The following is a 55,675-nucleotide window of genomic DNA, read 5'->3' as shown; positions in this document are numbered from 1 at the left end:
GTGACGATCTCGCCGCCCAGAGCGGCCGCCACCACGTCCTGCACCTCGCCCAGGGTCACGCCGTACTGGGCCAGGCGCCCAAGGTCGGGGGTGATGTCGAGGTAGTAGGCGCCGGTCAGACGCTCGGCGAACGCGCTGGTCGTCCCCGGCACCTCACGCACCACCGCTTCGATCTCGGTGGCCAGCGCGTCCAGTTGCTCCAGGTTGCTGCCGAACAGCTTGATGCCCACGGGCGTGCGGATGCCCGTGGCCAGCATGTCGGTGCGGGCCTTGATCGGCATCGTCCAGGAGTTGGCCACGCCCGGGAACTTCAGCGCCTCGTCCATTTCGGCGATGAGCTTGTCGGTGGTCATGCCGTCCCGCCACTGGTCCTCGGGCTTGAGGTTGATGACGGTCTCGAACATCTCCAACGGTGCCGGGTCGGTGGCGGTCAGGGCGCGACCCGCCTTGCCGAACACCGACTCCACTTCCGGGAAGCCCTTGATGATCCGGTCCTGCTGCTGCAGCAGCTCGGAGGCCTTGGTCACCGACATGCCCGGCAGCGACGCCGGCATGTACAGCAGCGTGCCCTCGTTGAGCGTGGGCATGAACTCACTGCCCAGGCGCGATGCCGGCCACAGGCTGGCGAACAGTGCGACCAGCGCGAACGCGATCGTGGCCATGCGGTGCCGCAGCACGACGTCGATCACGGGCCGATAGGCCGCGACCAGGATCCGGTTCACCGGGTTCTTGTGCTCGGGCACGATCTTGCCGCGCACGAACAGCAGCATGAGCACCGGCACCAGCGTCACCGACAGCAGCGCGCCACCGGCCATGGCGAAGGTCTTGGTGAACGCCAGCGGCTTGAACAGCCGGCCTTCCTGCGCCTCCAGGGCGAACACCGGAAGGAAGGAGACCGTGATGATCATCAGGCTGAAGAACAGCGCCGGCCCGACTTCGCGGCAGGCGTCGATGATCAGCTGGGCCCGGCTGCGGGAGCCGTCGGAGCGTTCGATGTGCTTGTGCGCGTTTTCGATCATCACGATCGCCGCATCGACCATCACGCCGATCGAGATCGCGATGCCGCCCAGGCTCATGATGTTGGAGTTCATGCCCAGCGCACGCATGGCGATCACCGCGATCAGAACGCCGACCGGCAGCATGACGATCGCGACCAGCGCGCTGCGGGCATGGAAGAGGAACACCAGACACACCAGCGCGACGATCAGGCTCTCCTCGAGCAATGTCGTGCGCAGGGTCTTGATCGCGCGCACGATCAGGTCGGACCGGTCGTAGACCGCCTGGACGCTGACGCCTTCGGGCAAGCCGCGTGCAAGTTCCGCGATCTTGTCCTTTACCCCGCCGATCACGGCCAGGGCGTTTTCGCCGAAGCGCGCAATGACGATCCCGCCCACGACGTCGCCTTCGCCGTCCAGGTCGGCGATGCCACGGCGCTCGTCGGGCACCAGTTCGACCCGGGCGACGTCGCCGATCAGCACCGGTGCGCCGCCTTCGGCGCGCAGCACCAGGCTCTCGATGTCCTCGATGCCGCGCAGGTAGCCACGTCCCCGGACCATGTACTCGGTCTCGGCCATTTCGATCACGCGGCCGCCGACGTCGCGGTTGCTCGCGGCGATCACTTCGGACACCCGTGAGATCGGGATGTCGAACTCGCGCAGGCGCACGGGGTCGACGGTGATCGAGTACTGGCGCACGAAGCCGCCGACGCTGGCGACCTCGGCCACGCCGGGCGCGGTGGTGAGCTGGTAGCGCAGGTACCAGTCCTGCATGGCGCGCAGCTCGTCCAGCGAGTGGCGGTCGCTCTGCAGCACGTACTGGTAGACCCAGCCCACGCCGGACGCGTCGGGTCCCAGTGCCGGTGCCACGCCAGCCGGCAGGTTTTTCGACGCGACGTTGAGGTTCTCGAGCACGCGCGAGCGCGCCCAGTACAGGTCCGTGCCTTCTTCGAAGATGACGTAGATGAAGGAGGCGCCGAAGAACGAGAAGCCGCGGACGTCCTTCGACTTCGGCGTCGCGAGCAGGGCGCTGGTCAGCGGATAGGTGACCTGGTCTTCGACCACCTGGGGCGCCTGCCCCGGATACTCGGTGAACACGATCACCTGCACGTCCGACAGGTCCGGCTGGGCATCCAGCGGCGTGTTCATCAGTGCGTAGATGCCACCGGCGACGATCGCCAGTGTCATCACCAGGACCAGGAAGACGTTGCGGACCGACCATTCGATGAGGCGGCCAAGCATGTCAGTGCCCCTCGTGGCTGCTGGGGGAGGGCGGAGTCTTCTCCGGGGCGGCGGGCATGGAGTGGCCGGCGTGCGGATCAGCAACCTCATCACCATGGGCTGCATGCGGGTCAGCGGCGTCCTCACCGTGCCCGGCGTGCGGATCCTCAGTGGTGCCCGAGGGGGTCCCGTGTCCTGTGTGACCTTCAAGTCCTTGGAGCGCCGACTGCAGGTTGCTTTCTGCGTCGATCAGGAAGTTGGCCGAGACCACGACCTGCTCGCCCTCGGCGACCCCGTCCAGAATCTCGATACGATCGCCGCCGCGCCGCCCCAGGGTGACATCCCGCGGCGCGAAACTGCCGGGGCCGGTCTCGACCAGCACCACCTGGCGGGTGCCGCTGTCGAGCACGGCCGAGCGCGGGACGGTCAGGACCGGTCCGGACCCCGGCTCCTCGAGCAGCACCGTTCCGTAGAGCCCTGGACGCAGATCGCCGGCCGGGTTGGGCAGCGCGATGCGCACGTCCACCGTGCGGGTCATGGCATCGATGATGGGCTGCACGAAGGCGACTTCGCCCTCGGCCACCTGGCCAGGCAGGGCCACGGTTTCAAACCGGGCCGCCTGGCCGGGCTTGATGTCCGCGGCCTGCGCCGCGGGCACCTTGGCGATCACCCACACCGTCGACAGGTCGGCCAGGCGCAGGATGGTCTCGCCCGGCTCGAAGCGCGCGCCCTGGACCACCGGCTTCTCGATCACGACCGCGTCCGCGGGTGCGGTGAGCACCAGGGCCGTCTTGCCGAGCTGCGCGTCGCTGATTTCCCAGTTGCGCAGGCGGGTGCGGGCGGCATCGCGCAGCCGGATCATTGACGCCGCGCTCGCGGGGTCGGACGCCGCCAGCCTGCGGGCGGTCTCGTCGGCCAGCCGGTATTCCTGCTGCGCCGCGGCCAGCTGCGGGCTGTAGACGGACAGCAGCGGTTGCCCCGCGCGGACCCGCATGCCGGTCTGGTTCGCGTACAACCGCTCCACCCAGCCTTCGAAGCGTGGCGCGATCGCGTACTGCCGGGTCTCGTCAACCTCGACGGTGCCGCTGGTGCGCACGGTCGCAGCCAGGACTGCGCGCTGGACCGCTTCGGTGCGCACGCCCAGCGCCTGCACCTTGTCGGGTGGCATCACCACCGTTCCCGGCGCCGCGGCAGGCGCGTCGCCGGCGTAGACCGGAATGTAGTCCATGCCCATCGGGTCCTTCTTCGGCACCGGCGAGGTGTCCGGAAGGCCCATGGGATTGCGGTAATAGAGCACCTTGCGTTCCGCGGCCGGCGCTTCGGCGGACGTGGCTGCGCTCGGAGCATCGTTCGTCGCGCGGCCGGCCATCCAGCCGACGGCGAGGGCGGCGAGTGCGACGCCGATGGCGAGCGACAGGGTCTGGACACGGGTCATCGGATCTCTCCTTCGATGGCGCGCACGGCGGCGGCGCCCAACAGTTCGTCACGCAGTGCATCGACCCGTGCGAGGTCGGCGCCCTGCCATTCATTGAGTGCTTCCAGCAGCGTCCCGAAGTCGACTTCGCCGACCTGGTAGCTGGCCAGCGCGGACTGCCAGGTGGCGTCGGCCTGCGGCAGCAGCGTGTTCTCGATCAGTTGCCGGCGTTCGCGTGCGCTGGTCCACTGCGCCCAGGCGGAGGCGCCGCGTTCCTCGACGGCCCGCAGCGTGGCTTCCATCCGCGCCAGCGCCGCGTCTTCGAGCAGGCGCGATTCGCGCTCGCGTTCGCGGCGCGCACGCTGCTGGAACGGGATCTCGACCTCCAGCATCAGCTCGGTGCTTTCGATGCCGTTGCCGAGCTGCATCGCGCCAACGCCCACGGTGATGTCGGGAAACCGGTTGCGACGCTCCAGCACCACGTTCGTGCGGGCGGCCTCGGCGCGGGCCTGCTGCGACCGTACCGCCGGATGCGCATCCGCGCCGTTCAGGGCTTCGGCAAGGGACGCGCTGCGCACGAACAAGCCGGGCGCCTCGTCGGGCGTGGCCAAGGGCGCGTCGGAGCGGCGGCCGAGCACGGCGTTGAGCGTAGCGACTGCCTCCTGTTTGGCCGCGAGGCGCTCGATCCGCTCGCGCTGGAGGCTGGTCTGCTCGACCTGGGCACGGATCGCGTCCTGCTGTGCCGCACGGCCCAGGGCGTAGCGAACGCCGGCGATCTCTTCGATCTGGCGGAGGAGGACGATGCGCCGATCGAGCACAGCGACCGCCTGGTCTGCGTGCCAGTAGCGTACGTAGGCCGCCTCGGCATCAGCCAAGAGGTCGCGCGTCGCGGTGACGCGGTCGAGGCCGAGCGCGACCGCGTCCTGGCTGGCGACGGTCCGCGCCAGGCCGCGCTTGCCCCAGAGCGGGACGCGCTGGCGCAGGGCGTAGGAGACTTCGCGCCCGCCTTCGCCCCGCTGCCAAGGCACATCCGGACCGCGAAGCGTGAGTGAGGCGGAGGGATCAGGCAGTGCGCCGGCAGGATAAACACGCGCTTCCGCCGCCTCAGCCTCCAGTCCAACTGCGCGCAGTTCCGGGTTGCGTTCGATCAGCCAGGCCCGGACCGAATCCACTGTCCGGCCCGGTATGGGTTCTGCGGCAACGCTCGAGAGCGAGAACGCAAACAGCACGCTGGCGACGGCCCAGCCGAACAGGCGGAGACGGGGAGCTTGCATGGGTCTTCCCCTCAGTGGCTCGAGAACGGCTCGGTCGTCCCGTCACGCCGGACGAGTTCGACAGTGAAGGGTTCCCGCTGGCCGTTGGGCCCTAACATGCCGGGCGATCCCATCGGCATGCCAGGCAGTACCAGCCCAACCGCATCCGGCTTCTCCCGTAGCAGCCGCTTGATGTCCTCGGCGGGTACATGGCCTTCCACCAGGTAGCCACCGATCTCGGTGGTGTGGCAGGAGCCCTTGGCATAGGGAACTCCCAGTCGTGCCTTTGTCGGACCAAGGTCCTCCATGTCATGGACCTCGACTTCGAACCCGGCATGTTGCATGTGCTCCACCCAGGCGCCGCAGCAGCCGCACCAGGGCGTTTTGTGAACGACCATCACCGGAAGCTGTGAGATGTCGACTGTCCGGTCCATGTCCGCGCCGACGGTCGCAGGCGCATTCGAGCCCGACGCGGTCGTGAGCGTCGTCGACGCGGCATCGTTGGAGCAGGCCACCACCGAAAACAGGGCCAATGCCAGCCATGGCGTGAAGCGGATAATCCGGATATTCATGAGTTCTCCCAAGAACCAAAGGTGTCTACTGATACGGGCTGAGAAGGCCGAGCACGGATACGATGAGCACGATAAGAAGTGCGCCCAGTCCCTCCATTCCGATGCTCCATTGCAGCCGTCGCCGCGGACGCACAGGCCCGAATTCCTTCCAATCCAGTCGGGGCACCAGCCACCACCGGTGCAACGCCGCCAGCACAAGCATTGCGCCAAAGAGCGCGAGCTTGAGCGCCATCAGCCGCCCGTAGCTCCCCTCGAAAAGCATCGTCCCGGACCAGCCGAGAAGCTCTGCGTAATGGAAGGCCCCCGACGCCGCCAACAGGCCAACGATCAGGGATCCAGGCAGGGCAAATGCATGCAGGAGCGACTTGGTCTCCCTGCCAGCGGCGGCATGTCGGGTCACAAGCAATCCCAGCAGCGCTGCGATGGCTCCAAGCCAGGCCCCGGCGGCCAGAAGATGGACGACTCCCGCGACCAGGCGCGCGCTTCCCGCGGCGCCATCTCCAGCGGCGGCGTGGCCGTTCCAGGCGAGTGTGGCCAGCGCAATGCCGGCAAACAGGCTGACCCTCCGGACAGGCAGCGCGGAGCGGACCAGGCGATGTCCAGCGAGCGTCCATACCACCAGCAGCAGCGCCACCAGGCGGACGAGCGTGGCCCGACCTGCCGCGGTATCCAGCAGATACCAGCGGAAGTCATCGAGCACCAGCTCCGATGCGCTCAACCCCAGGATGGCAGCCGGAGCTCGCACCACTTCGAGAGCCAGCAGGCCTACGCCCAACAAGCCTGCAACCAGCAGAAGGATGCGTAACGGGGCACCAGGGGGATATGTCGAGTCCAGTCCAGCGTGGCGGAGAGCCGCGCGCGCATACCAGGCGTACAGAGGAACGCCGAACAACAGCATCAGGTCCAGATACTGAAGGAACCGGAATGCGTAATCGACAGGGGGCGCCATGGCAGCGGCCAATCACTCGACGGTGAACATGAAGTCACCCGTCGCCGGATGGCCATCTTCGCCAACAGCTCTCCACCGCACGTGATAACGACCGGCATCCAGCGTGTGATGGGGGGTCACGCGCAGCGTGGTGCCGTCGTTGATCACCTCGATGGTCACGTGGGAAGCAGCTGCGCTCGCCTGGCCGTCCATCCCGATTGGCTCCAGTTGCACCCTGGATCCGCGCTCGACCAGCCTTTCGCTGAAGACAAGGTCGATTCGGGTCACGGAACTGGCCACGGCGTCGACAGCAGGAGAAGAGTCGACGAGGGTGATGTGGGCCTGGGCGACGGTCGAAACCAGCAGGCCAGCGGCGAGGCTGATGCCCAAGGCCCAGGAGCGGGGGTTGAGAGTACGATTCATGGCGTCACCCGGCTTCGCCCCACGGTAGGAGGCAGGATTTGAAGGCCCCCGGCGGGGACCACCTTTCCAGCCTAGGGGGACGCCGCTGTCACCCCAGTGACCCATTCATTACGTTCCTGTCATCCATGCCGGGCCGCGGCAGCGCCTGGTCGCCAGCGCCGCTCATCGCGTCATGGCCGCGGCGGGAAGGACATGACGCAAAAGTAATATTGGGGTCAGCGTCTGGACAGTCGCCGCAGCCTAGATTCATGCCTCCGCCTTGTCGTCCCGGGCGTAGCTTTTCGTCTGGGGGGTGCGGGTTGGAAGCGCAATGATTTGGAGATCCTGATGTCCCTTGGTACCCCTGATCTCGGCCTTCAAGGGCCGGCCTTTACCCGCCGCCGGTTCGTCCAAGGCCTGGCCGCAGGCGGCAGCCTGTTGGCGTTGGGCGCCTGGCCCAGGCAAAGCTGGGCGTTGCGCTCGCCAGGCCAACCCGAGGTGCTGGCAGGCACCCAGTTTGATCTGAGCATCGGCGAGACACTCGTCAATTACACCGGCAAGACCCGACCGGCCATCACCATCAATGGTTCAGTACCGGGTCCGATCCTGCGTTGGAAGGAAGGTACCCGGGTGCAACTGCGGGTCCGCAACGACCTTCCGCTTGGGTCGATCCACGGTGGGGCCACATCGATCCACTGGCATGGAATCCTGTTGCCTTCCAACATGGATGGGGTCCCGGGCCTGAGCTTCGACGGCATCGATCGGGGGCAGAGCTTCCTGTACGAATTCGACGTTCGCCAGGGCGGTACCTACTGGTATCACAGCCACTCCGGGTTCCAGGAGCAGGGCGGGATGTACGGCCCGCTGATCATCGATCCGATTGACCCGGAGCCGTTCACCTATGACCGGGACTACGTCGTTTTCCTGTCGGACTGGACCGACATGGATCCCGCCCGGCTGTTTGACCGCCTGAAGAAATTCTCCGAGTACGACAATTATTACCAACGTACGGTCGGCGACTTCTTCCGGGACGTGCGCCAGGAAGGCCTGCGGGAAACACTGCGCGACAGGGGCGAGTGGGGGCGCATGCGCATGACGCCAACGGATCTCTCCGACGTCAACGCCCACACCTACACGTTCCTCATGAACGGGGTCACGGCGCTGGGCAACTGGACGGCGCTGTTCCGCCCGGGCGAGAAGATCCGCCTGCGCGTTATCAACGGTTCGGCGATGACCTATTTCGACGTGCGCATCCCGGGTCTCAAGATGACCGTGGTGGCCGTCGATGGCCAGTATGTGCATCCCTTGACTGTCGATGAGATCCGGCTGGGCGCCGCCGAGACGTTTGACGTGATCGTCGAGCCGTCGGGGCAGGATGCGTTCACCATCTTCGCCCAGGACAATGCGCGCACGGGCTATGTCAGCGGCACGCTGGCGGTCCGCGACGGCCTTCGGGCGCCTGTCCCGGCCGTCGATCCGCGTCCGCTTCTGACCATGGCGGACATGGGCCATGGCGATCATGGCGCGCATGGCGGTAGTCATGGGAGTTCTCCAGCAGCTGAACACGCCGGAACGGCACAGTCGCACCACGACCACGGCGGGCATGCGTCCCACGGCCACGCCGCCCGCGACGGTGGCGGTATGCAGCAACACCCGGACAGCGAAACCGACAATCCGCTGGTGGACATGCAGACCATGACGCCAGAGCCCAAGCTCGCCGATCCCGGCATCGGGCTGCGGGAAAATGGGCGCCATGTGGCTACGTATGCGGAACTCAGGAGCCTGTTTGATGATCCCGATGGACGCGAACCCGGACGTACGGTGGAACTTCACCTGACCGGCCACATGGAACGGTTCTCCTGGTCGTTTGATGGCATCCGATTCAACGATGCTGACCCGCTGCGCCTGACCTATGGCGAGCGCATGCGGATCGTGCTGGTCAACGACACCATGATGAGCCACCCCATCCACCTGCACGGCCTCTGGAGCGACCTTGAGGACGAGCAGGGCAACTTCCATTTGCGCAAGCACACGGTCGACATGCCGCCTGGCACGAAGCGAAGCTATCGCGTCCGGGCCGATGCACTGGGGCGTTGGGCGTACCACTGCCATTTGTTCTATCACATGGAAGCGGGGATGTTCCGCGAAGTGAGGGTAGAGGAATGAGGCCGGTGAAATCCGCACTGTGGCTTGCGCTGGTTGCCAGCCTGGCAGCCCCCATGGCGGCCAAGGCCCAGCAAGATCACGCTCACGAGCATTCCGACGTTCCACCGGTTGCCGAAACCAAAAGTACGGCCCGCGGTCACGCAGATCAGGGGGCCGCGCACGCCGTGCCCGACGAAGCGGGGCATGACTCCGCACATCATCTGCATCATGGCGCTCATGCCCTGACACACGAGTCTGGCGACCCTGGCAATATCCATGATCAGCCGGATATGGCCCACCCCCAGGAGGGCAGGCGGCCGAGTCACGAACCGCGCGATCCCATCCCAGCACTTACCGATGCCGACCGCGCCGCCGCGTTTCCAACCTTGAAGCCGCACCACCAACACGGTTCGAGTCGGCACTCTTTCTGGCTGTTGGACCAGTTCGAAACATCGGACACCAACGCCGGCACCGATCTCAGCTGGGAGGCCAGCGCATGGATGGGCAGCGACTTGCACCGTCTCTGGCTGCGCACCGAAGGCCATGCCCTGGACGGGACCGTTGAAAGTGGGCGGCTGGAGGTGCTCTACGGGCGTCCGGTCCGGCCATGGTGGGATCTGGTCGCGGGCATTCGTCAGGATTTCGGAGCCGGGCCGTCGCGAACCTGGGCCGCGTTCGGAGTGCAAGGGACGGCCCCTTATCTGTTCGAGGTGGAAGCGACCGGTTATATCGGCGAAAGCGGCCGCACGGCACTGAACGTTGAAGCCGAGTACGAGATGCTGCTCACCAACCGCCTGATCCTGACCTGGAAGGCGGAAGCCACCGCATTCGGCAAGTCCGACCCGGAACAGCTGGTGGGCTCCGGCCTGAGCACGGTGGAAGGCGGTCTGCGAATGCGCTACGAGATCCGTCGCCAGTTCGCGCCGTACATCGGTTTTGAGCGCGAATGGAGCCATGGACGCACCGCGGATTTGCGTGCAATGGCGGGTCAGCCGCGCAACGACAGCAAATGGGTTGTGGGGCTGAGGATCTGGTTCTGACGAACCTCACCGTGCGCGCCATGGCCTCCGCAACCGATGGCAGGATCAGTCACCGCCGCAGCTTTCGCCACAGATCCAAGGTCCGGCCCTTGAGGCCGGACCTTGAGTGTTGAAATCAGGCCGCGGACGCCATGGCCTCGCAGCTATCGGCACAGCGCCGGCAGATCTCCGCGCAGCGCTTCATCTGCTCGTCCTCGCCCATGGACTCGCAACTATCCGCGCATCGGCGGCATATCTCGGCGCAGGCACCACAGATTACGCCGTGCACGCTCGTACCACGCAACATTGCGTCGGCACTGGTCGCGCAGATGTCGGCGCAGGCAGCCAAGAGGCTGATGTGCTCCGGCGCGGCATGGTCGCCTCCCTTGGTCAGGCAGTAGTTGATGGTCTCCAGGCAAATCGCATGACACTGCGTACAGTTGTCAATGCACTCGTTCATTGCCTGGGGTCTGTCAGCGGCGGAATGGTGAGTCATGTGGATCTCCTTCTTCCTGACGGGCAAGAAATCGGCGTGCCCGCATCACCGCCCCCTTTTGAACGCAGTCAGTGGTTGTGAGATACCCCGGTCGCGCTGTCATGCTTTACAGCCTCGACCATCAACGGGTTGTTCACTTCGGCGGGGTGACAGCAACCCGTCCCGGGAGGATTTCCAGGCGGTTCCTGTAGCTGGCTCAGATCGCGGGTTTGATGCTCCTTCCCGGGGAGTCCCGACTCGCGCGAGTGGTCAGGCCTGGCGCTGCAACACCCGCCGTTCGTGCTGTGCGCTGTCGCCACGGACGGATCAGTCGCTTTGGCCGGGTGCTGCCCGGTCTCCCGGGCCGCTGCCGCCTCGGCTTCAAGTGGCGAAACAGGGGCGCTATCCCCGAGATGTTCCGCGTGGGGAATGCTGGCTGGCCCGGCAGAGGTTTCGCAGCAATCCCGGTCGCGTTCCAGCACCGTATACACGCCGATGGTCACAAGAAGGATCAGCAGAAAGGCCGCTGCGCCGAAGGTCGGAATCAGGCCTTCGAGCCAAGCCACCAGCGCCACCAGCAGCACAACGACCGCAGCGGTCTTGAGGCCACGAACAAACTGCGGACGGGGAGATCGCAGAAAGGGCAGCGGTCGGGACAACGGGCGCACCTCGTTGCATGAGGCCGAACGCGCTTCGGCACGGTGTAACCCATGCTAGCGGCGCCCATTGTCGTCCCGCTGACTCCAGCATTACATATTGGTAATGTTCGCGTCATGTGGGCGGCAGGCTCGCCCGGATACCGTTACCAGGCTGCTACCAATGGACAATCCGCTCCCCTCGGGCCCGTCAATAAACATGAAACTGCTGGTCGTCGAAGACGAAAACAAAACCGCGGACTACGTCCGCCAGGGACTTATGGAGGCGGGCTTCGTGGTGGATCTGGCCCGCACCGGCCTGGATGGGCACCACATGGCGATGACGGAGACCTACGATCTCATCATCCTGGACGTGATGTTGCCCGACATTGATGGTCGCCGGATCCTGAGCACGGTCCGGCACGCAGGCAACCAGGTGCCGGTTCTGTTTTTGACCGCGCTTTCGGACGTGGATGATCGCGTCGAAGGGCTTGAACTCGGAGCGGACGACTACCTGGTCAAGCCGTTCGCTTTTGCCGAGCTATTGGCGCGGGTGCGTACCCTCTTGCGGCGCGGGGCGCTGCCCACACAGCATGACCGAATGCGGGTGATGGACCTGGAGCTTGATTTGCCCCGTCGACGCGCAATCCGGGCAGGCAAGCGGGTCAACCTGACCAACAAGGAATTTGCGCTATTGGAGTTGCTGGTGCGGCGGCAAGGGGAGGTGCTGCCTCGCTCGCTGATCGCGTCCCAGGTATGGGACATGAACTTTGATAGCGACACCAACGTCATCGACGTCGCAATACGGCGTTTGCGCGCGAAGATCGATGATGATTTCGAACCCAAGCTCATCCAAACGGTTCGTGGAATGGGTTACACGCTGGATGTCCCGGATGGGGAGTGAAGACCGGCGGTTGCTGCGGCGACCCGTGTCGCTAGCCTGGCGTGTCACCGGCTTGGTCGGCATCGCCATGCTGCTCGTCTTCCTGGTGTTCAACTGGATCAGCGTGAGATCCCTGGACCTGCATTTCGCAGAAATGGACGAGGAAGAGCTCGAGGTCATCTCCAATTCCGTAATCAAGGCCTTGGGGGACATGGCGCTGGAAGGCGACCAAGACGCGCTCGAGCGGGCCGTACGGGGTCATCACGGTGTCTATTACTATGTCGCCGACTCCGCAGGAACTACGCTGTACGCACCCGAAGATGGTCCCGACCTCCGGCGGTTTGTCGAGAACCAGCAGCCCCTTCGGCTGGAGTCGGGCCAGCGAATGACCGTGTGGGAGGAGGCAGGCCACCATTACCGGGGGGCCGTCCTTCGTGTTGGCGACGATCAGCGGTTGGGGGAGCGCTACACGATCGCTGTGGCCATGGACATTGGCGTGCACCTGGCATTCATCCGCGACTTCAAGCGCATCCAGGGCTGGACCGTACTTGTGGTCATGTGCCTTGCGATCCTCGTGGCGTGGATCGCGGTGCGTTGGGGGCACATCCCGATCCGGAAGGCCAATCAGAAGATCCGTGCGATTACGTCATCCCGCCTCCACGTCAGGCTCGACCCGGGAGAGGTTCCCATCGAGCTGGAAGAAACCATTTCTTCCTTCAACGCCATGTTGGGTCGGCTCGAGGACGGCTATGCCCAGCTGGCGAACGTGTCAGCCGACATCGCCCACGAGTTGAGAACGCCGGTCACCAACCTGACAACGCAAACCGAGGTCGCTGTTGGCCAGGTCCGCCCAGCGGATGAGTACAGGGAAATCCTGTATTCCAACCTCGAGGAGCTGGGTCGCCTGAATCGCATGATCAACGACATGCTGTTCCTGGCACAGACCGAAAACTCCCCCGAAAACATCCGTGTCGAGGAACTGGATGTGGCCGAGACCATCCAGGGACTGTTCGAGTACTTCGATGCCTGGGTTGAAGATCGCGGCGTCTCGTTGCAGTTGCTGGGCACGGCGAGCCACGTCCATGCGGACAAGGAAATGCTCCGCAGGGCGCTGAGCAACCTGCTTTCCAATGCGATTCGCTATACGCCTGCCGGCAAGGCCGTGACGGTGCGCATCGAGCAGAGCACGGATGCCACGAGGATCTCTGTAGAAAATCCGGGTCCGAAGATCGATGCCAAAGACCTGTCGCACCTCTTCAGCCGCTTCTATCGGGCCGATCCTTCCAGGCAACACAAGGGCGATGGCGCCGGACTGGGGCTGGCCATCGTCAAGACCATTGTCGACGCACACGGGGGGGAGGTGTACGCAGAGTCGGATGACTCCTCGACCCGGTTCTGCATGGTTCTTCCGGTCTCGGATGGGAGGGGCGCATGAACCATGCGGCATTATATTGAAGGTGACGCGCTCTACGCCGATTTGCGCGAAGACATCGCGGCCGCCCGTTCCACCATCCGCATGGAGTTCTACATCTTCGCGGATGACGAGGCCGGAGGGCCGATCCTCGATCTCCTGGCCATCGCGGCTGCGCGCGGGATACGGGTCCGACTCCGCATCGATCCCGTCGGCTCCTGGGACATGCTTTCCAGTACGCGGCTGGCCGCATTGCGCGCCGCAGGGGTGGAACTGCAGTGGAGCCGTCCATGGTCGTGGAGGCGGCCGTGGTCGTTCCATCGGCGCAACCACCGCAAATTGCTGATCGTGGACGACGCGGCTGCCTACCTGGGCGGGTTCAACATCCATCGGGACAGTTCGGCCGCAGCCGTCGGCCCCGGGCGGTGGCGCGACACCCACCTCCGGTTCCAGGGTGAACTCGTGCAGGATGCCATTCGCCACTTCGATGCGTACCCGCGTGCGCCCTGGCCACCCGCCACGCACTCAGGCCGGACGCTGGTGCCTAACAGCAACTGGCGCTGTCGGCACGTATTGCACTGCGAGTTCACCGATGCGTTCCGCGCGGCGCGTCACCGGATCTGGTTGACTACTCCGTACTTCGTCCCGGACCGAAGCAGCCAGGCGGCCCTGCGCGATGCTGCCAGGCGAGGCCTGGACGTGCGCCTGCTGGTGCCAGGCAAAAGCGACGTTCCCATCACCCAGTGGGCCGCACACGCAGCCTATGCCAGCTTGCGGGCGGCGGGCGTACGGATCTGGGAGTACCAGCCCCGCGTCCTCCATGCGAAGACGATCCTGGTGGATGACGACTGGGCGACGGTGGGCACGGCGAACTTCGATTACCGCAGTTTCTTCGTCAACGATGAGCTCAATCTGTTCGAGCACGGCCCTTCGCTGAACGGGCAGCTCGCCGGGCAATTCGTGCGGGATCTGCGCGAAGCCGCGGAAGTCACCCCCGACTGGTTACAGCGCAGACCGTGGCACTCGCCGTTTACCCAACTGATCGGCTGGTGGGCCCGCCGCTGGCTCTGACTCTACGCATCACGCTGCCATGGCGCTACAGCTTTCGGCGCAGCGGCGACAGACTTCAGCGCAGCGCGCCATCTCGGAGTCGTTCATGGCGTCGCATGAATCTGCGCACTGGCGGCAGATCTCCGCGCAGGCACCGCACACGACGTCGTGAACGCTTGCGCCGCGCAGCATCGCATTGGCACTGGTGGCGCAGATATCGGCACACGTCGCCAGTAGCGCGATGTGTTCCGGCGCCGCGTGGTCGCCTGCTTTGGTCAGGCAGTAGTTGATGGTTTCCAGACAGATCGCGTGGCATTGCGTGCAGTTGTCGATGCACTCGTTCATGGCTTGGGACCGGTGGGCTGCGGAATGGTGAGTCATGTGATTCTCCTTCTTCCTGCAGGCGAGAGTCGGCGCGCCCGCAACACCGCCCCCTGTTGCTCCATCGGAGCAATATTGTGCAAATGGTTCGGTGGTGCCGTCGTGATGGCCCAGCTCGACGGTGTAGGGCTGTTGGCGCCCACTCTGTGCTTAGGGAACGCCTTGGCGCTCCGGGCTATCCGCTCAGCGCTTGGTCCGCGATGACCAGTGGATGTGAACAATCCGCCAACCGTCGGCGGTCTGCTTCAGCACCATCGTCTCGGTGCTCTGGAGGGTCAGTGGCTCGCCGTCGTTCTGGGCGTGCAGCTCGCTCTCGGTTCCGACCCATGCGAACTCGCCAGCGACTCGTGCACGCTGGCGAAGCAGCTGGCGATGGGCGTCTTTGAGGAAGGCTGCATCGCTGACTGCGTGATGGCCCATATATTCCTCGCGGCTGCGCTCGGCGCCTCCGGACTCCAGGATGAGGGCGTCGGCTGCGAGCAGGGCCTCCACCGTGGCCAGGTCGCCGCTGGACAGGGCGATGTTGAACCGCTCTGTCACCGCAACGGCGGCCGTTGCGACCGCTGGGACGTCCACATCCGCGGATGCCGCAGCGGCGGGGTGATGTTGTTCATGCGATGGTGTCGTCTGCGCCATCACGGGAGAAACGACGACCAGCGTCAGGGCGAGGGTGAGGGAGGTCGCTGCTGCGTTCATTTGCTGGACTCCAGGAGATCAATGGGTGCTCGCGTGGCCGTCACCGGCCACGGGCGTGGGTGCTGTTGGGGCGTGGTGACAGGTGGCGGTCCCGAAGGGCTGCGTGAGCCCGTGATTGCGACCTGCCGTCGTGCTTGGCCTGGTGATGCTCGTGGGCCGGTGCGGGGCGCTCACGCGGTCGGGCTCAGGGGTCGCGGAACAACGCGTGACAGGAATAGCAGGAGTTCAGCGTGTCGCCGATGGCCAGTGCCATTGCGGGAACGTCGTCCGCGCGGCTTGCGTTGATCATTGCTTCTAGCTGGTCGTGGAAGGCGCCGTCCATCGCCAGGAAGGCGGAGAGCTGGTCGCTGTTGCGGGGGAGTACATAGCTCCCGTCCTCGATCGCTGCCTCGGTGGCGTGCTTGGCCTCGTCCAGCTGATGGAGCTCATCCGCGATGTGGCTGACGACGCCATCACCAACTCCGCGCACGGCGTTCTCGAGGACCGTGGTCAGAAGCTCCATCTCGATCTGGACGACGTTGCGCTCGATCGCGTCTGTTTCGCCCTCCGCGGGTGTCTGGGTTGGGACGATTTCGGCCTGGTGCTGTGCAGGGGTCTCGGAGGTACAGCCCGCCGCGAGCAGCAGGGTCGAAATTGCCAGGAAGATCAAACGGGTCATGATGCGTTCCTCGGTTGACAACGGAGTGGCGCCCGCGAATCGACGCAAGGCGAGCGTACCGCATGCTAGCAGCACTATCCCGGCGCCTGTCCCGGGCCGGGACACACGACAGGATCGTGACGCTGTTGGTGATGTTCAGCGCCCTGCGGTTGCGCGCCTATCGGGATCGGGGCTGATCAAAAACCGGCATGTCGTCCGCTCAGCACGTCCAGGGTGGGGCAGGGTGTTCCGGCAGGAGCCTGGACACACCTGTCGAGCTGCTTTTCCAGATCGGCTTCCAACTTCCGCAGATCGGAAATGCGCCCACGGACATCGGCGAGCCTGCGCGCGGTGAGCAATTGCGTCTGCTCGCACGAAGAATTCCCAACCACCTGCTGGAGTGCCTGAACTTCCCTGAGGCTGAACCCCATGGCCTGGGCCCGACGGATGAACTGAAGTTGCCTCACCGCATCCGACCCGTAACGGCGTACGCTGCCTGCGGGACGCTCAGGTTCCGGAAGCAATCCGCGACGCTGGTAGTAGCGGACGGTTTCCACGTTCACGTTTGCGGCCGCTGCGAGCCGCCCGATGGTCAACGTCTGGGTATTCAATGGCCTTGACTCCGTACCATGGTACGGAAGTTAGTATAGCTCTCATGTCGCGTACGCACCCCAAATCTCCAGTCGTCGCCGTCGTTGCCGCTGGCCTCGCCACAATCGGAGCTTCGGTCTGCTGCGTGGTCCCGCTGGTGCTCGTGCTCATGGGGGTCAGCGGCGCCTGGATCAGCACTTTTACTGCGCTCGATCCCCTGAGGCCCTGGTTTAGCGCCGTCGCCATCCTGGCCCTGGTGGTGGCGTTCTGGATGCTGTATCGACCAGCAGTACGGTGCGGCGTGAATGGCTACTGCGTCGAGCCCGGCACCCTGCGGCGCCGGCGGCGTTGGCTGTGGTTGGCGACAGCCGTCATCGCCCTGTTGCTGCCCTTTCCCTATTACATCGTCTGGATCCTGTAGGAGGACGCAATGCGCAAGTGGATACTGACCCTGGTTGCTGCATTTTCGCTCGGTGCGGCCATGGCGGCCGCGCCTGCGGCCGTGGTGGTGCTCGATGCCGAGAACATCACCTGTCCCGCCTGTGGCATCACCATCAGGAAGGCGCTGGAGAAGGTGTCGGGCGTCACCGACACGAAGGTCGACACCCGGGCGGAAACAGTCACGGTGACGTTCGATTCGAGCCAGACGGATACCACCGCGATCGCGCGTGCAGTCACGGAGGCAGGTTTCCCGGCGACGGTGCGGACCGACGGTGAGTAGCGTCGAGCTCGAAAGCATCCTGACCTGTCCGGAATGCGGGCATCGGGCGCGCGAGACAATGCCAGTCACCGCGTGCCAGTTCTTCTACGAGTGCGCTGGCTGTGGAGTGGTCCTGCGGCCCAATCAGGGCGACTGCTGTGTGTTCTGCTCGTTCGGGACAGTGCCATGTCCGCCGATCCAGCAACAAAGCCCATGCTGCGGCTGATCTGCGAGCGTGGCGTCGCCTATTCCTGCGATCATCGTTACCCGGTGATGTCGGTCAGCAAGCCGATCCCGAGCGTCGCATCGGTTTTGGCAATCGATTCTTCGGCGCTGCTCATCGTTCCGGTCAATGCCCGGACCGCGTCGATGGTCTCTGGAATGACGATCGCCTGATTATCGACCATGTAGGCGTAGAACAGCTCGTCCCCCTGGACCTTCAGCATGTCCGACCACACAGCCACTTCATAGAGATTGTCATGCGGCCGGCCGAGATCGGCCATGAGTTCCTTGACTGTATTGAGAGCCGACAAGCCGGCGTCCGTGCGTATCAGGGCGATCCGCGACGATGCGGCAAACGCGTCCAGCACCTCTTCCCTGGAGGCCCGTCGGGTCAACTGCACCGACCAGTAGTGCAAGTGCGCCAGCGTCTGCGGCACTTTGACTGCCATCGTGACGACATCGAGGTCGGGGTCGACGCTCTGCGCGTCCGGTCCTTGATGGCTGGGAATCTCGGGCTCGGGGACGAGGGTGTTCATGATCCCGCCGAGATGGCTTTCCCACGGATCCGTGGCGCGGCGCAGCAGCGTCCCGCGCGCGCGCCGCAGCAGGCCCGCGTGCTTCAATGCGGTGAGGGTGCGGACGATCGAGGTTGTGTTGCAGGAAACGACGCGCGTACTTTCCCGGTTCAGCGCGCTCGAATAGCTGACCTCGGCGACGAAGGAGTGTCCGGTCACCTCGTGCTTTTCGCCGCCCTGGACGATGAACTTGATTCCCCTTTGTCGATAGACGTCGACGTTCTCCGCCGCGATCCGCTTCGGCGTGCAGTCGACCACCAGATCGCTCACCCCGAGCAGCTCATCCAGGCTTCCCGCGACGTCGAGGCCTGATTTCCGCATCGCCTCCGCATGTTCTTCGGTTGCCCCGAACAGGCGAAAACCCTTCTGCATCGCCATGCGCGGACGCCAGTCGATACTGATATCCGCAACTCCTGCGAGCTCCATATCGTCCTGCTGGGCCACGGCTTCGGCGACACGCTTCCCGATCACGCCGTAGCCGTTGACGGCCACCCGGATCTTCTTCGCTGGGCTCATTTGCTTCTCCTTGCGGCGGAATCGACCCGCTGTCATGTGTCGCAGATTGTCTCAGAATGCGGGCCAAGTATTTCACGAAAGCGGGCCCGCTACTTTCCTCGGTGCCGCATCCAGTGAACGTCTGAACATGTCGCCCCAGGGCGATCTCGGTCTGCAACTTATGCTGGATGGTCCAAGCGCGCCATAACCCTCCCGCAACCTGTGCTGCTGAATGCGGTGGCATCATTGGGCTTTGTGCCAATGGCATTCAACGTTGAAGCCGGTTTGGAGGTCCAGCGGTCCTGACCTGCCCCCCGATATCCGGGCCAGCCTGATCTTAGTAGAGTCCGTCTTACAAGAGGACGGACATGAAGAAGCGATACACCGAAGAGCAGATCATCGGCTTCCTGAAGCAGGCGGCCGCCGGCACGCCGGTCGGGGGGCTTTGCCGCAAGCACGGCTTCAGTGACGCGTCGTTTTACCTGTGGCGGCGCAAGTTCGGCGGCATGGACGTGCCCGACGCCAAACGCCTGAAGGCGCTGGAGGTGGAGAACACCCGGCTGAAGAAGCTGCTGGCCGAGTCGATGCTGGACAACGAAGCGCTGAGGATCGTGGCGCGGGGAAAATACTGAGCCCGCCGACGCGACGGGCTGCCGTCGCGGATGTGCGGGCGAAGCTGGGCCTGTCGGAGCGGCGGGCCTGCCGTTTGCTGGGGCTTTCACGCAGCGTGTTGCACTACCAGCCGCGCGTGACGAACGCGCCGTTGCAGGCCAGGCTCGTTGCGTTGGCGGGCGAACGTCGCCGGTTCGGCTACCGCCGGCTGCACATCCTGCTGGAGCGGGAGGGCTGGATCGCCAACCACAAACGGATCTACCGGCTGTACCGCAACGCTGGCCTGGCGGTGCGCAAGCGCCGCAGGCGCGATCGCGTGACGGTCGAGCGCCGTCCGCTGCAGGTGCCGTCGGGGCCGAACCACACCTGGTCGATGGACTTCGTCTTCGACGCGCTGGCCAACGGGCGCCCGATCAAGTGCCTGACGGTGGTAGACGACTGCACCAAGGAAGCGGTAGAGATTGCCGTCGGCCGAAGGATCAACGGCCAGAACGTTGCTGACATCCTGGACGTGGTTTGCCGCTTCCGCGGCTATCCCGCGGCGATCAGGACCGATCAGGGGCCCGAGTTCACCGGCCGGGCGCTCGACCAGTGGGCGACTGCCAACGGCGTGACGCTGGTGCTCACGCAGCCCGGCAAACCCACGCAGAACGCCTATGTGGAGAGCTTCAACGGCAAGTTCCGGGACGAGTGCTTGAACGAAAACTGGTTCATCTCGCTCGAGCATGCGCGGGCGGTCATCGCCATCTGGCGCAAGGACTACAACGAGGTGCGCCCGCACAGCTCCCTGCCAAAATGCACGCCCGCCGAGTTCGCTGCCGCGCTCCGCAACGAAGGTGTCCTGGCGGGTTCGACCGCCGATCGAAATCTGACCCACCGGAGCGGTATGCTCCCCAACCTGGACTCTACTAAGTAGCAAGTGGCCCTGAGAAAGGGGGCAGGTCACCAGTGATTGGCGATCCGCTCACGCTCGTTGCCGGCGTCATGCGCGAGCCCCTTTCGACCTTCCTGGTACTTGTAACAATTGCCAAAGTGGGACGATACATCGCGGTCGCGGCACTGGTTCTCGGGGTGCGTTGACTTGCCGCTGAGCTGGATTTTTTTTGACATTCGCCCGGTCCGCGAACGCTGGTGTCATAGAGTCGGCGACAAGTAGCGCCAACCAGCCCTAGGCGCCGCTCCAGCCAGAGGCGCACGGCGCGTAACTTTCCAGCCGGCTCGATTACGGTGTGTCCACCGTCTGGGAGTCAAGAAGGACCCGCACTGGTTCCTCAAGGCTGGTCATGCCGGCGCGGCGCCCGAGCTCCAAGGCTTCTTCGGGTGGCGCGCCGCTACGCGCGGAGATCATCGCCAGCAGCGCGCCGGCGCGGTTGCCGGAGGAGCAATGCAGCAGCACGGGTCCCGGTGCCTCGTCGATCCAGGCCTGCACCTGCGCAGCGTTCGCATCGGTGATGTCCTGGATGCCGCCGACGTCGAGCTGGCGGTAGACCAAGCCAGCGGTGGCGACTTCCGATGCTTCGTCGCGTCCGCCCATCTCCTCGTCTGGACGCAGATTGATGACGGTGGTGACCCCGCTTGCGCGGATCGAAGCCCACTGGGAAGGCGTGGGTTGGCCGGAGGCGAACAGACCGCTGCGCACCGCCTGCAGCGGCACCTCTTGGGCTGCGGCAGCCGGCGCAGCGTCGGCATGCCGGCTTGCTGGCTCCATGGAGGCGCAGCTGGCCAGAAGCAGCACGCCCGCAAGCGACCAGGTCAGCGCCCCAATGCGCGCGGAGATGCGGGATGGGCTGGATCTCATGCATTCAATGGTAAGACCGCGCCGGTGATGCCGCCAGGGTGGTCCGATCAAGTCCCTGCGGATTAGGCCAAGTTATCGGGGGTAGGGCGGATGGCTCCTTTCGACCCAAAGCGGACGTCTCGTTGGAACATCGCGCACCACTTCGTCCCACGGATCACTCAGGCAGCCAAGCCCGACCGCATGACCTCGTAGAGCGCAGTCCGGGTATTGCTGTCTGCCATCGAAGGGCTAGCAGCCCATGCAACGGCAAGAGCCCCCAGGAAGAGACTGAGCCGGGGCATCCCGGCGGTTCCCGGCGAGGTCAGTGTCCCCGCGCATGAAATCGAACCGCTGCAGCAGGCGCACCAGTTCCTGGACACGCACTGTCGTCGGGGCTGCGCGATCACCAGCCGTGCCAGTGCGGCAGCGGAAACAAGTACAAGCGGTGCCATGGCCGACAACTGGAACGCGCCTTTTCCCTGTAGCCCTCTCGACGCATTCAGCGGTATTGTATAACCCCATCATCCGCAGGTACCCTGCGCGGCCATGACCCGCCTGCATCCCCGCTTCTTGTTGCCGCTCCTGCGCGTCGTCGTGCTGGGTGTGCTTGCGTTGGGGCTGGCGTTCCAACCGGTGATGACAGCCGCCGGCGAGATGCATGAGCTCGCGCACGATCCGTCTGGCGCGCACAGCCACGGCCCGCATGCCAACGATCTGGACCCGGAGTTCGCCGCGGCGGACGCGCACGATCAGGACGGATCGGAGACGTTGCACCTGTTGCTGGATTTCGCCCATTGCTGTGGTTCAGCCGCGGCCGTGTTGCCGGTTCTGGATTCATTTTCCACTCAACCGGTCGCCGGTCGAATGGGGGTCGAAAAAGCGTCGCCCCCGGCCGCCTTGCGTCTGCCGAGCCCATTCAAGCCTCCGATCTTCGGATGACCGCGCCGTCGGCCTGATGCCGACTCCCGTCAATTCGATTCATCGGAGCAACCCCCATGCGTTTGCGATCAGCGGCCCTGGCCGCGTTCGTCGCCGTGTGTGCCGTGGCATTCCCCACGCACGCCGCCGACCCCCTCACCCTGGACGACGCTTTCCTCCGCGTTGCCGATACACACCCCGATCTGCGCCTGTTTGGCGCCCGCCATGAGGCCCTGAAAGCCGAACTGGATCGCTCCTCGTTGCGCCCGGCGCTGGTCGCTGGAGCCGAGGTCGAGAACGTGCTCGGTACCGGCCCGGCCAGCGGCCTGGATGGCGCCGAGATCACGCTGAGCCTCGCCTCCGTGCTGGAGCGCGGCGGCAAGCTCGATGCCCGCCGCACGCTCGCGCAAAGCCGGATCGATGCGCTGGCCATCGGGCGCGAGGCGCGGCGGTTGGATCTCCTGGCCGAAGTGGCCCGCCGCTACCTAGCAGTCGTCGGTGCGCAACGCGAAGGCGAGCTTGCGCAGTTGGGCGTCGACCAGCGCGATCGCACCGTTGCTGCGGCGCGCCGGCGTCACGAGGCTGGCGCTTCGCCCGAGTCGGTCGTACTCACCGCCCAGGCGGCCTTTGCGCGGGCCGAACTGGATAGCGCCCGTGCCCGGCAACGTGAGGCGGCCGCCCGCCAGCACCTCGCGGCCCTGTGGGGCGAGCGAAATCCCGCATTTGAGATCGTCGGCGGCGATCCGCTGGATGTGCCCCAGGTCGCGGACTTCGCGGTACTCGCCGATTGGTTGCAACGCACTCCCGAGCTGGCGCAGTTCGTCGACCAGCAGCGCATTGGCGAGGCGCGCCTGCAGCTGGCACGCAGCGAAGCGACCCCCGACTTCGACTGGCAGGTGGGCGTGCGACGGATGGCGGAGGGCGATGACTTCGGCTTGGTCGGCAGTGTCTCTATCCCGCTGGGCACCACTCGCCGGGCACAGCCGGGCATCCGTGCCGCACGCGCCGAGTTGACAGCGCTGGAAATCGAACGGGAGGCCATGGGGCTGTCGCTCTACTCCACCCTCGCTGAGGCGCATGGCCGCTTCGGAGTGGCCCGCCTGGAAGCACAGCGGCTAGGTGAGGACGTGCTTCCACGTCTGGCCAAGGCCGAAGCCGCGGCCGCCACCGCGTACCGCGCAGGCGCCGCCAGTTATCTGGAGTGGTCGAGCCTGCAGGCGGAGCACGCCGCCGCACGGCAGCAACAGCTGGCGGCGGCGCTGGAAGCCCAGCGCGCCCTGATCGAGATCCAGCGGCTGACCGGCCAGGCATTCGTCGCCGGCCCGGGCCTGCAACACAACCAAGGAGCAACCCCATGAAGCCTGTCCACCTGATTCCGGCACTGGCGCTGGCCTTGGTCCTCGCAGCCTGCGGTGGCGAGCCGGACCAGCCGGCCAAGGACGCACATGCGAACGACGCCGCCGACCACGGAACGGAGGCCGACGAACACGGCCATGAGGCGGATGAAGTCGCCAGCACGGTCATCGCTGCGGAAGTCGCTGAAAAGTCCGGTATCAAGACGCAGCCCGCCGGCCCCGGCGTGATCGCCGACGAGCATGAGGTGCAAGGCCTGCTGACCCCGGTCGAGGGTCGCGTTGCGCAGGTCACCGCCCGTTTCCCGGGCCCGATCCGTTCGCTGCGCGCCAAAGTCGGCGACCCGGTCCGCGCCGGCCAGGTGCTGGCGACGATCGAGAGCAACCTGAGCCTGAGCACCTACAGCGTCGCCGCGCCGATCTCCGGCGTGGTCGTCGAGCGCAGTGCCTCGGTCGGCGGCCTGGCCAGCGAAGGTGCGCCCCTGTTCGAAATCGCCGATCTTTCGCAGCTCTGGGTCGACCTCCACATCTTTGGCGCGGACGCCCAGCACATCCAGCCCGGCGTGCCGGTGGCGGTCACCCGCATGAGCGATGGCGAGACCGTCCGAACCACGCTCGAACGCGTGCTGCCGGGCATGGCCACCGCCAGCCAGAGCACGGTGGCACGCGCGACGATCGACAACGCCGACAACCAATGGCGGCCGGGCACAGCAGTCAAGGCGCGGATCACGGTCGCACAGGAACCGGTGGACCTGATGGTGCCGCTGACCGCGCTGCAGTCGATGGATGGCCAGGAGTCCGTGTTCGTACGTGAGGGCGAGACGTACCTGACCCGACACGTCGAACTCGGTGCCCGCGATGCCACGCAGGTGCAGATCCTCTCGGGCCTGAGTGAAGGCGAGGAGGTGGTCGTCGCGGAGAGCTACCTGATCAAGGCGGACATCGGCAAGGAAGGCGCGGCGCATGACCACTGACGCCATAGGCCGCCAGCCGGGCCTGCTGGAGCGGATCGTCCGGTTCTCGATCCGGCATCGCTGGATGATGCTGGTGCTGACCCTCGGGCTGATCGGAGTAGGCATCTGGAGCTTCACCCGGCTCCCGATCGATGCAACGCCGGACATCACGAACGTCCAGGTGCAGATCAACACCGAGGCGCCCGGCTACTCTCCGCTGGAGTCCGAGCAGCGGGTCACCTATCCGATCGAGACGGCACTCGCCGGCTTGCCCCGGCTCGACTACACGCGCTCGCTGTCGCGCTACGGCTTGTCGCAGGTCACCGTGGTGTTCGAGGACGGCACCGACCTGTACTTCGCCAGGCAGCAGGTGGCCGAGCGCCTGCAGCAGATCCGCTCGCAGATCCCAGAGGGACTGGAACCCGAAATGGGGCCGATCTCGACCGGGTTGGGCGAGATCTTCATGTACACCATCGATGCCGCGCCCGAGGCGGTCAAACCGGACGGCACGCCGTGGACCGCCACCGACCTGCGCACCCTGCAGGATTGGGTGATCCGGCCGCAGATGCGCAACACCCCGGGCGTGACCGAAGTCAACACGATGGGCGGCTTCGAGCGGCAGATCCACATCACGCCGGACCCGTCCAGGCTGGTCGCACTCGGCTTCACGCTGCAGGACATCGTCGACGCGGTGGCGGCCAACAACCAGAACATGGGCGCCGGTTACATCGAGCGCAACGGCCAGCAGTACCTGGTGCGCGTGCCCGGCCAGGTCGGCGGGATCGACGAGATCCGCAACATCGTGCTGGACCGGCGCGAAGGCCTGCCGATCCGGGTTGCCGACGTGGCGCAGGTGGGTGAAGGCCCGGAGCTTCGTACGGGCGCGGCCACCCAGAACGGCGAAGAGGTCGTGCTGGGCACCGTGTCGATGCTGGTCGGCTCCAACAGCCGCAGTGTCGCGCAGGCCGCGGCGGCGAAGCTGCAGGACGCGAACGCGAGCCTGCCAGAAGGCGTTATCGCAACGGCGGTCTACAACCGCACCGGGCTGGTCGAACGCACCATGCAGACGATCTCGAAGAACCTGGTCGAGGGCGCCCTGCTGGTGATCGTGGTCCTGTTCCTGCTACTGGGGAACTTCCGCGCCGCGCTGATCACCGCAGCCGTCATCCCCCTGGCCATGCTGTTCACGATCACCGGAATGGTGCGCGGAGGCGTCTCGGGCAACCTGATGAGCCTGGGTGCGCTCGACTTCGGCCTGATCGTCGATGGCGCGGTGATCATCATCGAGAACTGTCTGCGGCGGTTTGGCGAGATGCAGCACCGGCTAGGCCGGAAGCTGACACGTGAAGAACGCAACGACCTGACGGCCACCGCCACGGTTGAAGTCATCCGGCCCAGCCTGTTCGGCATGTTCATCATCGCCGCGGTGTACCTGCCGATCTTCGCGCTGACCGGGATCGAGGGAAAGATGTTCCACCCCATGGCGATTACCGTGGTGCTGGCCCTGACCGGTGCAATGGTGCTGTCGCTGACCTTCGTTCCCGCGTCCATCGCGATCTTCATGGGCAACCGCGTGGAGGAGAAGGAGAACCGGCTGGTCCAGTGGACGCGGCGGCGCTATGAGCCGTTGCTTGCCTGGTCGCTCCGCCGGCAGAACTGGGTATTCGGCGGGGCAATCGCCCTGGTCGCCGTGTCCCTGCTGCTCGCCACGCGCCTGGGCAGTGAGTTCATCCCTAGCCTGGACGAGGGGGACATTGCCATGCACGCGATCCGGATCCCTGGGACCGGCCTGGAACAGTCGGTAAAGATGCAGCTCGCCGTCGAGGAGCGGTTGATGCAGGTCCCCGAGGTGGAGCGGGTCTTCAGCAAGATCGGCACGGCGGAGGTGGCGACTGACCCGATGCCGCCGAACGTGGCCGACACCTTCCTGATGATGAAGCCGCGCGAGCAGTGGCCGGACCCGCGCAAACCCAAGGGCGTGCTGATCGACGAGATCGAGGCGGTCGTGGCGACGCTTCCAGGCAACAATTACGAGTTCACGCAACCGATCGAGATGCGCACCAACGAGCTGATCTCCGGCGTGCGCGCAGACGTGGCGGTCAAGGTGTTCGGGGATGACCTGGACACGCTGATCGAAGTGGCCGAACAGGTCGAGGCGGTTGCCAGGCAGGTCGAGGGCGCGGCCGACGTCAAGACCGAACAGGCGACAGGCTTGCCACTGCTGACGATCGTGCCGGACCGTGCCGCCCTTGCGCGCTTCGGCCTGAATCCGGGTGTCGTGCAGCAGACGGTTGCGACCGCAGTCGGTGGGCAGGTCGCCAGCCAGTTGTTCGAAGGTGACCGCCGTTTTGACATCGTGGTCCGGCTGCCGGAGAACATGCGCGTCGACCCGGCAGCCCTGCAGGACCTGCCGATCCCCTTGTCCGACAATGCGAACGCGGACCGATCCAGCCTGGAGCCCAGCTGGGCAACGGCGCGGACGGTGCCTTTGCGGGAGGTTGCGAGGATCGAGAGCCTCCTCGGGCCGAACCAGGTCAACCGTGAGAATGGAAAGCGCCGGGTGGTGGTCACCGCCAACGTACGTGATCGCGACCTGGGCGGGTTCGTTGAAGATCTCCAGCAGCGCATCGAGCAGCAGGTGAGCGTCCCGAACGGCTATTGGATCGACTATGGCGGCACGTTCGAGCAGTTGATCTCGGCCAGCCAGCGGCTCGCAGTCGTGGTGCCGGTGACCCTGGTCCTCATCTTCGGCCTGTTGTTCATGGCGTTCGGCTCGGCCAAGGATGCGGTGATCGTGTTCAGTGGTGTGCCGCTGGCGCTGACCGGGGGTGTGGCCGCACTGGCACTTCGCGGCATTCCGTTGTCGATCACCGCAGGGGTTGGCTTCATCGCCCTGTCCGGCGTCGCCGTTCTCAACGGCCTGGTCATGATTGCCTTCATTCGTAACCTTCGGGAACAGGGGCAGTCGCTGGATGACGCGGTCTTCAACGGCGCACTAGGGCGGCTGCGGCCGGTCCTGATGACGGCCCTGGTGGCGTCGCTCGGCTTCGTCCCGATGGCACTCAATGTCGGCACCGGGGCGGAGGTACAGCGTCCGCTCGCCACCGTGGTGATCGGCGGGATCGTGTCCTCCACGCTGCTCACCCTGCTGGTGCTGCCGACCCTCTACCGCCTTCTGCACCGCGGCGACGCAGCGAAGCCGCAACCGGAGGCCTAACGAAGTGAGCGAAGAGAAGATCGAAATACACGACGCGCACCAGCGCCGGATCCTGTTGATCGTCCTCGCCCTGAACCTCGCGCTTGCCGCGGGGTTCGGGGTCACGGGCGTCGCCGCCGGCTCAAGCGCTCTGATCGCAAATGGACTGGACAATGCGTCCGACAGCGCCGTCTACATCATCACCCTGCTCGCACTCAGTCGCTCACAAGCCTGGAAACGGTCGGCGGCCAAAGTGTCCGGCTGGCTGCTGATCCTGTTCGCCGCTGGGATCCTGGTCGACGTGGGCCGTCGGTTCCTGGGTGACGCCGAGCCCATTGGTACGACGATGATGGTGATGGCGCTGGGGGCCGGCCTGGTAAACGCGACATGCGTGTGGCTGCTCAAGAAAATCCGGCAGGCCAATGTGAACGTGCGTGCCGCGACGACCTTCAGCACCAACGATTTCATCGCCAACGCAGGCGTGCTCGTGGGTGGCGGACTGGTGCTGTGGACCGGGCGGGCCTGGCCCGACCTCGTCGTGGGGCTCGCAGTGGCGGCGATCGCCCTGAAAGGGGGCATCGAGATCCTGCAGGATGCCCGTGGCGAAGAGGACGCTTGAGTGCCGACCTAGGATGGCGGGTGGCGCAGCGTGTCGAGGATGGCGCACTGGCCGCGCTCGCCGCCGCTGCAACTGCCAATCACCCGTTCGAGCTCCGAGGCCATCCGCTGAAGGTCGTTTAGCCGGTTCCGGATGTCCAGCAGGTGCCCGCGGGCAAGACGGTCGACATCCTGGCAGGACAACCCGTCGTCTTCGGCCAGGCCCAGCAGGCTGCGGATCTCCTCCAGCGAGAAGCCCAGTTCGCGTCCGCGGCTGATGAAGCGCAGCCGATCCGCGTCGGCGGGACGGTAGTCGCGATACCCGCCCGCCGTGCGCGGCGGGGCAGGCAACAACCCGATGCGCTCGTAGTAGCGCACGGTTTCGGGATGGCACCCGCTGCGCTCCGCGACCTCTCCGATCTTCATGGGCTTGACTCTGTAGCGACTCCGGGGTTTAGGATCGCCGACCTGGAAGCGGGCCGCAAATCCTCGGACGCCCGCTCGACTCGGAGACATGATCATGAGTGATTCGTGCGGCTGCGGAAGCACGGTGGATATCCGCGCCCTGGAGGCGGGGCAGCGGCGCGTGTTGATGATCGTGCTGGCAATCAACATCGCCAGCTTCGTGATGATGATCACCGCAGCGATCTACAGCGGCTCGTCCTCGTTGCTGTCGGGCAGCCTCGACAACCTCGGTGATGCGTTGACCTATCTGCTGAGCCTGGCAGTGATCGGCGCGAGCCTGCGCGCCAAGGCCAGGGTGGCGTTGTTCAAGGGATTGCTGATCCTCGGTGCCGCGGTTGCGGTCGCCATCCAGATCGGCTGGCGCCTGGCCCACCCGGAGGTGCCGATCTTCGAGGCCATCGGCATCGCCGCCGTGATCAATCTTGCGTTCAACGCCTTGTGCCTGTGGCTGCTTACCCCGTACCGCTTTGGCGACGTGAACATGTCATCGGCCTGGGAGTGCTCGCGCAATGACCTGTACGAGGGTGTTGCGGTGCTGCTGGCAGCCGCCGGCGTGTGGCTGTTCGATGCCGGCTGGCCCGATCTGGTCATCGCCGGTGGACTGTTGCTGATGTTTCTGCGGTCCTCCGCTCGGGTACTCCGCATGGCTTGGCGGAGTTACCGGGACGAGGTGAAATAACGAGTTACGGCCCGTTGTCCGGTCCTCGAAGAAGAAATGCTCCGTTCTGACGCGTGGCTGGAGCGGCCAAGAAAGTCAGCTATGACAGGCAGTTAGCTCACCTTTGGCCGTTTTTTACACGAATCCCTGCCGACCCTCTGAAAGAGTGGATTCGAAGCGGCAGTTCGGGTCAGCCAGAACGTCCGCTTCTGGCCGAAAGCAGACTCCCGTGGGGTTGGGGATTAGGTGGATTTATCGAGGGTATCTTGTTTGCTGCGGTACGGACGAAGATCGAGAATGTGAATAGAAATTCGATGGAAGTGCCGACGCCACTGGCCTACGCTTGCCCTATGCAAGAGGGGAAGTTAGTTGAGGGATGAGTCTGCTGGTTCAGCGCGTTAGATTCTCAATAATTTCATCTTTTGAGAACCAGCCTTGGTCGAGCACGAAGTGCTTAACTCGTTCAGGTGCGGAACTGTATGCGACCAAGGCAAGGCTTTTCCTTGCGCGACTTGCGGTTACGTAGAACAGACGCCTAGTCGCTTCAAGCACTTTGCCCTCGGTCTTGCCGCCGAAAAGATCTTCATACTTGAACATGAAGCCCCGTGCCTCAGTGTCATCCATGATCACCATCACGCGATCGAACTCGAGGCCTTTGACGCCTTGATGCGTGTCAAAACGTGCGCGTCCCGCAAGATACTCGCGAAGTGGCGCGACTTGTGAGAAGGAAGTGGCGAGCAGTCTATCGATTACCTCAATCCGCCGACGAGTTGCCTCATCTTCCTGCTCACCATCATCAGCAGCCTCCATATCATTCTGGTCTGCTTCTTCCGCAACCCACGCGATAAGCCGATCCGGAATCTCCAAAAGTTTGCTCGACGCAATCTGGCGCAACACGATCAACAGCGTTGGATCCGTCTCGTTGTCCCAAAGCGCGTAGAGGCTGTCGACCGCGCCTTGAACCGTGGCGAGATGCGCACGACCAGGATTGGCTTGTAATGCTTCGGATGAGAGTAAGGGGGAGTGCGCTTTCAGCGAGCGCATTAGCGCAAATCGATCACCATCGCGCTTGGCCTCCACAATAGGAAGAACTTGTTCGGTGAAAAATGTCGCAACTCGCTGCGAACCACTGAGCAAGCTTTGTGAGTCAAGATCGTAAAGCGCTCCAAACGCGTCCAGACAGCCCAGCCGTCTTGCCGCCATGCGATGTTCAAGGGTAAGCGTCTTGACCGTGCCAGGCACCTCCCAGAGCGCATCTTCCGTCAGCTCAGCCATCGTGCGCATAACTCGATCTTCGAGTGCAAACTTTTCGGCATGATCTGCTGGGAAAACAAACAGCCGCACTATGCCTTCGGGTGCATCCGTTCGCGGTGTTTGCTCGTGATCATCGGCGGCCCTGCGGATCTTGTTTAGCAGTGAAACAATGCGGATGGGGCAGCGGTGGTTCATCATCTTGCGTGGCTTCATCCAAGCCGGAGGCAAGTCCCGCCCCAGGTCTTCCTTGCCGTCAGCATATATGCGCTGCATCATGTCGCCGATGAGGCCGAGAGAGAACGTGCCTTTATGCTCGGCTTCGACCCGAAATAGTGCATCGACCAAAGCGGCGTTAGTGTCTTGGCTCTCGTCTACTAGCAAAATGGGATAGCGGCCAACAAAGATGGCCCGCATCCGAGTTTTTTCGGTTAAAAAGTGTGATGTCAGCTTTATGACTTCGGCATGATTGAGAGAGTCCCGCGTTCGATTGGTGCCGGTTGGACTGTAAATAAAGCGCTTGATACCTGGCAGCAGTTCAAGACGCTTGCCGTATGAGGCTATCTTCGCTTTACGGTCGTCCGAAGCTTTGCCCGCTCTCCCTCTTGCTTCGAGGCGATGCAACTCTTCAATCTCGGCGGCCAGGTAGGTTGTCAGCCATGCACGGATGTCGTTGTCTAGTCCTTCAATCAAGGACCATGCAAAGCTGTGGATGGTTCGAACGTCAAATAGTGGGTCAAACGACACGCGCCGAATGATCTCGTCGCAAGCGGCATTGGTGTAAGTAATAACGCCGACGCGTTGACCGCGCGGGCGCAGGCTGACACCCCATGCGTCTTGGATATGTTCGAGTGCAGAAACCAGGGAGCGGGTCTTGCCGGACCCTGCACCCGCAAAAAGAAAGAAGCTCTTCGGTGCCGCAGGGTCAAGACACGCTGTGATCTCAACATCTGCTGCGCGATCCGCATCGTCATCGGCGGTGCTATAGGGCTTATTCACGCCGCCCCTCCGTTGCCGGACGAAGGTGCATCAGGCGCCGGGGGTGGCTTAACGGTTGCAGCTGCATCGGGATCTGGCTGGCCGGGTTGTGGAGGTGAAATGGGCAGTTTTCCTGCCACATCGTCTTCCTTGCGTTTGAGTTGCTCGATCAGCCAGCGCAGACCTGAGTCGATGTAATCGGGCAGGTGTAACGATTCAAGGTTCTCGCTCTCCAGAAGCGTCATGGCAAACTCAGCCTTGTCGCCACCGGAAAGCGCTTGATGCAGCTTTCCCGCAAGTGCATCCAAATTCTCAGACGAACGCAACGCGTCGTGAATCGCCTTGGCTAGGCCGGGCTCGTCCAGCGCTGCAAAGAAGTCGATGTTGCGGTAGACGAGCGCATCTTCGAAAGTATTGGCAATTGCTTCGCCATCCGTATCGGCCCCGAACGAGACTTTGGTGGGTTGCTGGTAGGCAACGCGGACGCCAACGCCAACGCTATCGAGGACGAGAGAGCTTGGCTTCATATCGAGGAGCACATCAATCGCATCTTCTTTGGGCACCCAGGTCTTCATGGTCTGGTTGCGAGTCAGAAGATCTTGGCCACGCTTCGGAACTGCTTTGGTGTTAGCAGTGGTTTTCGCGTCAAGATCGGTGATGATGAGCGTATTGAGTCCGAGGTCGACCAAAAGAGCCTTCAATCGATGTGCGTGGCTACCGCCGATTTCGAGCCAAGTTATGTAGCGACTTGTCAGATATTGATAAGCCTCTCGGTTTCGGACCATATGAGGCACGATGATGCGCTCGGCCGGGCCTTCCACCAAGATCGCTCCATCGGCGAAGAAAAGATCACAATGAGTAATCTTCAAGTAGCGCTTGACAAAGCGCTTGGTGGTCTCGTCATCGCCGAAGGTATTGGAGAGACAGACCACACGAGACACTGGAACAGAGCCTTTGACCAAATTGATGGGCATGCGCCGGAAGTAGCGCAATGATGCAAATTCAGTTTCGTGTGCGATATGGCTGGAATGGGTGCTGACGATTAGCTGAGTGCGTAGATCAGAAGAATCACCAAGCGATGTGTGTCTGCGTAGAACGCCATACGCATGACTGATGAAAACTTGCTGGACCTGGGCATGTAGATGTGCTTCCGGCTCTTCTACGAGCACGAGGTGCAGTGGTGGAATGGCAGCACTCTCGGTCGTAAGATTTTTCCCGGCTTTTCCCACCAGCATCCACTTGTCGCGAAAGCTCATCAATGCAAAGACCATGGAAACCAGGTTCTGGTAGCCAAGCCCGTTGGAGTCTTCTGGAAGACGACTGACGAAGCCGGCATCGGCGAGATGTGTCGGCACATCGTAATGAACGGCCGAGCCGTGTTTTAGTGCATCGAGCGGGCGCAAGTCAGCAGCTAGCGTCAGCTTGGGGTCGGTGAGACCCGGATAGCCGATTGTTTCGAGCTCCTTGATCGCAACATCGAAGGACTCGGAAAGCTGACGACCGAACGCGACCCGAGCACTGTGGATGGCTTGGAGGGCTTTTAGATCCTTCTGCTCGGGTTGATCGAAGGGATCAAGGTGCTGCGCGTAGTAGCCACGTAACTGCGTCGAGAGCTTCTTGCCAAGGCGCTTATCTTCCTCGGTCTCGCCTTCACTGCCTGTGCGCGGCGGTGCGAAGCCTAGCCCGCGCTGAGCGTTAATTTCGTCGATACGTATGAGACCCTTAAAAGGGTCATCGGCGAGTGGTTCGCTGTTTTCGGGCAGCGCCTGCGGTTTGGCTTCACCATCCGCTGGATCGATCAGCTTCGCAGGATCCAGAAGGTAGGCCTTGATCTCGAAGGCAGCCCGCAGTCGGCGAGAAAGAAACTCGATCATCGACTTCGGCCAGAGCGAGAACGGGTCCGTTTCCTCCTCTGCATCTGCCGTCGCGACTGCCATCACTTCCTTCGCAGTCTTGCGAGCGGCGAGATAATCACGCTTGAAGTCATCGAGCTTCTTCGGCTCGAACCGCAGGCGCACGCCAATGGATGAACCATCCCAATCTAGGCTCGGGAGGATCTTTTGCACAAAGTGCACCTGGTGGTCTGGCACCGAGAGCCAAACATCAAGCGTTGGCGCTACCAACCCCCAGTCGAAAGCTGGCGGATCCTCACCGTCCACAGCATCCTCCCAAGCCTTTCCTGCCGCATCTAGCGTGGACCAATGGCTTAGCGTGAAATCGTTGATCGAAAAGTTGCCGTGATCGACGAGGAAGTGCCGCAGTGCCACGATCGCCGAGGTCTTTCCACTGTTGTTTGCGCCGACGAAAACCGTTGTCTTTTCGGCGATGTCTATGCGCACGGCGAGCAGCTTTCTGAAGTTAGAGACCTCTACGAAATCGATGTGCACCGTAAGCTCCGATTTATTACCGCGGTCTGATGCTGGTTAATGGTTGAGTTGCGTCACCACCTAGAAGATAGCAATTGACTAACGCGCTTTGCCTCCTTCTCTATTGAAGGTGGTTCTTCACTACTGTTCCAGTGAAAGACGAGGGACCGCCGATTGCAGCCATACATCCGTCGGTGCTCAGTCTTCAAGCAGACGAGCTGCCGGGTTACCTGTGGCTCCACCGGCCTGGAAGTACCCAATCACGCTCGACACCGCCCGGTGCTCCGTCAATTGCATGATCGCCGGCAGAGAGACACCCTGGCGGCTGGCTTCGGTCACGAACCCCGAGCGCAGGCTGTGCCCCCCAAAATCCCCCTCAAGCCCCGCCAGTCGCGCCCGCCGCTGCACGATCTCGCCTACGGCGGCAGGGGAGAGGGCAGGGCCCATACGCTGCTTCCACAGGCGCCGGAAGATTGCGCCCTCGGTGATGCCAGATGCTTCCAACCAATCCTCCAGCGCTAAGGCAGCTCGATCGAGAACGGGCTTGTCAGGGGTCGAATTCGCCGTCACGCCGGCCTGCTGTGTCTTGCTGTGCTCGAGTCGATAGATGTAGCCCTTGTCGCCGATCCGGCGTAGGTCGCGCATGTCCGCGGCCGCGATCTCACTGCGACGGCGGCCACCGCTTGCGAACCCGAAGCAGAGCAGGGCACGGTCGCGCAGACCCTCCAGGCTGTCGTCACAGGTGGCCAGCATGGCTTCCAGCTCAGCCAGGGTGATCGCGGTTTTCTTCCGCGGGCGCTCGCCACGTTTGACCGCCGCGCGGGCGGCGCGGCTAAGCACGGTGCGGATGGCCGGCTGCTCACAGGGATTGGGCTGCTGCTTGAGCCGGTGCGCCGTGGACAGGACCGCGACCCGGTGCCGGACCGTGCTCAGCGTCCACGGCCCGGGCTTGGCCTTCAGGCCAGCAGCCACGAGCGCCTGATCGACGGCCGGCGGCAGCTCCCAGGCCTGCTCGCCGTCGGAAGTGCGGCGAACCACATGGTCGACCACGAACTGGAGCACGACGGCCTCCGGAACCGGCAGCGTCAATTCCAAACCATAGCGAGCCACGTGCCAGCCAGCCCAGTAGCGCAACGCGCTGGCGTAGCTGCGGGTGGTGTTCTCGGCCGCCGCTTCGGCGAGGAGTTCGCGCACCGCGTCTGCGGCCTGCTGCGCCAATTGCACAGGCAGGGCCATACCAGACACCGTCTCGGCGAGGGTCGGAATTGTGTAAGTATATTTCATATTATGTAATATTTACTACGCCCTAGACCTTATAGCCACGATAATCATCACTTATCACCAGTACGTCAAGCGCGGGGTAGGGCGCCCGCGTAGGAGGGTCACATGGCACGCGGAATCACTGAAATTGACGTCCACACTGCGGCCGACGCGCTGGTCGACGCCGGAGAACGTCCCACGGTCGAGCGCATTCGCGCGCACCTAGGCACCGGCTCCCCAAACACCGTGACGCGCTGGCTCGAAACCTGGTGGCAGGGGCTTGGGCAGCGCTTGCAGGCGCACCGGGCACGTCTCGCGGTACCGGAAGCCCCCGATGCAGTGGCCGAGCTTGCAGGCGAACTATGGCGGCTGGCGCTCGAGAGCGCCCATGAAAGCGCCCTTGAGGGTGTGGCCGCTGACCGAACTGCCCTTGATGACGCACGTGCCGCGTTTCAGGCCGAACGCGACGCCTTTGCCGCCGAAGCCTCCACCCTGCGCGACAAGTTGGCGGCCGCTGTCCATACCGAACATGTAGCAACCAGCCAGGCGGCCGAGCTCAGACGCCTAGTCAGCCAACTCGAAGCCCAGATCACAGAACTGGCCCAGCAGCGCGACGCTGCCCTGAGGCGGGCAGCAGAGGCCGATGCGGCGCGACAAGCAGCCGACAGCCGTCTGCAGGCGCTCCAGGACGCCGCCCAGTCGGAACGAGAGACAATGGCCAGGCATGTTCAGGCGACCGAGGACCGCGCCCACGCTGAGGTCGATCGCGCCCGACAAGAGAGCCGAGAACTCAAGGGCCTTGTTGCCTCGCTTCGCAAAGAGCAGGCTGCCGCGAAGAAGGCACATCTTCAGGCCATCGAACAAAGCAGCGCAAAGGCCCTGGATGCCCAGCGCGAGGCCGAGATCCAGAGGGCCAAGGCGGAGGCATTGGAAGCGCAACTTGCGCAGCTTCGCGACTTACCAGCGGCGCTGCAGTCGGTTCTGCAGCAGGCCAAAGCCGCACCAAGCCCACGAAAAGCGGCCAAGCGAAGCGCAAGAGTGCCCCGGGAAAAGAAAGCACGGGGTGTCCCGTAAACCGTCCAGGACCGAGCCTTGACGAAGGCATGTCTAAAACAGTGATGGAGTTGTTGAGAGTGGGGCCCATCGACTGCACCCAATGTGGACGGGTTAGCACCTCCACTGGGGAGACTTCACCGCGTCCAGCACGGTTTGATGCGGGGGGTGAAGGGTCCATGGTGAGCGTTAGTGCGTCAATGGGACACTCCGCCGTACAACAGCTCTCCGTACGGAAAAGCAGGCATGCAACTGTGCACGCGCGGCAAGTTGTTACATCCTCCAGTGCAGAAAAGGAAAAGTTGGCATCCGACTGTGCTCGCAGACTACATCGGGTGTGCTGGAGCGAGACACAAAAGAGTGCGGTGACCAGTCCCATCATCGCGAACCACGCGGCAAACCTGCGTCGAAGCATTGCGCATAATGTAAATTATGTAAATTACGGGGTCGGCCTCAGAGTCCCAGATCAACCGGCTCGCAGTTCCACGCCCGTCAGGGCCCGTCTGTCTGCCGCGGAGATCTTGAGACCGCAGGTGCGGAAACTAGTGACCGAGCCTGCAGACAACTACCAGCCAAGTCTGTCACGTCCGAACAAGTAGCTACCGATCCTTCCACGCACACGGACAAATCGGAGCCACGACCGTCGATTCAGTCCCCCTGAAGGCCTCGATGTGATTTCCATGGACCGAAGTACTGTCGTCCCGAGGCAGATTCAGTCAAGAACCTAGTTTGATCAGCCGTACCACTTCACCGAGGCCTTCCGCTGCGGCCACCCCTCCAACGCATGCGGTCAAACTAGGTGTGACGTCGAACTCTTCGGCTGCGACCAGCTTAAGGCCGTCAATGCGGAAACTTGGCGCCACAGCTCCGGAAAACCAGTGCCAAGCCGCTGTCTCCGGATAAATTGGCGCCTGTCAGGATGCAGACGTCGATCAACTTGATCGATGGAGCCGAGACGCAGCGATCATTTGGCTACGTTGTCCTGGGTGGTATCAGTCAATCTATCTCGTCCTCTTGGCGATGAGATCATCGCAGCTAGGCTCATAGTGAGCTGGCCGCCACGTGGTCGACCGCTCCCGATTCCCGGGCCAACTGGCGGGCTTCCTCAACGCCCTTCCGCTCGCTGTAGCGATCCACCAGATAGTCGCTGCGCCCACGCACCAGCAGGGTGAATTTCACTAACTCTTCCATCACGTCGACGACCCGGTCGTAGTAGGAGGACGGTCGCATCCGCCCTGCATCGTCGAACTCTTGCCACGCCTTCGGCACCGACGACTGGTTCGGGATCGTCACCATCCGCATCCAGCGGCCGAGCACGCGCAGCGTGTTCACCACGTTGAACGACTGCGAGCCGCCGCTGACCTGCATCACCGCCAGGGTCCGGCCTTGGGTCGGGCGCACGCCGCCCTCTTCCAGCGGCAGCCAGTCGATCTGGTTCTTGAAGACACCCGTGATCGTGCCGTGCCGCTCCGGCGAGACCCACACCTGGCCCTCGGACCACTGAGACCACTCACGCAGCTGCTGTACCTTGGGGTGGTCCTTGCCCACGCTGTCCAGCACCGGCAGCTCGTGCGGATCGAACACCCGGGTCTCGGCACCAAGCTGCTGCAAGATGCGTTCGGCTTCCAGCGCCAGCTTGCGGCTGTAGGACTGCGGTCGCAGCGAGCCGTAGAGCAGCAAGATCCGGGGCGCGTGCGCGTTGGCGTCAGCGCCCAAGGCATCGTGCCGCGGCGCCGGCAGCAGGCTGGTCTCCAGGTTGGGAAGTTCAAGGATGTTGGGGGATTGCCGGTCTATATTCATTCGACTATTCTAGAAGGATGGAAACGAACCAGGCAATAGCCGCGCTGACCGCGCTCGGCCAGGACACCCGGCTGGCAGCCTTCCGGCTACTGGTCGAGGCCGGCCCGGAAGGACGCATGGCGGGCGAGATCGCTGAGGCGCTGGCGGTGCCCGGCGCGACGCTGTCCTTCCATCTGAAGGAGCTTGTGCACGCCGGCCTGGTCGAAAGCGAGAGCCGCGGCCGCAACGTTTGCTATCGCGCCAACTTCGACGCCATGAACGGCCTGCTCGCCTACTTGACGCACAACTGCTGCGCCGGCCGCAGCTGCTGACCCCCTGCGTCCCCACCGCCAACCACGGACTGCCTCATGAAACGTCGCGTTCTGTTCCTTTGCACCGGAAATTCGGCTCGTAGCGTACTCGCCGAAGCTACGCTGCGCGCCTGGGCCGGCCACCGCTTCGAGGTCTTCAGCGCCGGCAGCCAGCCGACCGGCACGGTCAATCCCTACGCACTGGACCAGCTTGCCGCCGAGGGGATCCCTACGGTCGGGCTACGCAGCAAATCATGGGACGAGTTCGCGACCGCCGGTGCGGCGCCGATGGACCTGGTGCTCACCGTGTGCGACTCGGCTGCGGCCGAAGAATGCCCGGTGGTGTTCGGCGACTTCCTTCGTGCGCACTGGGGGCTGCCGGATCCGGCAGCGGTCGAGGGCGGCGACGAAGCCTGCCGTGCGGCCTTCCAACAGGCGCATCGCATCGTCAAGGCGCGCCTGCAAGCGCTGCTGGCGCTACCGGCCGAGGTCTGGGAAGACCGTTTGACGTTGAAGCAGTCGCTCGACCGCATTGGTTTTGTTGAGCCGGATGACGAGGCCTACGGGCACCTCTCTGGTGATGCTCCCGCCAGCAAGGATTGATCCATGCTGACGGCGCTGCTGATCTTCATCGTCACGATCACGCTGGTGATCTGGCAGCCGAAGGGCCTGGGCGTTGGCTGGAGTGCCACATTCGGCGCGCTGCTGGCACTGCTGACCGGCGTGGTCGGGGTGGCGGACATCCCGGTGGTCTGGGGCATCGTCTGGAACGCCACCTTCACCTTCATCGCGGTGATCATCATCAGTCTGGTGCTGGATGAGGCCGGGTTCTTCGAATGGGCGGCCCTGCACGTGGCACGCTGGGGCAAAGGCAGCGGGCGCAGGCTGTTCGCGCTGCTGGTCCTGCTGGGCGCGGCGATGGCGGCGCTGTTCGCCAATGATGGTGCGGCGCTGATCCTGACCCCGATCGTGATCGCGATGCTGGTGGCGCTGCGGTTCAGCCCGGCGGCGACGCTGGCGTTCGTGATGGCGGCCGGGTTCATCGCCGACACCGCCAGCTTGCCGCTCGTGGTCTCCAACTTGGTCAACATCGTGTCTGCCGACTACTTCGGCCTGGGCTTCGGCGAGTACGCGTCGGTGATGGTGCCGGTCAATCTGGTTTCCGTTGCGGCGACGTTGGCCATGCTGATGTGGTTCTTCCGCCCCGAGATACCGGTGAGCTACGACGCGGGCGAACTGAAGGATCCGCGGGCGGCGATCGTGGACACCACCACGTTCAAGGCAGGCTGGGCGGTGCTGGGCCTGCTGCTGGTGGGCTTCTTCGGTCTTGGGCGGATGGGGGTGCCGATCAGCGCCGGTGCGGGCGCCGGCGCGCTGGTGCTGCTGGGCGTGGCCGCTCGCGGACACCGGATATCGACCCGCAGGGTGATCCGGGATGCGCCGTGGCAGATCGTTGTGTTCTCGCTGGGCATGTACCTGGTGGTCTACGGCCTGCGCAATGCGGGTCTGACCGATCATCTTGCCGCCCTGCTCAACCGCTTCGCCGAGCACGGCGTGTGGGGCGCGACGATGGGTACCGGCCTGCTGACCGCCTTCCTCTCCTCGATCATGAACAATATGCCCACGGTGCTGGTCGGTGCACTGTCGATCGACGCCAGCCAGGCCGAAGGCACGGTGCGCGAAGCGATGATCTACGCCAACGTCATCGGCAGCGACCTGGGCCCCAAGTTCACGCCGATTGGCAGCCTGGCCACGCTGCTGTGGCTGCACGTGCTGGCCCGCAAAGACATCAGGATCACCTGGGGCTACTACTTCAAGGTTGGCCTGGTGCTGACGCTGCCGGTACTGTTGGCCACCCTGGCGGCCCTGGCACTGCGCCTCACATTGACTTGAGCCTCTCCACGAAGCCTGCTGCCTGCGGGTAATACCGAAGCTGTGCTGCGGACTGAGCCGCCCCCTCTCCCGCAGCTAGGCGGTGGGCCTATGCACCCGGCAGGCGCCAGAAGCGCCCGGGCAAGTGATTGAAGATGAAGTTTTACAGGCCTCATCGTCCGTTCCTGTAATTTACAGCGCTCCCGCAATGGCCCGGCAAGGAGGGCACGCTTGCCAGCGCCTCCATGCTTGTGTCGGCAATGAGCGGCCATGTAGCGGTGCTGGCCAGCAGATTTGGAGCAGAGTCGAGGGCTCTGGGAGTAACCATAGAATATCTGGCGTAGTCCGGAACTGTCCGAGCTCAACGGGACCGGCCTAAACTCGACCGCTTCCGACCACGCGGACCCTAGATTCATCCCTGCCCTCTCATGTCTTATGAATCAATCACTTAAGGTTGGCTATCTTCTCCGCGGCTGACATTCGTCCAGATCACTGAAGCGGTACGCAACCGCTCCTCGATCAGGGCTGCTGCCGCCGACCTGGCATCAGGCGTGAACCGGCCGGCCCAAAACCGCGGCTTGCGGCGCGTTGCGTATGCGGTTCGGGTCTTCATGTGCGGTTGGGTTCCATCATCGCCAAAGGAGTTGCGCTTGCCGCAAACCGGCACTACAATTTCCGGCTTCCACACGTGGGGCCATAGCTCAGCTGGGAGAGCGCCTGCATGGCATGCAGGAGGTCGGCGGTTCGATCCCGCCTGGCTCCACCACTACTCCGGTTACCAGGCCACAGGCCGGCCTGGCAATCTGCACCAAACGACGTCCCCATCGTCTAGAGGCCTAGGACACAACCCTTTCACGGTTGCGACCGGGGTTCGAATCCCCGTGGGGACGCCACTTCAAACAACAACGCCCGCGCAAGCGGGCGTTGTTGTGTCTGCCGCGGTCATCGTACGGCAAATTTCCGGGGGCGCCGGCGTTCCGGGTTACCCTCGGGCGCATGGACTCCAGCCGACAGCGGTCCCCGGCCACTGCCCTGCCCCGCCCGGTGCTGCGTCCGCGCGACGCGTTCGCGATCACCATCGGCATCGTGGTCGGCGCCGGCATCTTCCGCATGCCGTCGTTGATCGCGGGGGTGTCCGGCAGCGAGCTGGTGATGCTCACTGCGTGGCTGGTGGGCGGGCTGCTCTCGATCATCGGCGCGCTCTGCTATGCGGAGCTGGCCACCAGCTACCCGCAGGCCGGCGGTGATTACAGCTACCTGCGCCGCGCCTACGGGCCACGGCTGGCATTCCTCTATGGCTGGGCCCGGCTGGCGGTGATCCAGACCGGGTCGGTGGCGCTGCTGGCCTTCGTGGTGGGCGATTACATGGCCCAGGTCTTCGGTACCGGGGCGTGGTCGTCGGCGGCGTATGCGGCCGCTGCGGTGGTGGTGCTGACCGGGGTGAACTGGCTGGGCATCCGCCAGGGCGCGGCCACCCAGTTCTGGCTGACGGTGCTGGAAATCGGCGGCGTGGTGCTCATCATCGTGGCCGGGCTGCTCTTCGCCCCCGGCGATACCGCCATCGCCGCGCCCGGCGGCGACAGCGCGATGGGCCTGATCCTGGTGTTCGTGCTGCTGACCTTCGGCGGCTGGAACGAGGCGGTCTACATCACCGCCGAGGTGCGCGATGCGCGGCGCTGGATGCCGCGGATCCTGGTGCTGAGCCTGGTGGTGATTTCGCTGCTGTACCTGCTGATCAACCTGGCCTACCTGCGGGTGCTGGGCCTGGGTGGCATGGCGGAGTCGGAGGCCGTGGCGGCGGATTTGATGCAGCAGGTGTTCGGCGGCCCGGGCGCGGTGCTGATGAGCGGGATCGTCGTGGCCGCGGCGCTGACATCGGCCAACGCCACGTTGATCACAGGCGCGCGCAGCGTGTACGCGGTCGGGCGTGATTTCCCGGCGCTGGCCTTCATCGGCCGCTGGGACGAGCGCAGCGGCTCGCCGCGCACGGCGATGCTGGTCCAGGGCGGGCTGGCGCTGCTGCTGGTGGGCCTGGGCGCGCTGGCGATGGACGGCTTCCAGCTGGCGGTTGAATACACCGCGCCGGTGTTCTGGCTGTTCTTCCTGCTGGTGGGAATCAGCCTGTTCGTGCTGCGCCGGCGCGAGCCGCATATCGAACGCCCCTTCCGGGTGCCGCTGTACCCCGTCCTGCCGCTGGCGTTCTGCCTGACCTGCGCCTACCTGCTGTGGTCGAGCCTTGCCTACACCGGCATCGGCGCGCTGGTGGGCGTGGCGGTGCTGGCGGCAGGAGGCGTGCTGCTGCTGTATCTGCGACCATCCAACCCATCCACGCCGGAGACTTCACCATGAACGCGTTCCGCTCCCTCGCCTGCCTGCTGCTGGTACTGCCGCTGCTGTCCGCCTGTTCCGACGATACGACGGTTGCGGCAGAGCCCGCATTCGAATCATCCGCCCCGGCCGACGGGTTCGACACCCTGGATCCGGTGGCCGCGGTCAGCGGCCCCGAGTCGCCCTACGAAGCGGATGCGCCGCCGCCCGCCCGCACCCCGGACGTGATCTACGTGCCCACTCCCGAGCCGGTGGTGGACGCGATGCTGGAGCTGGCCGGGGTCGGCCCCGACGACGTGCTCTACGATCTGGGCTCGGGCGATGGCCGCATCCCGGTGACCGCGGCCGAGCGCTTCGGCATCCGCGCGGTCGGCATCGACATCAACCCTGTGCGGATCATGGAGGCCAACGCCAACGCCGAGGAAGCGGGCGTGACCGACAAGGTGACCTTCATCGAGGGCGACCTGTTCGAGGCCCATATCAGCGACGCCACGGTGGTCACGCTCTACCTGCTGCAGAGCCTGAACGTGAAGCTGCGCCCGAAGCTGCTCAGCGAGCTGCAGCCCGGCACCCGCATCGTCAGCCATTCCTTCGACATGGCCAACGAGTGGGAGCCGGAGCAGACCCGCGAGGTCGACGGCAGCATGATCTACCTGTGGACGGTGCCCGAGCGCTGAGCGTCATGCGGCGGCAGCGGGCCTTCGAATGCCAGCGTGGCCACGCCGTGGCCGCGCTCGGCCAGGTAGTGCAGCCACTTGCCCAGAAAGGTGTTCATCCGCAGCCTGTGGCCGACCACGCGCTTGGCCGGCGGGTACATGCCGATCACGTCCTGCCAGCGCCGGCCCACGTAGCAGTGGGTCGCCTCCACCTGGCGCGCGTCGCGGTACAGGCGCAGGTAGGCTGAAGGATCGGGCTGGCCGGTGACCGGGTCGCTGAGCCCGTAGCTCAGGCGCAGCTCGCTGGTGTAGGCGTGGCGCTCAAGGACGTCCAGGCGCACGTCCAGGCCGTCGCCGATCCGTGAGACGTAGCAGCCGGGGGCCATGTCACCCGGTTCGAACAGCCGCTGCAGCAGGTCGTGGTTCTCCGCATACAGCGCCATCAGCCAGCCGAAACGGCTCAGGCCCGGGACGCGCTGGATGCGGGTGGCAACGTGAGGCATGACTGGATGCTACACGCTCGACCCGATCAGAACATCTCGCGATTGATGCCCAGGTGTTCGAGGATCCGGCTGGAGATCTCCTCGATCGAGGCGTGGGTGGTGCTCAGCATCGGGATGCCTTCCATCCGCAGCATGGTCTCGGCCGCGGCCACCTCCCGCTTGCAGGTCTCCAGTTCGGCATAGCGCGAATTGGGCCGGCGTTCCTGGCGCACCTGGTGGAGCCGCTGCGGGTCGATGGTGAGGCCGAACAGCTTGCTCCGGTGCGGGCGCAGGTGGCGCGGCAGCCGATCCTGCTCCAGGTCTTCGGGCGTCAGCGGGTAGTTGGCGGCGCGGATGCCGTGGTGCAGCGCCAGGTAGATGCAGGTGGGCGTCTTGCCGGCCCGCGACACCGCCACCAGGATCACCTCGGACTCGTCGTAATTGACCGACATGCCGTCGTCGTGGGCCAGGGCGAAGTTCATCGCGTTGATGCGGCGGTGGTAGGTATCGAAATCGACCATGCCGTGGGCCTGCCCCACCCGCGACTCGCGCGAGGTGCCCAGTTCGGCCTCCAGCGGCGCGATGAACGGGGCGAACACGTCCAGCATCAGCGCCCCGCTCCCGGACAGGATCTGGTTGAGCTCCGGATCGACGCAGGAATTGACCACGATCGGGCGCGTGCCATGGGTTTCCCCGGCCGCGATGATCTCCGCGACAACCTCGCGGGCCCTTTCGGGGCTGTCCACGAACGGCACCCGGTCGGTCAGGAACTGGACTCCGCCGAACTGGGTCAGCAGGCTGTGGCCCATGGTCTCGGCGGTGATTCCGGTGCCATCGGACACGTAGAACACGGCGCGGACGGGAAGATCGCTCTGTTGCTGGGGCATGGACGGGCCTGCGGGCGGCGGGGTTGCTAAAATAGCCGTTTCCGCCGGGCGGTGCCCGGTGGCTCCCGCGCCCTCCCCTCCACACCGTTTCCACAAAGACCCCGGAGCATCGCCTTGAGCGCCAACATCCTCTGGCTGCAAGACCTGCGACTGAACGACCTGGCCCAGGTCGGCGGCAAGAACTCCTCGCTCGGCGAGATGATCGGCAACCTCGCCCAGCTGGGCGTCTCGGTGCCCGGCGGCTTTGCCACCACCTCCGACGCGTTCCAGGCCTTCATCGCCCACAACGACCTGCACCAGCGGATCTCCGACCGCCTCGGCAGCCTGGACGTGGAGGACGTGCACGCCCTGACCGCGGCCGGCACCGAGATCCGCGGCTGGGTCATCGACGCGCCGCTGCAGCCGGAACTGGATCGCGAGATCCGCGAGGCCTACGCCAAACTGTGCGCCGACAACGGCGGGGGCGAAGTGGCCGTGGCGGTGCGCTCCTCGGCCACTGCCGAAGACCTGCCCGATGCCAGCTTCGCCGGCCAGCAGGAGACCTTCCTCAACGTCACCGGCGCCGAGGACGTGGTGGTCAAGGTCAAGGAGGTCTTTGCCAGCCTCTACAACGATCGCGCCATCGCCTACCGCGTGCACCACGGCTTCAAGCACGAGGACGTGTTCCTCTCGGCCGGCGTGCAGCTGATGGTGCGCTCGGACACCGGCGCCTCGGGCGTGCTGTTCACCCTGGACACCGAGTCGGGCTTCCGCGACGTGGTCTTCATCACCGCCAGCTACGGCCTGGGCGAGATGGTGGTCCAGGGCGCGGTCAATCCGGACGAGTTCTACGTCTACAAGCCCACCCTGCGGGCCGGCAAGCACGCCATGCTGCGCCGTTCGCTGGGCAGCAAGCTGCTGCGCATGGTGTATTCGGACGCGCCCGGCGAGCGGGTGCGGGTGGAAGACACGCCCGCCGACCTGCGCGCGAAATTCGCGATCACCGACGAGGACGTGCACGAGCTGGCCCGCCAGGCGCTGACCATCGAGGAGCACTACGGCCGGCCGATGGACATCGAATGGGGCAAGGACGGCATCACCGGCAGGATCTACATCCTGCAGGCGCGCCCGGAAACGGTGAAGTCGCGCGCCAGGGCAACCACCATGGAGCGCTTCCAGCTTGAAAAGCGCGGCACCGTGCTGGCCGAAGGCCGCGCCATCGGCCAGAAGATCGGCACCGGCACCGCGCGCGTCGTGCGTACCCTTGAGGACATGCACCGGGTGCAGCCGGGCGACGTGCTGGTGGCCGACATGACCGACCCGGACTGGGAGCCGGTGATGAAGCGCGCGGCCGCGATCGTCACCAACCGCGGCGGGCGCACCTGCCACGCGGCCATCATCGCCCGCGAGCTGGGCGTGCCGGCGGTGGTGGGCACCGGCAACGCGCTGGAACTGGTGGAAGACGGCACGGTGGTGACGGTGAGCTGCGCCGAGGGCGATACCGGCTTCATCTACGAGGGCGAGCTGCCGTTCGAGCGCATCACCACCGACCTGGAGGCGATGCCCGAGGCGCCGCTGAAGATCATGATGAACGTGGCCAACCCCGAGCGCGCGTTCGATTTCGGCCAGCTGCCCAACGCCGGCATCGGCCTGGCCCGGCTGGAGATGATCATCGCCAGCCACATCGGCGTGCATCCCAAGGCGCTGCTGGAGTACGAGCAGCAGGACGCCGCCACGAAGAAACTCATCGACGAGCGCATCGCCGGCTACGCCGACCCGGTGTCGTTCTACGTGGATCGGCTGGCCGAGGGCATCGCCACCCTCACCGCCTCGGTGGCCCCCAACCCGGTGATCGTGCGCCTGTCGGACTTCAAGTCCAACGAGTACGCCAACCTGATCGGCGGCCGGCGCTACGAGCCGGAGGAAGAGAACCCGATGATCGGCTTCCGCGGCGCCAGCCGCTACGTCGATCCGTCCTTCTCCGACGCCTTCGCCCTGGAATGCCAGGCAGTGCTGCGCGTGCGCGAGCAGATGGGACTGGACAACCTGTGGGTGATGATCCCGTTCGTGCGCACGCTGGACGAAGGCCGCCGCGTGGTCGAGGTGCTGGCGGCCAACGGCCTGCGCCAGGGCGAGAACGGCCTGAAGATCATCATGATGTGCGAGGTGCCCTCCAACGCCCTGCTGGCCGACGAGTTCCTCGACATCTTCGACGGCTTCTCGATCGGCTCCAACGACCTCACCCAGCTCACCCTGGGCCTGGATCGCGACTCCTCGATCGTGGCCGGCCTGTTCGACGAGCGCGACCCGGCGGTGAAGAAGCTGCTGTCGATGGCGATCCAGGCTGCCCGCGCCCGCGGCAAGTACGTGGGCATCTGCGGCCAGGGCCCGAGCGACCATCCCGACCTGGCCCAGTGGCTGATGGACGAGGGCATCGAGTCGGTGTCGCTCAACCCCGACACCGTGGTGGACACCTGGCTGCGCCTGGCCAGGCACAAGGCCGGCTGACCGGAGCGCCCTGATGCACTTCGACGGGACGCGGCTGCTGCAGTGGCTTGAGGACAAGAGCCTGGATCTGCTGGCAGTGGTCGTGATCCTGCTGGTGGGCGTGTGGCTGTCGCGGCGGCTGAGCGCGGGCCTGGAGCGGGTATTGGATCGGGTGGGCGCGGACAGCACCGTGTCCGGCTTCCTGCGCTACCTCTCCTACGCCGCGATGCTGGTGGTGACGGCCGTCATTGCGCTGCAGACGTTCGGGGTGCAGGCCACCTCGATCATCGCGGTGCTGGGCGCCGCGGGCCTGGCGATCGCGCTGGCGATGAAGGACTCGCTGTCCAACATCGCCGCCGGCATCATGCTGATCGTGCTGCGGCCATTCCGCGAGGGTGATTTCGTCCAGGTCGCCGGCCAGGAAGGCACGATCGAGCAGATCCGCGTGTTCCAGACCCGCCTGCGCACCGCCGACAACCGGGTGGTGGTGATGCCCAACAGCAGCATCACCACCGCGGCGATCATCAATTTCAGCGCCTATCCGCGGCGGCGGATCGACCTCAATATCACCCTGGACTACCGCCACGACCCCCGCCAGGCCCGGGACGCGCTGCTGGAAGTGGCCGCCGCCCAGCCCGGCGTGCTCGATGATCCCGCTCCCTCCGTGGCGGTCAGCCAGCTGGCCGATGCCGGCGTCCAGATGACCCTGTTCGCCTGGGCCAAGACCTATGAGCTGGCCGATACCCGCACCGGCCTGGTGATGGCGGTCAAGGAGCGAATGGACGCGCTGGGGATGTCGCTTGCCGCCGCCCCGCGCGACGTGCGGCTGTATCAGCCCGACAGCGACGGCGAGTTCCGCGACCCGTAGGCCGCGGCGGCCTCAGCCGGCCAGCTTCGCCATGTGCCGGCGGTAGTGGCGCAGCTCGTTGATTGAATCGTGCACGTCGCTCAGCGCGGTGTGCGCGGCCTTCTTGGACACGTTGGCCAGCACCTCGGGCGCCCAGCGACGCGCCAGCTCCTTGAGCGTGCTCACGTCCAGGTTGCGGTAGTGGAAGTAGTTCTCCAGCTCCGGCATCTGCCGGTGCAGGAACCGCCGATCCTGGCAGATCGAGTTGCCGCACATCGGCGAAACCCCGCCCGGCAGCCATTCGCGCAGGAACGCCAGCGTGCCGCGCTCGGCCTCGGCCATCGGCACGCCCTCCTCCAGCACCCGCCGCCAAAGGCCGGATTGGCCGTGCTGGTTGCGGTTCCACTCGTCCATCGCCTCCAGCACGGCCTGGTCGTGGCCGATGGCGAACACCGGGCCTTCGGCCAGCACCTGCAGCTGCGAGTCCGTCACCACGGTGGCGATCTCCAGGATGGAATCCCGGCGCGTATCGAGCCCGGTCATCTCCAGGTCGATCCAGATCAGTCGGCTTTCACTGGCGTCGGGATTGCTTGCTGTCATGCGCTCGCGTCCTGTGGCGGGACGGCGCATCATAGCGCAGCGTTACCCCTCCCCGACCCACGCGCCATGCATCCGATGTCCGCCCTTTCCCAATACGCCGTGCTCACCGCGATGCTTGCGCCGGCGTTCTTCCTCACCGCCACCGCCGCGCTGCTCACCACCGCCAATGCGCGCCTGTCGCGGGTCATCGACCGGGTGCGCTCGCTGCTGCGCGAGCTTGAGGAGTGCTCGGTCGAGCCCCATCGGGAGAAGCTTGAAAGCCTCATCGGCCTGCAGCGGCGGAGGATCCGCCTGATCCTGCGCGCCAGCCAGCTGCTGTACGTGGCGATCAGCTGTTTCGTGGGCACCAGCCTGAGCCTGGCCGGCGACGCGTTCCTGGGCAACCGGCTGCCGCACCTGCCGACCCTGCTGGCGGTGCTGGGCGTGCTGTCGATGTTCACTTCCAGCCTGCTCCTGGCACGCGAAGCCGCGCTTGCGGTGGGCGCGGTCAACGACGAAATGGACGATGCCCACGGCCGGGTGAACAGAGCGCCGTAGGCCTGCCGGACGCCGGCCCTACAGCGGCGGCTTGCCGCGCTTGCGCCGGAAGTAGTTGGTCAGCCGCGTGCCGGCTTCCACTGCCAGCACCCCGCGCACCACTTCGACGCGGTGGTTGTGGCGCGGATCCTCGACCAGGTCGAACACGCTGCCCGCCGCCCCGGTCTTCGGATCGGCGGCCGCATACACCAGCCGCGCAACCCGCGCGTGCACCATCGCCATCGCGCACATCGCGCACGGCTCCAGGGTCACGTACACGGTGCATCCGATCAGCCGATGGTTGCCCAGCGCCCTGCCCGCCTGGCGCATCGCCATGATTTCGGCGTGGGCGGAAGGGTCGTGGTCGCTGATATTGCGGTTCCACCCCTCCCCCAGCACCACACCATCGGCGCCCACCACCAGCGCCCCCACCGGAATCTCATCGAACTCACGCTCGGCGCGTTCGGCCAGGGCAAGGGCCTGGCGCATCAGGATTTCGTCGGTGACGCTGGTGTTGTTGGCCATCTCAGCCCTCCGGCCGCCTGCGATGCATCACCAGCCCGGCGATACTCACGCCCAGCGCCACCAGCACCACGATGATCGTGGCCAGGGCGTTGATTTCAGGGGTCACGCCCATCTTGACCTTGGAATACACCAGCATCGGCAGCGTGCTCGAGCCGGGGCCGGAGGTGAAGCTGGCGATCACCAGGTCGTCCAGCGACAGGGTGAAGGCCAGCAGCCAGCCGGCCAGCAGCGCCGGGGCGATCAGCGGCAGGGTGATGACGAAGAACACCCGCCACGGCCGCGCGCCCAGGTCCATCGCCGCCTCCTCCAGGCTCGCGTCCATGCCGGCCATGCGCGAACGCACCACCACGGTCACGTAGCAGGCGGTGAGGGTGATGTGGGCCAGGGTGATGGTGGTCATGCCGCGGTCGGGCCAGCCGAAGGCCTGCTGCAGGGTCACGAACAGCAGCAGCGAGGACAGGCCCATCATCACGTCGGGCATCACCATGGGCGCCGAGTTCATCAGGCTCAGCAGGCCGCGCCCCGGGAAACGCCCAAACCGCGACAGCGCCAGCCCGCAGGCGGTGCCCAGCATGACCGCCGCGGTCGCGGTGAGCGCGGCGATCAGGAAGCTGCGCTGCACCGCGTCCAGCAGCTGCTGGTTGCCGAGCAGTTCCACGTACCAGCGCGTGGAGAAGCCGCCCCACACCGTCGAGATCCGCGAGGCGTTGAACGAGTACACGATCACCGAGAAGATCGGGATGTAGAGGAAGGCGTAGCCGAACGCCATCGCCGTGTAGAGCCCGGTGCGGTTGCGCTTCATCCGGTCGCCTCCCGCTCAGCGCGCCGGTTCTCCACGTACTCGAACACCAGGATCGGCAGCACGATCAGCACCAGCATCGCGATCGTCACCGCGGCGGCCAGCGGCCAGTCGCGGTTGGTGAAGAACTCGATCCACAGCACCCGGCCGATGGTCAGCGCGTCCGGCCCGCCGAGGATGTCGGGAATCACGAACTCGCCCACCGCCGGGATGAACACCAGCAGCGCCCCGGCGATGATGCCGGGCATCGACAGCGGCAGGGTCACCCGTGCGAACGCCTGCCACGGCCGCGCGCCCAGGTCTTCGGCGGCTTCCAGCAGGGTGAAGTCCAGGCGCATGAGGGTGGCTGTGAGCGGCAGGATCATGAACGGCAGGTAGTTGTAGACGATGCCGATATACACCGCGATATCGGTATGCAGCAGCGCGAAGTCGGGGCTGGCCAGCCCCACCGCCGACAGCGCCTGGGCCAGCAGGCCGTTGGCCTTGAGGATGCCGATCAGCGCGTAGGTGCGCAGCAGCGAACTCGTCCAGAACGGCAGCACCACCAGCACCAGCAGCAGCATCCGCGCCACCGGCCGGGCGCGGGCGATGCCGTAGGCGATGGGATAGCCCAGCAGCAGGCAGAACACCGTTGACACCGCGGCGAACATCAGCGACTTCAGGTAGGCGGCGATGTACAGCGGGTCCGACAGCAGCATCGCGTAGTTGGAGGCGTGCAGGCGCAGCGAGACGGCACCGTCCGCGGTGTGCTCCAGCAGCGGCGTGTACGGCGGCACCTGGCCGAACACCGCCTGGCCGAAGCTGATCTTGAGCACGATCAGGAACGGCACCATGAAGAACAGCCCCAGCCACAGCATCGGCAGCGCGGTCACCAGGAAGCGGCCGCGGCGGGTCTGGAACTCGTGGCCGACGGCGCGGAACCAGCCGAACAGGTTGCGCACCACGTCGAACCAGAAATCCCACAGCCCGGCGTTGCGGCCCGCCGTGCTCATGCCGTCAGCACCACCGCGCTGGCCGACTCCCAGCTCAGCCACAGGGTGTCGCCCCAGTCGTAGTGCGGCTCGGAGCTGCGCTCCACGTGGGTCTCCTGCACCCGCACGATCGCCCCGGCCGCGGTCTCCACCCGGTACAGCGACACGTCGCCCAGGTAGGCGATGTCGAGCACGGTGCCTTCCACCACGTTCTCGGTGGCGGCGGTGCCGCGCTCGGGCGGGGCCTCATGCACGTCCACCTTCTCCGGCCGCACGGCCACGCTGACCGCGGTGCCCTCGGGCAGCGGATCGGCGTGGCGTGCCAGCAGCTCGGCGTCCAGCGCATCGCAGTGCACCCGCACTTGCCCGGACTCCTCGTCCATGGCGGTCACCCGGCCCTCGAAGATGTTGATGCCGCCGATGAACTCGGCGACGAAGCGCGTGGCCGGATATTCGTACAGCACCGCCGGGGTCGAGACCTGGACGATGCGGCCGGTATCCATCACCGCGATCCGCGAGGACATCGTCATCGCCTCCTCCTGGTCGTGGGTGACCATGATGAAGGTGGTGCCCACGCGCTCCTGGATGTTCACCAGCTCGAACTGGGTGTGCTCGCGCAGGCGCTTGTCCAGCGCGCCCAGCGGCTCGTCCAGCAGCAGGAGCTTGGGCTCCTTGGCCAGCGCCCGGGCCAGCGCCACGCGCTGGCGCTGGCCGCCGGAGAGCTGGTGCGGCTTGCGCTTGCCCAGCTGCGGCATGCGCACCAGCTTCAGCATCTCCTGCACCCGGTCGCGGATCTCGGATGCCGGCAGCCGGTCCTGCCGGAGGCCGAAGGCGATGTTCTGCTCCACCGTCATGTGCGGGAACAGCGCGTAGCTCTGGAACATCATGTTCACCGGCCGCTGATACGGCGGCAGCCGGGTCACGTCCACGCCGTCGATCAGGATCCTGCCGCGGTCGGGCGTTTCCAGCCCGGCCAGGATCCGCAGCAGCGTGCTCTTGCCCGAGCCCGACCCGCCCAGCAGCGCGAAGAACTCGCCGCGGTAGATGTCCAGGCTCACGTCATCGCAGGCGTAGACCTTGCCGAAGGTCTTGGTGAGGCCTTCGATGCGCACGAACGGCTGCGCCGCCGGGTCGCGCCAGGGCTCGCCCGGGGCGGCTTGCACGCCGGTGGTCATGCCTCAGCGGCCGCTCTTGATCGCGGTCCAGGCGCGCACGCGCTGGCGCTGCACGTCGTCGGGAAGCGACACCGGGTCCACCAGGCGCTCACGCACCTCCGCCGGCGGATACACGCCCGCGTCGCTGGCGATCTCCACATCCACCAGCGGCGTGGCCGACAGGTTGGCATTGGCGTAGGCGACGTGGTCGGTGATCGCGGCGATCACTTCCGGTTCCAGCAGGTGGTTGATGAAGGCATGTGCGTTGCCGGGGTGGCGGGCATCCTTCGGGATGGCGATGACGTCCATCCAGCGGATCGCACCCTCCTTCGGGATCACGTAGCGAATGTCCGGCGCGTCGCGGCCGGTGGCTTCGGCCGCTTCGGCGGCCACGTCGCGGGCCTGGCCGATGTCGCCCGAGTAGCCCATCACCAGGCAGGCGTCGCCGTTGGCCAGCGCGTCCTTGTACTCGGCATTGTTGAAGGTGCGGATGTGCGGGCGGATGGCGGCGTAGGCTTCGCGCACCGCGTCGATCTCGTCGGGCGCGCCGGCGTTGGGGTCGCGGCCCAGCCAGATCAGCGCGGCGCCGAAGGCCTCCTGGTCGTCATCGAGCACGTGGATGCCGCAGGAGGCCAGCCGCGAGGCGTTGGCCGGGTCGAACAGCAGGCCCCAGGTATCCAGCGGCGCGTCCGGCCCCAGCGCCTCGCGCACGCGTTCCACGTTGATGCCCAGGCCGGTGGTGCCCCACATGTACGGCACCACGTGGGCGTTGCCCGCGTCGATGTCGGTCAGGCCCTGCAGGATCTCCGGATCCAGGTGCTCCAGGTTGGGCAGCTGCGAGCGATCCAGCGGCGCGTACAGGCCGGAGCGGATCTGGCGCTGGGCGAAGGGGCGCGCCGAGGGGAACACCACGTCGTAGCCCGAGCCGCCCGCCACCAGCTTGGTCTCCAGGGTCTCGTTTTCCGAATACACGTCGTAGTTGACGCTGATGCCGGTGGCGGCCTCGAAGTTGGCGATGGTGTCTTCGGCCACGTAATCCGACCAGTTGTAGACGTTGAGGCGGTTGGCCTCGGCACCGCCGGCGGCGCCGGATTCGGCGTCGGTCTGGGTGCCGCCGCAGGCGGCGAGGATCAGGGCGCTGGCGAGCGTGGCGAGGCGCAGGGACACGGCATTCTCCGGTGGGGGTGCAAAAGGGAATATTAGCCTGCGCGGGCTGTTTCCAGACCGATTTACCCGGCTCGCGCACAGGAGTATCGTGCGCGCGTTTGGCCCATCCCGGGCCGGAGACCGCAAAGCATGAACAGGCTGACCCTCGGCGCCGCGCTGGCCGCCGTCCTCTCCACCACTGCCCTGCCCGCCCTGGCCCAGGAGGCTGAACCTGCCTGGTCGTTCGGCGGTGAGCTGGCCGCGGTCAGCGACTACGTCTGGCGCGGCGTGTCGCAGACGATGGAGGATCCGGCCCTGCAGGTCGAGCTGGTCGCCGAGCATGCCAGCGGCTTCTACGCGGGCGGCTTTGCCTCCAACGTCGACTTCGGCGACCCGGATGACGGCATCGACTACGAAGTGGAGGCCTATGTCGGCTGGGCAGGCGCGCTGGGCGAGGCCACCGAGCTGGATGTCTACGTTTCGCGCATCGCCTATCCGGGCCACAACGGCGCCGACTACGACACCGACTACACCGAGCTCCAGGCCAGGCTGACCTTCGCCGAGACCTGGTATGCCGGCGCGGCCTACTCGCCGGACATCTTCAACCTGGGCGGCAAGGGCTGGTACTGGTACGGCGGCACGGCGCTGCCGCTGGGCGATACCGGCTTCACCTTCAACGCGCAGCTCGGCCACTACGACCTGGACGATGCCGCGGGCGACAGCTACAGCGACTGGCTGGTGGGCGTGGATCGCGACTTCGGGCCGGTCAACGCCAGCCTCCAGTACACCGACACCTCCGGCTACAGCGAGCTGGTCGCCGAATCCGTCGGCGACGCACGCCTGGCGGACGGCCGCTTGGCGCTGGTGCTCAGCTGGGCGTTCTGAGCGGGATTACTCCCACTCGATCGTGGCGGGTGGCTTGCCGCTGATGTCATAAACAACGCGAGAAATGCCGCGCAACTCGTTGATAATGCGGTTGGAAACGCGCCCCAGGAAGTCGTACGGCAGGTGCGCCCAGTGCGCGGTCATGAAGTCGATGGTTTCCACCGCCCGCAGCGCGATCACCCACTCGTAGGCGCGCGCGTCGCCGACCACGCCGACCGACTTCACCGGCAGGAAGACGGCGAACGCCTGGCTGGTCTTCTCGTACAGCCCGGCGCGCACCAGTTCCTCGATGAAGATCGCGTCCGCGCGCGCCAGCAGTTCGGCATACTCGCGCCGCACCTCGCCCAGGATCCGCACGCCCAGCCCCGGGCCGGGGAACGGATGGCGGTAGACCATCTTCTCCGGCAGGCCCAGCTCCACGCCCAGACGGCGCACCTCGTCCTTGAACAGCTCGCGCAGCGGCTCCACCAGGCCCAGGTTCATGTGCTCGGGCAGGCCGCCGACGTTGTGGTGGCTCTTGATCACGTGGGCCTTGCCGGTGCCGCTGCCGGCCGACTCGATCACGTCCGGGTAGATCGTGCCCTGCGCCAGCCAGCGCGCGTTGGGCAGCTTGCCGGCCTCTTCCTCGAAGATCTCCACGAACAGGTTGCCGATGACCTTGCGCTTGGCCTCCGGATCGGTGACCCCGGCCAGGGCCGCGAAGTAGCGGTCGGCGGCGTCGACCTTGATCACCTTCACGCCCAGGTGCTCGGCGAAGGTGGCCATGACCTGCTCGGCCTCCTGGTAGCGCAGCAGGCCGGTGTCGACGAACACGCAGGTGAGCTGCCGGCCAATGGCCTGGTGCAGCAGCGCGGCGACCACGGACGAGTCCACGCCGCCGGACAGTCCGAGGATCACCTCGTCGTCGCCGACCTGCTCGCGCACCCGCGCCACCTGGTCGTCGATGATGTTGGCCGCCGTCCACAGCGTCTGGCAGCCGCAGATGTCGACCACGAAGCGGCGGATGATCGCCTGCCCCTGGCGGGTATGGGTCACTTCCGGGTGGAACTGCACGCCGTACCAGCGCTTCTCGTCGTTGGCGAAGGCGGCCACCGGCACCCGGGCGGTGCTGGCGGTGACGGTGAAGCCGGGCGGTGCCTTCGACACGTGGTCGCCGTGGCTCATCCACACTTCCAGCCGCGACGGCGCGCCGGGCAGGTCGGACAGGCCGGCCAGCAGCTGATCCTGTGCCACCCGCTCGACTTCGGCATGGCCGTATTCGCGCTGGTCGGCGGACTCGGTCTCACCGCCCAGCTGGCGGGCCATGGTCTGCATG

At 65.3% G+C, this 55,675-nt stretch carries 54 protein-coding genes and 2 tRNA genes (2 of these 56 cut by a window edge); 28 read left to right on the top strand and 28 right to left on the bottom strand.

From position 1 onward, the window contains the following. The 6 genes in view from ACOZ90_RS01085 to ACOZ90_RS01060 are tightly spaced (at most 25 nt apart) and all read right to left on the bottom strand, a layout consistent with a single transcriptional unit that may run on beyond the window. Positions 1–2,237, bottom strand: the 5' portion of a protein-coding gene (locus ACOZ90_RS01085; RefSeq protein ID WP_422891773.1) for an efflux RND transporter permease subunit. 916 nt of this gene lie to the left of the window's left edge; 2,237 of the gene's 3,153 nt are visible here — the first part of the coding sequence; it begins with the start codon at positions 2,235–2,237; its stop codon lies off the left edge, out of view. Position 2,238: 1 nt separating this feature from the next. Further along, positions 2,239–3,651, bottom strand: a complete 1,413-nt coding sequence (locus tag ACOZ90_RS01080; RefSeq protein WP_422891772.1) for an efflux RND transporter periplasmic adaptor subunit — start codon at positions 3,649–3,651, stop codon at positions 2,239–2,241. Then, the gene (locus ACOZ90_RS01075; protein WP_422891771.1) at positions 3,648–4,904 is read right to left on the bottom strand and encodes a TolC family protein; all 1,257 of its coding nucleotides are present in this window, start codon (positions 4,902–4,904) and stop codon (positions 3,648–3,650) included. Before ACOZ90_RS01075 ends, ACOZ90_RS01080 begins: the two co-directional genes overlap by 4 nt. Positions 4,905–4,915: 11 nt before the next feature. Continuing rightward, complete coding sequence (locus ACOZ90_RS01070) at positions 4,916–5,455, bottom strand: DUF411 domain-containing protein (RefSeq protein ID WP_422891770.1); 540 nt, start codon at positions 5,453–5,455, stop codon at positions 4,916–4,918. A 25-nt stretch (positions 5,456–5,480) separates the two neighbouring features. Further along, positions 5,481–6,404 carry a copper homeostasis membrane protein CopD gene (copD, locus tag ACOZ90_RS01065; RefSeq protein WP_422891769.1) on the bottom strand — a complete coding sequence of 308 codons (924 nt, stop codon included), beginning with the start codon at positions 6,402–6,404 and terminating at the stop codon, positions 5,481–5,483. Positions 6,405–6,416: 12 nt separating this feature from the next. Then, a complete protein-coding gene (locus tag ACOZ90_RS01060; RefSeq protein WP_422891768.1) occupies positions 6,417–6,806 on the bottom strand; it encodes a copper resistance CopC family protein in 390 nt (129 codons plus the stop codon). Between the two features lie 327 nt (positions 6,807–7,133). Here ACOZ90_RS01060 and ACOZ90_RS01055 point away from each other — a divergent pair, with 327 nt between their 5' ends. Together ACOZ90_RS01055 and ACOZ90_RS01050 are read left to right on the top strand one after the other, a co-directional pair. Continuing rightward, positions 7,134–8,951: a copper resistance system multicopper oxidase gene (locus ACOZ90_RS01055; RefSeq protein ID WP_422891767.1), complete on the top strand. Its 1,818-nt coding sequence runs from the start codon at positions 7,134–7,136 to the stop codon at positions 8,949–8,951. 5 nt (positions 8,952–8,956) lie between these two features. Further along, entirely contained in the window at positions 8,957–9,970 is a 1,014-nt protein-coding gene (locus ACOZ90_RS01050) for a copper resistance protein B (RefSeq protein WP_422891766.1), read from the top strand. A gap of 115 nt (positions 9,971–10,085) precedes the next feature. Here the strand turns inward: ACOZ90_RS01050 and ACOZ90_RS01045 are convergent, their stop codons facing one another. Together ACOZ90_RS01045 and ACOZ90_RS01040 are read right to left on the bottom strand one after the other, a co-directional pair. Then, positions 10,086–10,445, bottom strand: coding sequence for a four-helix bundle copper-binding protein (locus tag ACOZ90_RS01045; protein WP_339399190.1), 360 nt, complete (start codon positions 10,443–10,445; stop codon positions 10,086–10,088). A gap of 68 nt (positions 10,446–10,513) precedes the next feature. Further along, positions 10,514–11,083, bottom strand: a complete 570-nt coding sequence (locus tag ACOZ90_RS01040; protein WP_339399191.1) for a hypothetical protein — start codon at positions 11,081–11,083, stop codon at positions 10,514–10,516. Positions 11,084–11,279: 196 nt separating this feature from the next. On the opposite strand from ACOZ90_RS01040, the gene ACOZ90_RS01035 reads away from it, so the two are divergent. From ACOZ90_RS01035 to ACOZ90_RS01025, 3 genes are read left to right on the top strand one after another with little or no spacing between them, the layout of a single operon-like run. Continuing rightward, on the top strand, positions 11,280–11,963 hold the full coding sequence (locus tag ACOZ90_RS01035; RefSeq protein ID WP_422891765.1) for a heavy metal response regulator transcription factor: 684 nt from the start codon (positions 11,280–11,282) through the stop codon (positions 11,961–11,963). Further along, positions 11,953–13,377: a Cu(+)/Ag(+) sensor histidine kinase gene (locus ACOZ90_RS01030; RefSeq protein ID WP_422891764.1), complete on the top strand. Its 1,425-nt coding sequence runs from the start codon at positions 11,953–11,955 to the stop codon at positions 13,375–13,377. Before ACOZ90_RS01035 ends, ACOZ90_RS01030 begins: the two co-directional genes overlap by 11 nt. 3 nt (positions 13,378–13,380) lie before the next feature. Continuing rightward, a complete protein-coding gene (locus ACOZ90_RS01025; RefSeq protein WP_422891763.1) occupies positions 13,381–14,424 on the top strand; it encodes a phospholipase D-like domain-containing protein in 1,044 nt (347 codons plus the stop codon). A gap of 9 nt (positions 14,425–14,433) precedes the next feature. Here the strand turns inward: ACOZ90_RS01025 and ACOZ90_RS01020 are convergent, their stop codons facing one another. The 4 genes from ACOZ90_RS01020 to ACOZ90_RS01005 form a co-directional block, all read right to left on the bottom strand. After that, a complete protein-coding gene (locus ACOZ90_RS01020) occupies positions 14,434–14,784 on the bottom strand; it encodes a four-helix bundle copper-binding protein (RefSeq protein WP_422891762.1) in 351 nt (116 codons plus the stop codon). Between the two features lie 183 nt (positions 14,785–14,967). Then, positions 14,968–15,480 carry a nuclear transport factor 2 family protein gene (locus tag ACOZ90_RS01015; RefSeq protein ID WP_422891761.1) on the bottom strand — a complete coding sequence of 171 codons (513 nt, stop codon included), beginning with the start codon at positions 15,478–15,480 and terminating at the stop codon, positions 14,968–14,970. A gap of 184 nt (positions 15,481–15,664) precedes the next feature. After that, on the bottom strand, positions 15,665–16,138 hold the full coding sequence (locus ACOZ90_RS01010; RefSeq protein WP_422891760.1) for a hypothetical protein: 474 nt from the start codon (positions 16,136–16,138) through the stop codon (positions 15,665–15,667). A gap of 176 nt (positions 16,139–16,314) precedes the next feature. Further along, positions 16,315–16,728, bottom strand: a complete 414-nt coding sequence (locus ACOZ90_RS01005) for a MerR family transcriptional regulator (protein WP_422891759.1) — start codon at positions 16,726–16,728, stop codon at positions 16,315–16,317. 44 nt (positions 16,729–16,772) lie between these two features. Here ACOZ90_RS01005 and ACOZ90_RS01000 point away from each other — a divergent pair, with 44 nt between their 5' ends. From ACOZ90_RS01000 to ACOZ90_RS00990, 3 genes are read left to right on the top strand one after another with little or no spacing between them, the layout of a single operon-like run. Beyond that, positions 16,773–17,129 carry a mercuric transporter MerT family protein gene (locus tag ACOZ90_RS01000; RefSeq protein ID WP_422891758.1) on the top strand — a complete coding sequence of 119 codons (357 nt, stop codon included), beginning with the start codon at positions 16,773–16,775 and terminating at the stop codon, positions 17,127–17,129. A 9-nt stretch (positions 17,130–17,138) separates the two neighbouring features. Further along, positions 17,139–17,429, top strand: a complete 291-nt coding sequence (locus ACOZ90_RS00995; RefSeq protein ID WP_422891757.1) for a heavy-metal-associated domain-containing protein — start codon at positions 17,139–17,141, stop codon at positions 17,427–17,429. Further along, on the top strand, positions 17,377–17,634 hold the full coding sequence (locus tag ACOZ90_RS00990; protein ID WP_479724348.1) for a GDCCVxC domain-containing (seleno)protein: 258 nt from the start codon (positions 17,377–17,379) through the stop codon (positions 17,632–17,634). Before ACOZ90_RS00995 ends, ACOZ90_RS00990 begins: the two co-directional genes overlap by 53 nt. Before the next feature lie 37 nt (positions 17,635–17,671). Here the strand turns inward: ACOZ90_RS00990 and ACOZ90_RS00985 are convergent, their stop codons facing one another. Beyond that, entirely contained in the window at positions 17,672–18,721 is a 1,050-nt protein-coding gene (locus ACOZ90_RS00985; protein ID WP_422891755.1) for a type II glyceraldehyde-3-phosphate dehydrogenase, read from the bottom strand. 347 nt (positions 18,722–19,068) lie between these two features. Here ACOZ90_RS00985 and ACOZ90_RS00980 point away from each other — a divergent pair. Then, positions 19,069–20,228, top strand: a protein-coding gene (locus tag ACOZ90_RS00980; RefSeq protein ID WP_422891754.1) for an IS3 family transposase whose coding sequence is annotated in 2 segments (ribosomal slippage) — positions 19,069–19,327 and positions 19,327–20,228 — 1,161 coding nt in all. Because the reading frame shifts where the segments join, the coding sequence is not laid out codon by codon here. A 306-nt stretch (positions 20,229–20,534) separates the two neighbouring features. Here the strand turns inward: ACOZ90_RS00980 and ACOZ90_RS00970 are convergent. Further along, positions 20,535–21,110: a protein tyrosine phosphatase family protein gene (locus tag ACOZ90_RS00970; RefSeq protein ID WP_422891753.1), complete on the bottom strand. Its 576-nt coding sequence runs from the start codon at positions 21,108–21,110 to the stop codon at positions 20,535–20,537. Between the two features lie 362 nt (positions 21,111–21,472). Here ACOZ90_RS00970 and ACOZ90_RS00965 point away from each other — a divergent pair, with 362 nt between their 5' ends. The 6 genes from ACOZ90_RS00965 to ACOZ90_RS00940 all read left to right on the top strand — a co-directional run bounded on the left by ACOZ90_RS00965 (position 21,473) and on the right by ACOZ90_RS00940 (position 28,127). Then, the gene (locus ACOZ90_RS00965; protein ID WP_095209460.1) at positions 21,473–21,574 is read left to right on the top strand and encodes an SEC-C metal-binding domain-containing protein; all 102 of its coding nucleotides are present in this window, start codon (positions 21,473–21,475) and stop codon (positions 21,572–21,574) included. 61 nt (positions 21,575–21,635) lie between these two features. Then, positions 21,636–22,028, top strand: coding sequence for a hypothetical protein (locus ACOZ90_RS00960; RefSeq protein WP_162202221.1), 393 nt, complete (start codon positions 21,636–21,638; stop codon positions 22,026–22,028). A 56-nt stretch (positions 22,029–22,084) separates the two neighbouring features. Continuing rightward, positions 22,085–23,365: a TolC family protein gene (locus ACOZ90_RS00955; RefSeq protein ID WP_189495809.1), complete on the top strand. Its 1,281-nt coding sequence runs from the start codon at positions 22,085–22,087 to the stop codon at positions 23,363–23,365. After that, positions 23,362–24,333, top strand: coding sequence for an efflux RND transporter periplasmic adaptor subunit (locus ACOZ90_RS00950; RefSeq protein ID WP_422891752.1), 972 nt, complete (start codon positions 23,362–23,364; stop codon positions 24,331–24,333). Before ACOZ90_RS00955 ends, ACOZ90_RS00950 begins: the two co-directional genes overlap by 4 nt. Positions 24,334–24,355: 22 nt before the next feature. Continuing rightward, entirely contained in the window at positions 24,356–27,529 is a 3,174-nt protein-coding gene (locus ACOZ90_RS00945) for an efflux RND transporter permease subunit (protein ID WP_095209459.1), read from the top strand. Positions 27,530–27,533: 4 nt separating this feature from the next. Continuing rightward, positions 27,534–28,127, top strand: coding sequence for a cation efflux transmembrane domain-containing protein (locus ACOZ90_RS00940; protein ID WP_095208872.1), 594 nt, complete (start codon positions 27,534–27,536; stop codon positions 28,125–28,127). A gap of 8 nt (positions 28,128–28,135) precedes the next feature. Here the strand turns inward: ACOZ90_RS00940 and ACOZ90_RS00935 are convergent, their stop codons facing one another. Then, entirely contained in the window at positions 28,136–28,531 is a 396-nt protein-coding gene (locus tag ACOZ90_RS00935) for a MerR family transcriptional regulator (RefSeq protein WP_095208871.1), read from the bottom strand. A 94-nt stretch (positions 28,532–28,625) separates the two neighbouring features. On the opposite strand from ACOZ90_RS00935, the gene ACOZ90_RS00930 reads away from it, so the two are divergent. Next, a complete protein-coding gene (locus ACOZ90_RS00930; protein WP_095209458.1) occupies positions 28,626–29,249 on the top strand; it encodes a cation efflux transmembrane domain-containing protein in 624 nt (207 codons plus the stop codon). 369 nt (positions 29,250–29,618) lie between these two features. Here ACOZ90_RS00930 and ACOZ90_RS00925 read toward each other — a convergent pair whose 3' ends face one another. The 3 genes from ACOZ90_RS00925 to ACOZ90_RS00915 all read right to left on the bottom strand — a co-directional run bounded on the left by ACOZ90_RS00925 (position 29,619) and on the right by ACOZ90_RS00915 (position 35,059). Further along, positions 29,619–31,478 (bottom strand): UvrD-helicase domain-containing protein, encoded by a 1,860-nt coding sequence (locus ACOZ90_RS00925; protein WP_422891751.1) that lies wholly within the window; start codon positions 31,476–31,478, stop codon positions 29,619–29,621. Continuing rightward, positions 31,475–33,844: an AAA family ATPase gene (locus tag ACOZ90_RS00920; RefSeq protein ID WP_422891750.1), complete on the bottom strand. Its 2,370-nt coding sequence runs from the start codon at positions 33,842–33,844 to the stop codon at positions 31,475–31,477. The genes ACOZ90_RS00925 and ACOZ90_RS00920 overlap by 4 nt, the downstream gene beginning before the upstream one ends. A gap of 177 nt (positions 33,845–34,021) precedes the next feature. Beyond that, on the bottom strand, positions 34,022–35,059 hold the full coding sequence (locus ACOZ90_RS00915) for a site-specific integrase (RefSeq protein WP_422891749.1): 1,038 nt from the start codon (positions 35,057–35,059) through the stop codon (positions 34,022–34,024). A gap of 150 nt (positions 35,060–35,209) precedes the next feature. Between ACOZ90_RS00915 and ACOZ90_RS00910 the strand changes: the two genes are divergently transcribed. Beyond that, entirely contained in the window at positions 35,210–36,157 is a 948-nt protein-coding gene (locus ACOZ90_RS00910) for a DNA-binding protein (protein WP_422891748.1), read from the top strand. A gap of 1,020 nt (positions 36,158–37,177) precedes the next feature. Here ACOZ90_RS00910 and arsH read toward each other — a convergent pair. Continuing rightward, positions 37,178–37,936 (bottom strand): arsenical resistance protein ArsH, encoded by a 759-nt coding sequence (arsH, locus tag ACOZ90_RS00905; protein ID WP_422891747.1) that lies wholly within the window; start codon positions 37,934–37,936, stop codon positions 37,178–37,180. A 17-nt stretch (positions 37,937–37,953) separates the two neighbouring features. Between arsH and ACOZ90_RS00900 the strand changes: the two genes are divergently transcribed. The 7 genes from ACOZ90_RS00900 (at position 37,954) to ACOZ90_RS00870 (ending at position 43,103) form a co-directional block, all read left to right on the top strand. Then, complete coding sequence (locus ACOZ90_RS00900) at positions 37,954–38,247, top strand: ArsR/SmtB family transcription factor (protein WP_422891746.1); 294 nt, start codon at positions 37,954–37,956, stop codon at positions 38,245–38,247. Between the two features lie 36 nt (positions 38,248–38,283). Then, positions 38,284–38,829 carry an arsenate reductase ArsC gene (locus ACOZ90_RS00895; protein ID WP_422891745.1) on the top strand — a complete coding sequence of 182 codons (546 nt, stop codon included), beginning with the start codon at positions 38,284–38,286 and terminating at the stop codon, positions 38,827–38,829. A gap of 3 nt (positions 38,830–38,832) precedes the next feature. Further along, positions 38,833–40,119, top strand: a complete 1,287-nt coding sequence (locus ACOZ90_RS00890) for an arsenic transporter (protein WP_422891744.1) — start codon at positions 38,833–38,835, stop codon at positions 40,117–40,119. A 669-nt stretch (positions 40,120–40,788) separates the two neighbouring features. Next, positions 40,789–40,864 (top strand) — tRNA-Ala (locus tag ACOZ90_RS00885). Between the two features lie 51 nt (positions 40,865–40,915). Next, a tRNA-Glu gene (locus ACOZ90_RS00880) sits at positions 40,916–40,991 on the top strand. A gap of 103 nt (positions 40,992–41,094) precedes the next feature. Then, the gene (locus ACOZ90_RS00875; RefSeq protein ID WP_422891743.1) at positions 41,095–42,447 is read left to right on the top strand and encodes an APC family permease; all 1,353 of its coding nucleotides are present in this window, start codon (positions 41,095–41,097) and stop codon (positions 42,445–42,447) included. Further along, on the top strand, positions 42,444–43,103 hold the full coding sequence (locus ACOZ90_RS00870) for an SAM-dependent methyltransferase (protein WP_422891742.1): 660 nt from the start codon (positions 42,444–42,446) through the stop codon (positions 43,101–43,103). The genes ACOZ90_RS00875 and ACOZ90_RS00870 overlap by 4 nt, the downstream gene beginning before the upstream one ends. Here ACOZ90_RS00870 and ACOZ90_RS00865 read toward each other — a convergent pair. Together ACOZ90_RS00865 and ppsR are read right to left on the bottom strand one after the other, a co-directional pair. After that, positions 43,076–43,585, bottom strand: coding sequence for a DUF1249 domain-containing protein (locus tag ACOZ90_RS00865; protein ID WP_422891741.1), 510 nt, complete (start codon positions 43,583–43,585; stop codon positions 43,076–43,078). The two genes, ACOZ90_RS00870 and ACOZ90_RS00865, sit on opposite strands and share 28 nt — an antisense overlap. A gap of 26 nt (positions 43,586–43,611) precedes the next feature. Then, entirely contained in the window at positions 43,612–44,451 is an 840-nt protein-coding gene (ppsR, locus tag ACOZ90_RS00860) for a posphoenolpyruvate synthetase regulatory kinase/phosphorylase PpsR (RefSeq protein WP_422891740.1), read from the bottom strand. Positions 44,452–44,565: 114 nt separating this feature from the next. Here ppsR and ppsA point away from each other — a divergent pair, with 114 nt between their 5' ends. Next, positions 44,566–46,938: a phosphoenolpyruvate synthase gene (ppsA, locus tag ACOZ90_RS00855; RefSeq protein ID WP_422891739.1), complete on the top strand. Its 2,373-nt coding sequence runs from the start codon at positions 44,566–44,568 to the stop codon at positions 46,936–46,938. Positions 46,939–46,951: 13 nt separating this feature from the next. Next, on the top strand, positions 46,952–47,785 hold the full coding sequence (locus tag ACOZ90_RS00850; RefSeq protein ID WP_422891738.1) for a mechanosensitive ion channel family protein: 834 nt from the start codon (positions 46,952–46,954) through the stop codon (positions 47,783–47,785). 12 nt (positions 47,786–47,797) lie between these two features. On the opposite strand, the gene orn is transcribed toward ACOZ90_RS00850, so the two are convergent. Beyond that, positions 47,798–48,364: an oligoribonuclease gene (orn, locus tag ACOZ90_RS00845; RefSeq protein ID WP_422891737.1), complete on the bottom strand. Its 567-nt coding sequence runs from the start codon at positions 48,362–48,364 to the stop codon at positions 47,798–47,800. A 75-nt stretch (positions 48,365–48,439) separates the two neighbouring features. Here orn and ACOZ90_RS00840 point away from each other — a divergent pair, with 75 nt between their 5' ends. Continuing rightward, on the top strand, positions 48,440–48,901 hold the full coding sequence (locus ACOZ90_RS00840; protein ID WP_422891736.1) for a DUF2721 domain-containing protein: 462 nt from the start codon (positions 48,440–48,442) through the stop codon (positions 48,899–48,901). A gap of 18 nt (positions 48,902–48,919) precedes the next feature. Here ACOZ90_RS00840 and tadA read toward each other — a convergent pair whose 3' ends face one another. The 5 genes from tadA to ACOZ90_RS00815 form a co-directional block, all read right to left on the bottom strand. Continuing rightward, positions 48,920–49,405 carry a tRNA adenosine(34) deaminase TadA gene (tadA, locus tag ACOZ90_RS00835; RefSeq protein WP_422891735.1) on the bottom strand — a complete coding sequence of 162 codons (486 nt, stop codon included), beginning with the start codon at positions 49,403–49,405 and terminating at the stop codon, positions 48,920–48,922. Between the two features lies 1 nt (position 49,406). Further along, positions 49,407–50,207, bottom strand: coding sequence for an ABC transporter permease subunit (locus ACOZ90_RS00830; RefSeq protein ID WP_422891734.1), 801 nt, complete (start codon positions 50,205–50,207; stop codon positions 49,407–49,409). Beyond that, positions 50,204–51,061 (bottom strand): ABC transporter permease subunit, encoded by an 858-nt coding sequence (locus ACOZ90_RS00825; RefSeq protein WP_422891996.1) that lies wholly within the window; start codon positions 51,059–51,061, stop codon positions 50,204–50,206. The genes ACOZ90_RS00830 and ACOZ90_RS00825 overlap by 4 nt, the downstream gene beginning before the upstream one ends. Before the next feature lie 131 nt (positions 51,062–51,192). Next, entirely contained in the window at positions 51,193–52,350 is a 1,158-nt protein-coding gene (locus ACOZ90_RS00820) for an ABC transporter ATP-binding protein (RefSeq protein WP_422891733.1), read from the bottom strand. Between the two features lie 3 nt (positions 52,351–52,353). Beyond that, complete coding sequence (locus tag ACOZ90_RS00815; protein WP_422891732.1) at positions 52,354–53,496, bottom strand: polyamine ABC transporter substrate-binding protein; 1,143 nt, start codon at positions 53,494–53,496, stop codon at positions 52,354–52,356. A gap of 129 nt (positions 53,497–53,625) precedes the next feature. Here ACOZ90_RS00815 and ACOZ90_RS00810 point away from each other — a divergent pair, with 129 nt between their 5' ends. Continuing rightward, entirely contained in the window at positions 53,626–54,360 is a 735-nt protein-coding gene (locus ACOZ90_RS00810; protein WP_422891731.1) for a TorF family putative porin, read from the top strand. Between the two features lie 6 nt (positions 54,361–54,366). Here ACOZ90_RS00810 and guaA read toward each other — a convergent pair whose 3' ends face one another. Then, positions 54,367–55,675 carry the 3' portion of a glutamine-hydrolyzing GMP synthase gene (guaA, locus tag ACOZ90_RS00805; protein WP_422891730.1) on the bottom strand. The gene runs 260 nt beyond the window's last position, so only the last 1,309 of its 1,569 coding nucleotides appear in the window; its start codon lies beyond the right edge, outside the window; its stop codon occupies positions 54,367–54,369.

It is taken from the genome of Luteimonas dalianensis (genome assembly GCF_049339425.1).
GTDB classification, from domain to species: Bacteria; Pseudomonadota; Gammaproteobacteria; order Xanthomonadales; family Xanthomonadaceae; genus Luteimonas; species Luteimonas dalianensis.
The sequence above is the reverse complement of the archived record's forward strand: the minus strand, read 5'-3'. Positions and strand labels throughout refer to the sequence as shown.

Bases quoted from the DNA above. Each gene is read 5' to 3' on its own strand.
- ACOZ90_RS01000 (WP_422891758.1), top strand. From the start codon at position 16,773: ATGTCGCGTACGCACCCCAAATCTCCAGTCGTCGCCGTCGTTGCCGCT.
- arsH (WP_422891747.1), bottom strand. From the start codon at position 37,936: ATGAATATAGACCGGCAATCCCCCAACATCCTTGAACTTCCCAACCTG.
- ACOZ90_RS01060 (WP_422891768.1), bottom strand. From the start codon at position 6,806: ATGAATCGTACTCTCAACCCCCGCTCCTGGGCCTTGGGCATCAGCCTC.
- ACOZ90_RS01020 (WP_422891762.1), bottom strand. From the start codon at position 14,784: ATGACTCACCATTCCGCAGCCCACCGGTCCCAAGCCATGAACGAGTGC.
- ACOZ90_RS01080 (WP_422891772.1), bottom strand. From the start codon at position 3,651: ATGACCCGTGTCCAGACCCTGTCGCTCGCCATCGGCGTCGCACTCGCC.
- orn (WP_422891737.1), bottom strand. From the start codon at position 48,364: ATGACAGCAAGCAATCCCGACGCCAGTGAAAGCCGACTGATCTGGATC.
- ACOZ90_RS01015 (WP_422891761.1), bottom strand. From the start codon at position 15,480: ATGAACGCAGCAGCGACCTCCCTCACCCTCGCCCTGACGCTGGTCGTC.
- ACOZ90_RS01075 (WP_422891771.1), bottom strand. From the start codon at position 4,904: ATGCAAGCTCCCCGTCTCCGCCTGTTCGGCTGGGCCGTCGCCAGCGTG.
- tadA (WP_422891735.1), bottom strand. From the start codon at position 49,405: ATGGCCAACAACACCAGCGTCACCGACGAAATCCTGATGCGCCAGGCC.
- ACOZ90_RS01010 (WP_422891760.1), bottom strand. From the start codon at position 16,138: ATGACCCGTTTGATCTTCCTGGCAATTTCGACCCTGCTGCTCGCGGCG.
- ACOZ90_RS00995 (WP_422891757.1), top strand. From the start codon at position 17,139: ATGCGCAAGTGGATACTGACCCTGGTTGCTGCATTTTCGCTCGGTGCG.
- ACOZ90_RS00865 (WP_422891741.1), bottom strand. From the start codon at position 43,585: ATGCCTCACGTTGCCACCCGCATCCAGCGCGTCCCGGGCCTGAGCCGT.
- ACOZ90_RS00895 (WP_422891745.1), top strand. From the start codon at position 38,284: ATGAAACGTCGCGTTCTGTTCCTTTGCACCGGAAATTCGGCTCGTAGC.
- ACOZ90_RS00910 (WP_422891748.1), top strand. From the start codon at position 35,210: ATGGCACGCGGAATCACTGAAATTGACGTCCACACTGCGGCCGACGCG.
- ACOZ90_RS00850 (WP_422891738.1), top strand. From the start codon at position 46,952: ATGCACTTCGACGGGACGCGGCTGCTGCAGTGGCTTGAGGACAAGAGC.
- ACOZ90_RS00960 (WP_162202221.1), top strand. From the start codon at position 21,636: ATGACCCGCCTGCATCCCCGCTTCTTGTTGCCGCTCCTGCGCGTCGTC.
- ACOZ90_RS01045 (WP_339399190.1), bottom strand. From the start codon at position 10,445: ATGACTCACCATTCCGCCGCTGACAGACCCCAGGCAATGAACGAGTGC.
- ACOZ90_RS01055 (WP_422891767.1), top strand. From the start codon at position 7,134: ATGTCCCTTGGTACCCCTGATCTCGGCCTTCAAGGGCCGGCCTTTACC.
- ACOZ90_RS00810 (WP_422891731.1), top strand. From the start codon at position 53,626: ATGAACAGGCTGACCCTCGGCGCCGCGCTGGCCGCCGTCCTCTCCACC.
- ACOZ90_RS00985 (WP_422891755.1), bottom strand. From the start codon at position 18,721: ATGAGCCCAGCGAAGAAGATCCGGGTGGCCGTCAACGGCTACGGCGTG.
- ppsR (WP_422891740.1), bottom strand. From the start codon at position 44,451: ATGCCCCAGCAACAGAGCGATCTTCCCGTCCGCGCCGTGTTCTACGTG.
- ACOZ90_RS00930 (WP_095209458.1), top strand. From the start codon at position 28,626: ATGAGTGATTCGTGCGGCTGCGGAAGCACGGTGGATATCCGCGCCCTG.
- ACOZ90_RS00875 (WP_422891743.1), top strand. From the start codon at position 41,095: ATGGACTCCAGCCGACAGCGGTCCCCGGCCACTGCCCTGCCCCGCCCG.
- ACOZ90_RS00870 (WP_422891742.1), top strand. From the start codon at position 42,444: ATGAACGCGTTCCGCTCCCTCGCCTGCCTGCTGCTGGTACTGCCGCTG.
- ACOZ90_RS01070 (WP_422891770.1), bottom strand. From the start codon at position 5,455: ATGAATATCCGGATTATCCGCTTCACGCCATGGCTGGCATTGGCCCTG.
- ACOZ90_RS00820 (WP_422891733.1), bottom strand. From the start codon at position 52,350: ATGACCACCGGCGTGCAAGCCGCCCCGGGCGAGCCCTGGCGCGACCCG.
- ACOZ90_RS00830 (WP_422891734.1), bottom strand. From the start codon at position 50,207: ATGAAGCGCAACCGCACCGGGCTCTACACGGCGATGGCGTTCGGCTAC.
- ACOZ90_RS00970 (WP_422891753.1), bottom strand. From the start codon at position 21,110: ATGAGATCCAGCCCATCCCGCATCTCCGCGCGCATTGGGGCGCTGACC.
- ACOZ90_RS01025 (WP_422891763.1), top strand. From the start codon at position 13,381: ATGCGGCATTATATTGAAGGTGACGCGCTCTACGCCGATTTGCGCGAA.
- ACOZ90_RS00825 (WP_422891996.1), bottom strand. From the start codon at position 51,061: ATGCTGTGGCTGGGGCTGTTCTTCATGGTGCCGTTCCTGATCGTGCTC.
- ACOZ90_RS00955 (WP_189495809.1), top strand. From the start codon at position 22,085: ATGCGTTTGCGATCAGCGGCCCTGGCCGCGTTCGTCGCCGTGTGTGCC.
- ACOZ90_RS00900 (WP_422891746.1), top strand. From the start codon at position 37,954: ATGGAAACGAACCAGGCAATAGCCGCGCTGACCGCGCTCGGCCAGGAC.
- copD (WP_422891769.1), bottom strand. From the start codon at position 6,404: ATGGCGCCCCCTGTCGATTACGCATTCCGGTTCCTTCAGTATCTGGAC.
- ACOZ90_RS00935 (WP_095208871.1), bottom strand. From the start codon at position 28,531: ATGAAGATCGGAGAGGTCGCGGAGCGCAGCGGGTGCCATCCCGAAACC.
- ACOZ90_RS00890 (WP_422891744.1), top strand. From the start codon at position 38,833: ATGCTGACGGCGCTGCTGATCTTCATCGTCACGATCACGCTGGTGATC.
- ACOZ90_RS01030 (WP_422891764.1), top strand. From the start codon at position 11,953: ATGGGGAGTGAAGACCGGCGGTTGCTGCGGCGACCCGTGTCGCTAGCC.
- ACOZ90_RS00950 (WP_422891752.1), top strand. From the start codon at position 23,362: ATGAAGCCTGTCCACCTGATTCCGGCACTGGCGCTGGCCTTGGTCCTC.
- ACOZ90_RS00840 (WP_422891736.1), top strand. From the start codon at position 48,440: ATGTCCGCCCTTTCCCAATACGCCGTGCTCACCGCGATGCTTGCGCCG.
- ACOZ90_RS00915 (WP_422891749.1), bottom strand. From the start codon at position 35,059: ATGGCCCTGCCTGTGCAATTGGCGCAGCAGGCCGCAGACGCGGTGCGC.
- ACOZ90_RS01035 (WP_422891765.1), top strand. From the start codon at position 11,280: ATGAAACTGCTGGTCGTCGAAGACGAAAACAAAACCGCGGACTACGTC.